A 41858-nucleotide genomic window follows, 5' to 3' on the forward strand; every position below is an offset into this window, starting at 1 on the left:
GCGAAGACGCGCGGGCGGCGGCCCCGCCCGCGCGTGAGGGGGATCAGGTCCCCGCGATGGCCATTTGCTCGATCAGGATCGAGCCGGTGGTCTTGGTGCCGCGCGAAATGGTGTCCGCGCCCACGGCGACGATCTGCTGGAACATGTCCGCCAGATTGCCGGCGATGGTGATTTCCTGGACGGCATGCTGGATCTTGCCGTTTTCCACCCAGTAGCCGAACGCGCCGCGCGAGTAGTCGCCCGTGACGTAGTTGACGCCCTGGCCGATCAGTTCGGTGACGAGAAAGCCCGTGCCCAGCTTCTTCAGCATGGCTTCGAAGTTGTCGCCGCGCTTGGTCAGCGTGGAGCTGAACACCAGATTGTGCGAGCCGCCGGCGTTGCCGGTGGTGGCCATGCCCAGCTTGCGGGCGGTGTAGGACGACAGGAAATAGCCTTCCAGCACGCCGGCCGACACCACGTCGCGGCGACGCGTGCGCACGCCCTCGTCGTCAAACGGCGAGCTGCCCATGCCGCCGCGGATGTGGGGATCTTCGGTCAGATTGATGTGCTTGGGGAAGATCGGCTTGCCCAGCGAGTCCACCAGGAAGCTGGCCTTGCGGTAGAGCGCCCCGCCGTTGACGGCCTGGGTCAGCGCGCCGACCAGTCCCAGCGCCAGCGGCGCCTCGAACAGGACGGGGAATTTGCCGGTGCGGATGCGGCGGGCCGACAGGCGGCTCAGCGTGCGCTCGGCGGCGTAGCGGCCGATGGCCTCGGGCGAAGCCAGCTTGGCCGGATCGCGCTCCGACGTGTACCAGTAGTCACGCTGCATGCCGTTGCCGCGACCCGCGATGGGCGCCACGGACAGGCTGTGGCGCGAATACGGGTAGCCGCCCAGGAAGCCCCGGGTGTTGCCCATCACGAACTGGCCTTCGTAGGTGCCCACGGTGGCGCCGTCGGTGTTGGTGATGCGGGCGTCGACGTCGCGCGCGGCGCGTTCGGCGCGCAGCGCGAGTTCGGCGGCTTCTTCAGTGGACACGCTCCAGGCGCGGTGCAGGTCCAGGTCGGGGAATTCGGTGGCCAGCTGGTCGGCGTCGGGCAGGCCGGCGGCCGGATCGGCGGCGGTATGGCGGGCAATGTGCCAGGCGGCTTCGACCGTCTGGCGCAAGGCCGCTTCGGAAAAGTCGGAGGTCGAGGCGGACCCGCGGCTCTGGCCGGCGTAGACCGTCAGGTCCAGCGAGCGGTCGCGCGTCTGCTCAACGGTTTCGATGTCGTTCTTTCGGACCGAGACCGACAGGCCCAGGCTTTCCGAGACTTCCGCCGCGGCGTCCGAGGCGCCGATCTGGCGCGCATAGGCGAGGGTTTGTTCGACGAGTTCGGAAAAACGCGCGTGATTCGCCGCCAGCGGCAAGGATGAGGAGGATTTAACCATTGCTGTCCAATTTGCAGAGACGGTTATCATAGCCAAGTCTGTCATTGCGCAGTTTTCCATGAATTCCCATACTGAAGAAGAATCCGTCGACGACGGTTACGATGAAAACGGCTACGACCGTCCCAGCAAGTCCCAGGTCAAGCGCGAAATGCACGCCTTGCTGGACCTGGGCAAACAGCTGATCGAACTGTCCCCCGAACGCCTCAAGCAACTGCCGCTGGCCGAACGCCTCTATGAGGCGATCCGCATGGCGCAGCGCACGACCGGCCGCGAAGGCCGCCGCCGTCAGGTCCACTTCGTGGGCAAGCTGATGCGCGACGCCCCCGCCGACGAGATCCGCGCCCAGCTCGACGTCTGGGAAAACGGCTCGCGCGAAGAAACCGCCGCCATGCACCGGCTGGAAACGCTGCGCGACCGCCTGCTGGACGACGACGACCTGCTGACCAAGCTGCTGGCGAACAATCCGCAAGCCGATGCGCAACAACTGCGCACGCTGATCCGCGCCGCCCGCAAGGAAAAGCTGGGCAATGCCTCGCTGCTGCAAGGCCAGGAACCGCAGAAGAAGCACTACCGTGCGCTGTTCCAGGCCTTGAAGACCCTGACGCTCTGATTCCCCTTCCCTGATTTTCCCGCCGGCCGTCCATGAACGCTTCCACCGACCTGCTCGATTGCATCGAGATCGAAACCGCCTCCAACCCCACGCATGCCGTGATCTGGCTGCACGGCCTGGGCGCCGACGGCAATGACTTCGCGCCCATCGTGCCGGAGCTGGACCTGCCCGCGGGCCTGGGCGTGCGCTTCGTGTTCCCGAACGCGCCGGTGCAGCGCGTGACGATCAACAACGGCATGGCGATGCGCTCCTGGTACGACATCCTGGTGATGGACCTGGTGCGCGTGGAAGACGCCAAGGGCATCCGGGCCTCCGAAGCGGCCATCCACAAGCTGATCGCGCGCGAAAATGCCCGCGGCATCCCCACGTCCAACATCGTGCTGGCCGGGTTTTCGCAAGGCAGCGCCATGACGCTGCACACGGGCCTGCGCCTGCCGGAGAAACTGGCGGGCATGATGGCGCTGTCGGGCTACCTGCCGTTGGTGGACACCGCCGAAGCCGAACGCCACAGCGCCAACAACGCCACGCCGATCTTCATGGCCCACGGCCAGTACGACCCGGTCGTGTCGCTGGCGCGCGCCGAAGCGTCGCTGGCTGAACTGAAGCGCTTGGGCTACGACGTGCGCTGGCACACGTATCCCATGCCGCATTCGGTGTGCGCCGAAGAGGTAGCGGACATTTCCCGCTTCCTGAACGACGTCCTGGCCTGAAGGGGCCCCGGGCGGCGCGCCCTGCCCGCCCGATAAAAACCAATCCTGTATACCAAGTGGTATTCAAGCCCTGAATTTTCCGGGCTTGGCCGGCGCTCGTCCATAGAGAAAAACGCCAATCGCAAAATACTTGTCGCCCATTTGTATTGAATATAGTATTCGATCCATGCCTTACGGCCCGGGCAGCGATCGTTCGGGCTTCCCTGTTGTTGTTGTCGATTCCATCCCATTGGCCGTGTTGCGCCGGGTTTCGGCGTGCCATACAAGACGCAGGAGAAAGTCCCGTGAAATCCTTGCCATTGCCCCGCCTGGCGGGCGCGGCGCTGCTCGCGCTGTTCATTCCGCTGGCCGCCCACGCCGAAGCCCTGAATCCCCCCGTGAAGGTCCGCTACGAAGAGGTGGTGCGTTCCATCCTCTACGTGCCCAAGTACGTGGCCCTGTCGCAGGGGTATTTCAAGGACGCCGGGCTGGACGTGTCCATGAAGACCTCCCAGGGCACCGACAAGGGCATGACGGCCCTGCTGTCGGGCAGCGCCGACATCGTGCTGATCGGGCCCGAAGCCTCCATCTATGTGCAGAACAGCGAGTCGCCGGTCAAGCCGAAGATATTCGCCGGCCTGACGGCCACCGACGGGTTCTTCCTCTTGGCGCGCAAGCCCATCGACAAGTTCGACTGGTCTATGCTCAAGGGCAAGGACGTCATCGGCTTTCGGCCCGGGTCCAACCCCATCGTGTTCCTGGAAACCGCGTTGCGCAAGCACGGGCTTGACCCGCAGAAGGACGTGAAACTGCTGAACAACATCGGCATTCCGGCACGCGCTGGCGCGTGGATGGCGGGGCAAGGCGAATACGGCATCTTCCTGGAACCCGAGGCCGGCGAACTGGTACGCAATGGCAAGGGTTATATCGTGGCTTCCGTCGGCCATGAAGTGGGCCAGGTGGACTACACCGTCTTCACCGCCACGGACAAATACATCCGCGACAACCCCAAGGTCATCCAGGCCTGGACCGATGTGGTCGCGCGCGCCGAAAAGTACGTGAAGGACACCCCCGCCGCCACGCTGACCCCGCAGATCATGACGTTCTTCCCCGGCATGGACCAGGGCGCCGTGACCGAAGCGATCGAACGCTACAAGCAGTACCAGATCTGGAAGACATCGCCGCTGGTAACGGCCGAGGCCATGGCGAAGCTGCAAGACATGCTGGTCGCCAGCGCCGTCATGAAGGAAACCGCCCGCGTGAAGTATGAAGACGTGGTGGTGGCCGACTTCGCCAAGAAGGTGCCGTGATGGGAGCCGCCGTCCATAACCTGAAGCCGGCCGTCGCCACGGCGAAGATCGAGCTGCGCGAGGTCTGCCTGTCGTACTTCACGACCGAAGGCGAAACCGAGGCGCTGTCGAACGTGTCGTTCACGCTGGCGCCGGGGGAATTCGTCAGCCTGATCGGGCAAAGCGGCTGCGGCAAGAGCACCTTGCTGTCGCTGATCGCCGGGCTGATCCCGCCGACTTCGGGCGCCGTGCTGATCGACGGCCAGGGCGTGACCAAGCCCAACCCGCGCATCGGCTACATGCTGCAGCAGGACTACCTGTTTGAATGGCGCACCATCCTGGACAACGTGATGCTGGGCGCCGAGATCCAGGGCCGGCGCGACGCGCGCAGCGAGGCGCGCGCCGTGCATCTGCTGGAGAAATGCGGGCTGGGCGCGTTCCTGTCGCACACGCCGCGCCAGTTGTCGGGCGGCATGCGGCAGCGCGCGGCGCTGGCGCGCACACTCGTGACCGAACCCGACGTGATCCTGCTGGACGAGCCCTTTTCGGCGCTCGATTCGCAGACGCGCCTGGCGATCTCGGATGAAGTGGTGGACATCCTGCGCCGCGAAGGCAAGACCGTGGTGCTGGTCACCCACGACATCGGCGAGGCCATCGCCATGACGGACCGCGTCATCGTGCTGTCGCGCCGGCCCGGCAGGCTGAAGAGCCAATACCGCATCCACTACGGCGACGGCCCCCGGCCCACGCCCTTCCAGGCGCGTTCGCGGCCGGAATTCAACACCTATTTCAAACAACTCTGGGACGAGCTGGACGTCCACGTGGAGGGTTGACCCATGAATGCGCCCCTTGCCAATACCGTCCCCCTGCGCGCCGTTCCCGGGCCCAGCGAAAAGTACCTGGATTATCTGCGCCGTGACCGCGCCCGCAAACGCAACATCCGGCTGTCGCAGGCGCTGCTGCTGGTGGTCTTTCTATGCGCCTGGGAAATCCTGCCACGCATGCACGTCCTGAACCCGCTGCTGACGAGCTACCCCAGCGCGCTGTGGCCCACCTTCATCGAACTGTGGAACAACGGCCATCTGGGCAAGCACATCATGACCACGCTGTCGGCCACGCTGGTCGGCTTCACGCTGAGCATGGCGATCGGCATCGTGGTGGCCGCGGCATTGTGGTGGTCGGACTTCCTGTACAAGGTGCTGGACCCCTTCCTGGTGGTGGCCAACGCCATGCCCAAGATCGCCTTCGTGCCGATCTTCTACCTGTGGCTGGGGTCGGACTACGCCGTGTACGGCATGGCGGTCGCCATCGCGGTGTTCGTCACCATCATGGTGGTGTATGCCGGCTTCCGGGGCATCGACCTGAACAAGGTCAAGCTGGCCCACACGTTCGGCGCCAGCCGCTGGCAGGTGCTGACCAAGGTGGTGCTGCCCGGCAGCGTGCCTACCCTGATCGCCGCCGTGAAGATGAACATCGGCCTGGCGCTGGTGGGCGTCATCGTGGGCGAATTCCAGTCGGCGGATTCCGGCCTGGGCTTCCTCATCATGAACGGCAGCCAGGTGTTCAAGCTGAACATCGTCATGACCGCCATCGCCATGCTGGCGCTGATCTCCAGCGTCATGTATCTCATCATCTACCGCGTCGAAGCCGCCGTGGCGCGGCGCTACGGATAAGGAACCGCCATGGAATTCCCGCAATGGGTACAGGATCGCGTCGTGGCCCGCCAGGGCTGCCTGCATCCGTATGACGAGCTGCCCGCCGCCCGCACGGCGGTGGTCGTGGTGGACATGCAGCAGTATTTCACGCTGCCCGGCTACCAGGGCGAATGCGCGCCGGCGCGCGAGATCATCGCGCCGGTGAACCGCCTTTGCGACGCCGTGCGCGCGGCCGGCGGCGTGGTCGTCTGGATACAGACCGCGTCCGACAACGCGGACGCCTTCTGGTCGCACCATCATGGCGTGATGCTGACGCCCGAACGCAGCGCCCGCCGGCTTGAAACACTGCGCCGCGATTCTCCAGGCTTCCAGCTGCACCCGGACCTGCATGCGCACGACAAGGACCTGCGCGTGGTCAAGCGCTTTTACAGTGCGATGGCGCCCGGCTCGTCCGAGCTGGAACCCCTGCTGCGCGGGCTGGGCGTGGACACGCTGCTGATCGCGGGCACCGTCACCAACGTATGCTGCGAATCCACGGCGCGCGACGCCATGATGCGGGACTTCCGAACCATCATGGTCGACGACGCGCTGGCCGCCGTGACGCCGGCCGAGCACGAGCATTCGCTCTACGGCTGGATGCTGTTCTTTGGCGACGTGCTGTCGGTGGATGAAGTGGCGGCACGGCTGACGCCCCGCCAGGCGGCCAGGAAGACCGCCTGAGGGCGGCCTCCAATCCCGTCCCGCACGGGATCAGACCACCTTCAGGACACTGAGTCAGGATAAACCCAGCCAGACCCGGCGCATCGTCGGGTCTTCGGGATCCGCGTCGTTGGTGAAGCCCAGACTCGTCATCAGCGCCAGCATGGGACGGTTCGTCGACAGCACCAGGCCGTCGATGTACTCCAGCCCCTGCTCGCGCGCCGCGTCGATCAGCGCCGTCATCAGCTGACGGCCCAGGCCGCGCCGCTGCCAGTCGTCGCCGATCACCAGCGCGTACTCCGCCCCGCGTCCGTCGGGGTTGCGCAGGTAGTGCGCGAAACCCACGATGACTTCGCGCGGATGGCCGCGGTTGGCCGGGTTCGGCACTTGCGTGGCCGCCACCAGCGCCAACTCGCGGTGGTAATCCACCTGCGTGTAGCGCGACACCATGCGCGGGGTCAGCTCGCGCATCATCGACACGAAGCGCATGTAGCGCGAACGTTCCGACAGGCCGCGGATGAATTCCTGCAAGGCGTCGCCGTCTTCCGGGCGGATCGGGCGCAGCACCCACGGGATGCCGTCGGCGAAGCGGCGCACCTGCACCAGGCGCGCCGGGTACGGGTGGATCGCCATGTGCGGATAGCCTGAAGTCTGCGGCGTTTCGCACCCCGGGGTTTCGGTCAGCATCAGGCGCAGGCCGCCGGCGCGCAGATGCGTTTCGCCAGCGTAGAGGGGATCGATGTCCAGCGTTTCGATGTCGGGCAATTCCGACACCATTTCAGACACCAGCACCACTGCCTGCTGCAGGGACTCGGCCGCGATATGGCCGACGCGGGGCGCCAGCACGCGGCGCCACAGCCGGCTGCGTTCGATCAGTTGCCGGGCCAGGAAGCCGTTGAGCGGCGGCAGGTCCATGCCGCGGTCGGATCCTGACAGCATCGCGTCCGGGCCGCCTGCGCCAAAACGGATGACCGGACCGAACTGCGGATCGCGCCGCACCCGGATCGCCATCGGACGGGATTCGGGTTCGACCGCGGCGACGTCCACCGGCATGTCGCGCAACGGCACGTAGAACAGGCCCAGCAGGGTGCGGATCTCAGAGGTGTTCAGTTCGCGCCGGCAGTCGGCACGCACGCGTGCAATGACGTCGCGCGCCGCGGCCAGGTCAGGCACGTGGCTGGGGGGCTCCTGCGGCTGCGTCTGCAGCAGCAACTGCTGGTTGTAATGGTGGGACGCCAGAACGCCGAACGCGTCGGCGGCGGATTCCGGCGTCCGGAAGGCGGAGGTGCCCGCGTCGTCCAGCATGCGCCGCAAGGGCCGCATGCCGGCGTCGCCCATGAAGCAGCTGACGACGGGCTTTTTCGCCTTGGGCGCGATCAGCGCCAGTTCGCGGGCGACCGCCGGCATGTCGGCCAGCGCGTCGGGCGCCAACAGCACCAGCACGCCATCGACGCCCGTATCGTCCAGCACCGTCTCCAGGATGGCGCGGATGCGCTCCGGGGTCAGCGGCGTGTAGGTGATGACCGGATTGGCGCTGGCGGCGTCCGGCTCCAGCATGGCCTCCAGCGCGCGCCGCGTGGCGGGCGCCAGTTCGGCGCGCAGCACGGCGGCGTCGGGGCCGATCAGGTCCATTGCCAACTGCGGGGGGCCGTTGCCGTTGGAGATCAGCGCCACGCGCCGGCCCTTGGGGCGCCGCGTGTAGCCCAGCACCTTCACCGCCGAGAACAGCTGCACGAAGTAGCGCACCCGCACGGCGCCGGCGCGGCGCAGGGCGGCGTCGAAAATGGCGTCGGCGCTGTCGGCGTCGGACCGCCCGGCTTTCAGCACGATGACCGGCTTGACGCTGGCGGCGGCGCGCAGCGTGCTCATGAATTCACGGGCAGGGCCCACGTCTTCCAGATACAGCACGATGCTGTCGGTGCGCGGGTCGCTGGCCAGGTAGTCCAGCACCTTCGACAGCCCCACCACCGCCTCATCGCCCAGCGACACCGCAGTGGAGAAGCCGATATGCACGTCTTCGGCCCAGTCCATGACCGCCGCCATGATCGAGCGCGACTGCGCCAGCAGCGCCACGCGCCCGGCGCGCGCCAGCACCGGGTGCTGGCTGAAGTTCAGGCCCGCATGGGGACGCTGGGCGCCGAACGAGCGCGGCCCCAGCAATTCGCAGCGGTTTTCTTCGGCCCAGGCCCGGCACAGGGCCAGCGTGCCGCGCGGATACGGGTCGGGCAGTTCGTGGGGCAGCAGGATCACCGAGCGCGGCGCCATCGGCGACAGGCGCCGCAGCGTTTCCGGCAGCACGGCCGGCGACACGCAAACCAGGGCCAGATCAGGCCGTTCGCCCGGCGCCAGCCCTTGCAGGGTGGCGGGCAGTTCGGGCGCGGCCCCCCTTTCGCAGGCCACCACGGTGGTTTTCGCCTTGAGCGCGGGCGACAGGGAGGCCGTCGCCGGCAGGGGCCTGTCGGCAACGATCACCAGCGAGCCGGGTTCGAACATCGGGGCAAGAGCGTGTCGCAGCATAGGAGGCAGGCGCTTATCGGGCCCTAATCTAAAATACCGTTCATCGTAACAAGACAATCCCGTCGTCCGCTTGATGTGGACCCTGCCTGACGCCGCTTTGTGGCGCCGCAGCCGCTATCATTGCCACCTATGACCTCCAACGCCTCCTCCCCCATTCGTACCCGTTTCGCGCCTTCGCCCACGGGCTTTTTGCACCTGGGCGGCGCGCGCACCGCGCTGTTCTCCTGGGCCTTCGCGCGCCACCACCAAGGCACCTTCGTGCTGCGCATCGAAGACACGGACGTCGAACGCTCCACGCCGGAAGCGGTGCAAGCCATCCTGGACAGCATGGAATGGCTGGGCATGCAGCCCGATGAAGGCCCCTTCTACCAGATGCAGCGCATGGACCGCTACCGCGAAGTGGTCGCGCAGATGCTGGCCGCCGGCACCGCCTACCACTGCTACAGCTCGCCCGAAGAAGTGGAAGCCATGCGTGAAGCCGCCCGCGCCCGCGGCGACAAGCCGCGTTACGACGGCACCTGGCGCCCGGAACCGGGCAAGACCCTGCCCGCCATCCCCGACGGCCGCAAGCCCGTCGTGCGCTTCAAGAACCCCCAGGAAGGCGCCACCTCCTGGAACGACATGGTCAAGGGCACGATCAGCTTCGACAACACCGAACTGGACGACCTGATCATCGCGCGCCCGGACGGCACGCCGACCTACAACTTCTGCGTGGTGGTGGACGATTGGGACATGGGCATCACGCACGTCCTGCGCGGCGATGACCACGTCAACAACACGCCGCGCCAGATCAACATCCTGCGCGCGCTGGGCGCGACGCTGCCCGAATACGGCCACGTGCCGATGATCCTGGGCCCGGACGGCGAAAAGCTGTCCAAGCGCCACGGCGCGGTCAACGTCATGGAGTACGACAACGACGGCTACCTGCCCGAGGCCATGATCAACTACCTGGCCCGCCTGGGCTGGAGCCATGGCGACGACGAGCTCTTCTCGCGCGAGCAGCTGGTGTCGTGGTTCGACACCAAGCACCTGTCGAAGTCGGCCTCGCAATGGGATCCGAAGAAGCTGAACTGGGTCAACGCCCACTACATCAAGCAGATGGACAACGCGGAACTGGCCGAACGCGTGGCCCCGCGCGTGGCGAACCGTGGCGGCCATCCGGAAAAAATCGACCTGCCGGGCGTCATGGGCCTCTTGAAGGACCGCGCGGAAACGCTGGAGCAGCTGGCCGACGGCGCCATGCTGTTCTGCGCCGAATTCAAGCCGGCCGCGGCCGAGCTCGTCGAACAGCACCTGACCGCCGCGGCACGCGAAGCGCTGGCCGATTTTGCCCAGCGCGCCGAAGGCACCGACTGGACCCGTGAAGCCATCTCGGCGCTGATCAAGGCCGTGCTGGCCGACCGCGGCCTGAAGATGCCGCAACTGGCGATCCCGCTGCGCGTGGCCGTCACCGGCCAGACGCAGACGCCCGCCGTGGACGCCGTGCTGGCCCTGCTGGGCAAGCAGACCGTGCTGGCCCGCCTGGCCGCGATCTAAACCCGCCACCCACCGGCCACGGGCCTTGCGCATCCCAGGATGCGCAAGGCCCGCGTTGTTTCAAGCCTGTTGAATCGCCGCGCGCGCCTTCAGCGCCCGCGCGAAGAACGCGCCCAGCAGCGGCAGCAGCACGGCAGACCCGCCAAACAGCGCGGCGGCACCGATCTCGTCGACCACCGCGCCCGCCAGGGCCACGCCAGCCGCCTGCCCCATGAACAGGCAGGACGCGAACCAGGCCACGGCGGTGCCGCGCGCCGACGGCACCATCTGCGTCGCGTTGGTCTGCAGCGTGGCATGCAGCAGGTAGTAGCCGAAGCCGGCCAATACGCTGGCAAGCAGGCTCCACATCCAGACCGGCCCCAGCAGGTAGGACAGGAACGCCACGCTCAGCACCAGGCCGCCCGCGATCGCCAGGCCGCGTTCGCCCAGGCGCTTCAGGATGCGACCGGCCACCACCGTGTAGATCAGGCCGCCAACCGCGTACACCGCCACCAGCGCGCCGGCCGCGGTCAGCGAAATATCGAAGCGTTCATGCAGATACGACGGCGCGAACGCCAGGGCGCCGAACACCAGCAGGCCTTCCGCGAAGACGGTCGCCAGCACGATGCGTGCCCAAGGCGTGCCCAGCACCAGCCGCGCCTGCGCCACGAACCCTTGGGTGCCCGCGCCCGCTTCCACCCGGCCAAATCCCGACACCTGCTGGCGCCGCACTTCCAGGTGCAACAGCACGCCCACGGCCAGATACCCCACGACAAGCGCTGCAAAGGCCCAGCGCCAGCCGATGGTGTCGGCGAACAGGCCACCGGCCAATTGCCCGGCCGACATGCCCAGGATGGTGCCGGTGAGGAAACGCGCCAGCGTCGCCTGCCGGCGTTCGTACGGCACGTTGTCGCCGATCCAGGCCATCGACAGCGGCACGATGCCTGCCCCCGCCGCGCCCGACAGCGCGCGGCAGAAGACCAGCACATCCAGGGAATCGGCCATGACGGCGCCCGCGCTGCCCAGCGCGCAGGCCACGGTCGCCACACTGACGACGCGGTACTTGCCGTAGCGGTCGCCGACGGGCCCGAAGAACATCTGCAACACGCCGTAGGCGACGGCGAACGCCGTCACCGCGCGGGCGGCCTGCCCGGTGGTGGTGCCGAATTCCGCCGCCAGTTGCGGCAGCATGGGATCACAGATGCGAAAAGCGCTGGCGCTGACGAAAGCGGCCAGGGCAAGCAGCGCGATGGCGCGTGCTTCGGAGGACATGGCGGGCATGGAGGTCCGGCGGCGAGGCGAAAGTCGAAGCCCGCACCTTACCGCAGCCCGGCCGTCTTGGCGAAGCCGCCGGGCGGAGTGTCCGCCCGGCGCAACGCCTAGTAAGGCAGGCGGTAGCCCGGGGGCATGCGGCGCGCGGTCACGACTTGGCCGCCGGTCTTCAGTTCGCGCAGCGTCAGCTTGGTCTTCTCGACCTTTTCGACGCGGTAGCGGTTCAGGTAGATCGGATCGTTCGCGTCCACCAGTTCGCCGGCGGATTTGGTGGTCCGCATCGTGTAGATGCCGTCCGCCACCGTCCAGCAACCGGTCTCGCGCAGGGCGGGACGCGCCTTGCGGCCGATCTTCAACAGGGTTTCATAGGCCATCGTGCCATCGGCGGACAACACGATCAGCGATTGCAGGTCGCCGCTGACGTCGCGCGGCTTGCTGTTCGACAACCACGTGCCGATCATCGGATCGCCGCTTTGGGCGGGTACGCAAGCCACCGGCTTGGGCGGTTCCGCGGGCTGGGCCTCGGTGATGACGGCGGGCTTCCTGGCGACGCAACCGGCCAGGACCAGAACGGCGCAGGCGATGCCGGCCGAACGCAAATACACACTGCTCATGTCTTCCTCAACACGTCTGTCGACGCGCCGCGCCGATCACACCGGCACGTCCCTCGCGCAGCAAACATGACGCACTCTAAAGAGCCGCCTGGGAAGAATCAACGACGATACGCGCGGAGTGCAATTGCGCAACAGTCGGGCGTTCAAAGCCCCGGGTTTAGCCCTGGAAAACGCACGAATGCGTTGGTTTCAAGCGACACTGCTGCCGCCCCGCACCGCCTTGGCGCGCAGCATGTCTTCCATGCGCGCCGCCGCCGGCGACAGGCTGCGTCCCGCCAGCCGGGTGATGCCCAATTCGCGTTCGATGCGCGGCCGCGACAGCGGCACGAACGCCAGCCCCGGCGAGTCCGGCGGCACGCCCAGCCGCGCCAGCACCGTCACGCCCACGCCGCGTTCCAACATGGCCAGCAGCGACATCATGTTCGACACGAACACCTGCCGGTCCAGCATGAAGGCGGCTTGCGGATAGCCGGCAAGCTGCCGGTGCGCCACGGTGCCCACCAGCGGCAAGCCGGCGATCTCGCGCCACGTCACCGACTTGCGTGCGGCCAGCGGATGGCCGCGATGGCAGACGAGGCCGAAGGCGTCGCGCAGCAGCGGCTCGAACGACAGGCGGCGGTCCTGCAACACCGGGCTGCACACGCCCAGCTCGACTTCGCCCGCCAGCACCATGCGCTCGACGCCTTCGGAGTTGTCGTCGAACAGGCGCAGCGCCACCGCCGGGTAGCGTTCACGGTAGGTGGCCACAAGTTCGGGCAGCCAGTGCGTGGCCACGGTGGCCACAGAGGCCATCGTCAGTGTGCCGGCGCCGTTGTTGGCCAGCCCGGACAGCGCGCCCGCCACGCGGTCGTGATGCTCGACCAGTTCGCGCGCCAGCGGCAGGCAATCCTGCCCGAAGCGCGTGAGCGTGTTGCGGTTGCCGCGTTCGAATAGCGGCTGGCCCAGGCGCTGCTCCATTTCACGGATGGACAAGGACAACGCCGGCTGCGAACGGAAGGCCCGGACAGCCGCCGCGCGAAAACTGCGCAGTTCTGCCACCAGCAGGAAATGCCGGTAGTGCGTGATGGAGAGGTCGGGCAGGGATCGCATCGGGCAACTCGATTTGGAAAACTTATCCAATCATAGGAAAAATAAAGTTTTCTGATCATAGGGGCGCACTTAAGATGGCCGCAAGATGAACGCTGCTGCCCCCACTTCCGCCCCCCTCGCCACGGACCCGCTGGATTTCAGCCTGGCCGACCGCCTGCCCGCCCGCGCTGCGGGACAAGGCCGCCTGATTGTCGGCGCGCTGCCGCAAGACGGCCGGCCCGGCCTGCTCTTCGTGCCGGGCGCCTATCACGGCGCCTGGTGCTTCGCGCACTATCTGGACTACTTCGCCGCCGCCGGCCTGGCCTGCGCGGCGCTGGACCTGCGCGGCCATGGCGCGCTGCCCCAAGACGCGGCGTTTGCGTCCACCACCATCGCAGACCTTGGCCACGACGTGGCATGCGCGCTGGATGCACTGGAAGGCCCCACGATCGTGGTGGGCCACAGCATGGGCGCGTTGCCCGCCCTGCTGGCCGCGCGCCAGCGGCCCGTCGCGGGCGTGGTGCTGATGGCCCCGTCTCCGCCCGGCGACCTGCCCGGCGCGCTGGCCTTGCCCCCGGTGCCTGGCGCCACGCCGCGCGCCGCGCCCGCCCCCGCCGAAATCCGCGCGCGCTTTCTGGCGACCTCGCCCGACCGCGATGTCCGCGCCGTCACAGAACGCCTGTGCGCCGAAAGCCCGCAAGTCCTCAACGACCGCTACCTGTTGCGCGTGGCGCTCGGCGACGCCTCGTTCAACGCGCCCGGCCTGTGCCTGGCGGCCGGGCTGGACACCCATGACCGCCATCCGCCCGGGCAGGACCAGGCGATCGCGCAACGCTATGGCTTTTCCCACGCCGTGCTGGCCGACCAGCCGCACTGCATGATGTACGCGGACCAATGGCAAGTCAGCGCCGCCGCCATCCTGGCGTGGCACCGCGAACAGTTCGGCTGAATCTTCTTTCCCTCGCAGCAACGGCAAAACAACGACACATGACCGCGCAAGCACGCGGCAAGCGCAATCAGGAGACAAGCATGTCCATACCCCGTTTTCTTCGCCCTACGCTCATCGGCGCCGGCCTGATGCTGGCCGCCGCGGCGCACGCCGCGGGCTGGCCCGAAAAGCCCGTGACGATCATCGTGCCGTCCGCACCGGGCGGCGCGGCCGACCTGACCGCGCGGACCTTCGCCCAATACCTGGGCGAACAGACCGGGCAGACCGTGATCGTCGAGGACCGGCCCGGCGCCGGCGGCATCGTCGGCACCAATGCGTCCAAGAACGCGGCGGCCGATGGCTACACCTTCCTCTTGTCCACGAACTCCACGCACGCCGCCAACCAGTTCCTGTACAAGAGCCTGCCCTACGACGCGCAAAAGGACTTCCAGCAAGTCGGCCTGCTGGGCACGTTCGGCACCGTCGGCGTCGTCGCGCCCGGCAGCCCCTACCGTACCGTGCCCGAGCTGGTGGACTATGCCAAGAAGCATCCCGGCGAGGTTTTCTTCGGCTACTACAGCTCGTCCTCGCAAGTGCCGTCGGAACTGTTCAAGCAGCGCGCGGACATCAACATCACCGGCGCGGCCTACAAGAACATCACACAGATCATCACCGACCTGCGCGGCAAACAAATCAGCTTCGCCTTCGTGGACTACCTGACCGCCATGGGCCAGATCGACGGCAAGGGGCTGATCCCCATCGCCGTCACCGGTGCGCAGCCGCATGCCGCCTGGCCCAGCGTGCCGACCATGGCGACCTATTACCCCGATTTCGTCGTTGCCGGCTGGCTGGGCCTGTCGGCCCCCGCGCGCACGCCGCCAGACATCGTCGCGAAGATGAACGCCTACATGCAGGCGGCGGTCAAGGATGAGGCGACCGCGAAGAAGCTGCGCGCGTTGGGTCTGACCCCGGAATCGATGGATGTCGCGCGCTTTGACAACTTCGTGAAGGAAGACACGGCGCGCTGGAAGGAATGGATCCGCATTTCCGGCATCCAGCCCCAATAAACGGCTGCGACGCCGGATTTCCCGCTACAAACATTGCGCCCTCTATATATAGAGGGCGCAATGCGCATCACAGCGGCAGGCGCTGTTCGTGCTTGATCTCGCGCAACGCCACGATGGTGCGCGTCTGGCGGATGCCCGGCATGTTGAAGAGGAACCGGTGCAGGAACCGGTCGTAGGCCTCGGGGCTTTCCACCAGGATCTTCAACAGAAAGTCCGAATCCCCCGTGACCGCATAGCACTCCAGGATTTCGGGCGCATCGCGCACCGAACGCTCGAAGTTCTCCACCGTGCTGGAGGCATGCCGCTCCAGGCTGATCTGCGCGAACATGCATCCCAGCCCCACCTTGCTGCGGTCCACCTGCGCGCTATAGCCCTGGATGACCCCGCTGGCCTCCATCGCCTTCACCCGCCGCCATACCGGTGCGGCCGACAGGCCCACCTTCTCCGACAACTGCTGCGCCGAAGCCCGGCCGTCCTCTTGCAAGGCCTTGAGGATGCCGATATCGGTCTTGTCCATCGCTTTGTCTCCTGGTTTTTGTCGAACACGAAATGTTCATTGCGTATTATAGGGATAGCACGATCCGAAAACGCAATAAATCGAATGCTCCGCGAACCTATCATGGTGCGAAATACCAGGAGCATTCACTATGGACGGCACGCCCGCCCCCGAACCCCAGCTGGACCTTGAGTACCAGCTTGCCGACAACCTCACGCGGGAGTCCGGCCGCATCTTCCTGACGGGCACGCAGGCGCTCGTGCGCATCATGCTCACGCAGGCCCGGGTTGACCGCGAGCGCGGCCTGAACACGGCCGGTTTCGTATCGGGCTACCGCGGGTCGCCGCTAGGCGGCGTCGACATGGCGATGTGGAAATCGAAGAAGGCGCTGGACGCCAGCAAGATCTCCTTCCTGCCCGGCATCAACGAAGACATGGCGGCCACCGCCGTCATGGGGACGCAGCAGGCCGGCGTGCGCGCCGACCGCAACGTCGACGGCGTCTTCGCCATGTGGTACGGCAAGGGCCCGGGCGTGGACCGCGCGGGCGACGCCCTGCATCACGGCAACGCCGCGGGCGCCTCGCGCCACGGCGGCGTCCTGGTGGTGGTGGGCGACGACCACACCGCCGTCTCGTCATCGATTCCGCACGCCAGCGAAGCGTCGCTGATCGGCTGGCAGATGCCCATCGTGCATCCCACGTCCATCGACGAATACGAGACCTTCGCGCTGTGGGGCTGGGCGCTGTCGCGCTATGCCGGCACCTGGGTCGCGTTCAAGGCCGTGTCCGAAACCATCGAAAGCGGCCACTCGTTCACGCCTGCCGCCGTGCAGGCCTACGACATGCCCGCCGATCCGGACATGCCGCCCGAATCGCTGGAGTATTCGGCGCGCGACTTCCTGTCGCTGGCCGTCGAGACGCGCATGAACCTGCGCATGAAGGCCGTGGCCGCGTTCGCGCGCCGCCACAGCATCGACCGCCTCACCTGTCCCGCGCCCCGCGCCACGGTGGGGATCGTGACGGTCGGCAAGGCGCATCTGGACACGATGGAGGCGCTGTCGCGCCTGGGCGTGGACACCGTCACCGCCAATGCGCCCGTGCGCATCTACAAACCCGGCCTGACGTGGCCGCTCGATGGCGAACGGCTGCTGGACTTTGCGCGCGGCCTCTCGCACATCCTCGTGATCGAAGAAAAAGGCGCGGTCGTCGAAAGCCAGATCAAGGATCTGCTGTTCAACCGGCCCGACCGCCCGTCCGTCATTGGCAAGAAGGGCTTCGACGGCGAAACGATGGTGCCGTCGGCCGGCCAGTTGCGCCCGTCGCTGCTGGCGCAGCCGCTGGCCGGCTGGCTCACCCGCACGGCCGGCCTGCCGCTGGCCGCGGACCTGGCGGCGTTCGAGTGCCAGGCCGCGCTGTCCAACGACGCCGACGGCATGCGCCGCCGCCCCTATTTCTGTTCGGGCTGTCCGCACAGCACGTCCACCAAGGTGCCCGAAGGCAGCCAGGCGCTGTCCGGCGTGGGCTGCCATTACATGGCCGCCTGGATGGACCGCGACACCGGCGGCCTGACGCAGATGGGCGGCGAAGGCGTGGACTGGATCGGCTTGTCCCGCTACACCAAGATGCCGCACATCTTCCAGAACATGGGAGAAGGCACCTACTACCACTCGGGCTATCTGGCGATCCGCCAGGCCGTGGCCGCCGGCGCCAACATCACCTACAAGATCCTCTTCAACGACGCCGTCGCGATGACCGGCGGGCAACCGGTGGACGGGCCGATCTCGGTGCCGCAGATCTGCCAGCAGCTGCGCGGCGAAAACGTGGCGCGCATCGTCGTCACCAGCGACGAGCCCGAGAAATACCAGGGCGTGGACCTGGGGCCGGATATCCGGGTGCACCACCGCCGCGAACTGGACGCGCTGCAGCGCGAACTGCGCGAGATCCCGGGTGTGACCGTGCTGATCCACGACCAGACCTGCGCGGCCGAGAAGCGCCGCCGCCGCAAGAAGAACCAGTTCCCGGACCCGGCGCGCCGCATGCTGATCAACAGCGCGGTGTGCGAAGGCTGCGGCGACTGCGGCGTGCAATCGAACTGCCTGTCGGTCGTGCCGCTGGAGACGCCGTATGGCCGCAAGCGCGCCATCGACCAGTCCAGCTGCAACAAGGACTACTCGTGCGCGGAGGGCTTCTGCCCCAGCTTCGTGTCGGTCATGGGCGGCAAGCCCAGGAAGAGCGCGGCGCCCAAGACCGACCAGGAACGCCTGCAACGCCTGATCGAACAATTGCCGCTGCCGGCCACGCCCGCGCTTGACCGCCCCTACCGCCTGCTCGTGGCGGGCATGGGCGGCACGGGCGTCATCACCATCGGCGCCATCGTGTCGATGGCCGCGCACCTGGAAGGCCTGTCGGCCGCGGTGCTCGACCTGACCGGCCTGGCGCAAAAGGGCGGCACGGTCGTCAGCCACATCCGCCTGGCGCCCGCCGGCGCCTCCGCCGGCCCCGTGCGCCTGGACTGGCAACAGGCCGACGCCGCCATCCTGTGCGACCCGGTGGCCTCGGTGGCGCCGGATTCGCTGGGCGCGCTGCGCCGCGGGCACACCCAGGTCACGGTCAACACGTACGTGGCTCCCGTCTCCGACTTCACGCGCAACCCCGATGCCGCCATGCGCCCCGAAGCGCTGCTGGCCAAGATCCGCCACGCGGCGGGCGAGGCCAACACGGCCGCCATCGACGCGCACGAGGCCGCGCTGGCCCTGTTCGGCGACAGCATCCTGTCGAACATGTTCATGCTGGGCTATGCGTGGCAGCGCGGCGGCGTGCCGCTGTCGCAAGCCGCCATCAACCGCGCCATCGAACTGAACGGCGTGGCCGTCGCGGCCAATCGCGCCGCATTCGACAGCGGCCGCCTGGCGGCGCATCAACCCGACGCGCTGGACAGCGCGCTGCGCCCGCGCGCCCAGGTCGTGCAGCTGCACGTGCCCGAGACCTTCGAGCGCGCCGTCGCGCGCCGCATCGCGGACCTGACTGCCTACCAGGACGCGGCCTACGCCCGCGAATACCAGGACGTGGTCGAAGCCATCGCGGCTCGCGAACGCGAACTGGCTCCCGAGGCCAAGACCCCGCGCCTGGCGATGGCGGTGGCCCGCGGCCTGTTCAAGCTGATGGCCTACAAGGACGAATACGAAGTGGCGCGCCTGTACACGGGCGAAGCATTCCAGGCGCAATTGAAGGGCCAGTTCGAAGGCGACTACAGCCTGCGCTTTCACATGGCGCCCCCCATCTTCGCGCGCAAGGACCCGCGCACCGGCGTGCCGCGCAAGGTGACGCTCGGCCCGCGCACCATGACCGCGCTGAAGCTGCTGACCCGCCTGAAGGGCCTGCGCGGCACCTGGTTCGATCCGTTCGGCCGCACCGCCGAGCGCAAGATGGAGCGCGCCCTGATCGGCGAATACCGCCAGACCATAGACCAGCTGCTTGTAGGGTTGACCCGGGACAAGCTCGCGCAAGCAGCTACAATCGCCGGCCTTGCAGAAACCATCCGCGGCTACGGCCACGTGAAGGCTTCGAACGTCGAGAAGTATCGGACGGAATTGGGTCGATTGATGCAGAGCTATACGGCACCGGCCCCGCGCGACATGCCCCTGCGGAAAACCGCATAAACATTCGCTCTGAGCGGTCCTGTCCTGGGCGCGCCTTACTGGGCGCGCCCAGTGCATTTAGTAACAATCTTTTGTGAGCTTCGTCATATCTTCTTCTTGTCCCTGTAGTTCTCGATCACTAGAATTAGTGTCCAACGAGGGGTGCTACACTATATGTTGTGGTCGCCTAAGCGCTGATTCTCGTCGGCCACGCCTTTTGGACTAGCCCGTCCAAGCGTTCCGACCCCCTCAAAAGATCCACATTCGTACCGGACATGACCGTCGTCATGTCGCTATCTACGCGTTTTCGCACAGGAGCTTCCATGCAGACTACGATCGCCTCTGTGACCCGGCCTTCGGCCGTGCCGCCCTCGCAAACCGATTCCCCTGCCGACGCCAATGGCGGGCAATGGGCCAGCTACAACATCATTCGCCGCAATGGCTCGGTGGTCGGGTTCGAACCCAGCAAGATCGCCATCGCCATGACCAAGGCTTTCCTGGCCGTCAACGGCGGCCAGGGCGCAGCGTCCGCGCGGGTGCGCGAGCTGGTCGAGAACCTGACGGGACAAGCCGTCAACGCGCTGGTGCGCAACCGCCCCAACGGCGGCACGTTCCATATTGAAGACATCCAGGACCAGGTCGAACTGGCCCTGATGCGCTCGGGCGAGCATGACGTCGCCCGCGCCTACGTGCTGTACCGCGAGAAGCGCACGCAAGAGCGCGCCGCCGCCGCTGCCGCCGAAGGCCAGGACAAGGCCGCTGCCGCCCCGCAGGAACACGTGCTGAACGTGACCGACGCCGGCGTGCGCCGTCCGCTGGACCTGGCTGAACTGCGCGCGACCATCGTCGCCGCCGGCGAAGGCCTGGCCGAATTCATCGACAGCGAAACGATCCTGAAGGAAACGGTCAAGAACCTGTACGACGGCATCCCCGTCGACGAAGTGTTCAAGTCCGCCATCCTGTCCGCGCGCGCACTGGTTGAAAAAGACCCGGCCTACAGCCAGGTCACCGCCCGTCTGCTGCTGCACACGATCCGCAAGGAAGTGCTGGGCGAAGAAGTGTCGCAAGACGGCATGGGCGCGCGTTACGCCGAATACTTCCCCACGTTCATCGCACGCGGCATCGAAGGCGGCCTGCTGTCGCCCGAGCTGGCCAGCTATGACCTGACCAAGCTGGGTAAGGCCCTGAACGCCAAGCGCGACCTGCAATTCGGCTACCTCGGCCTGCAGACCCTGTACGACCGCTACTTCCTGCACATCCGCGGCACCCGCATCGAACTGCCGCAGGTCTTCTTCATGCGCGTGGCCATGGGCCTGGCGCTGCGCGAAGCCGACCGCGAAACGCGCGCCATCGAGTTCTACGAGATCCTGTCCTCGTTCGACTTCATGAGCTCGACGCCGACGCTGTTCAACTCGGGCACGCTGCACTCGCAGCTGTCGTCGTGCTACCTGACCACCGTCTCGGACGATCTGGAAGGCATCTACGACGCCATCAAGGAAAACGCGCTGCTGGCCAAGTACGCCGGCGGCCTGGGCAACGACTGGACCCCGGTGCGCGCGCTGCGCAGCCACATCAAGGGCACCAACGGCGAAAGCCAGGGCGTCGTCCCGTTCCTGAAGGTCGTCAACGACACCGCCGTGGCGGTGAACCAGGGCGGCAAGCGCAAGGGCGCGGTCTGCACGTACCTGGAATCGTGGCACCTGGACATCGAAGAATTCCTGGAACTGCGCAAGAACACCGGCGACGAACGCCGCCGCACGCACGACATGAACACGGCGAACTGGATTCCCGACCTGTTCATGAAGCGCGTCATGGAAGGTGGCGAATGGACGCTGTTCTCGCCGTCCGACTGCCCTGACCTGCACGACAAGGTCGGCCGCGCTTTCGAAGAAGCCTACGTCGGCTACGAAAACCGCGTGGCCAGCGGCGAGCTCAAGCTCTACAAGAAGATGCCGGCGCTGACGCTGTGGCGCAAGATGCTGTCGATGCTGTTCGAAACCGGCCACCCGTGGATCACGTTCAAGGATCCGTGCAACATCCGTTCGCCGCAGCAGCACGTGGGCGTCGTCCACAGCTCGAACCTGTGCACCGAGATCACGCTGAACACGAACGAATCCGAAATCGCGGTGTGCAACCTGGGTTCCGTGAACCTGGTCGCGCACATGAAGCCGGCTGCCGGCGGCGGTTTCGAACTGGACCACGACAAGATCAAGCGCACCGTCAGCATCGCGATGCGCATGCTCGACAACGTCATCGACATCAACTACTACGCCGTCGAGAAGGCCCGCAATTCCAACGCGCGCCATCGTCCGGTGGGCATGGGCATCATGGGCTTCCAGGATTGCCTGCAGATGATGCGCGTGCCGTACGCGTCGCAAGCCGCCGTTGAATTCGCGGACCGTTCGATGGAAGCGGTGTGCTATCACGCCTACTTCGCATCGAGCCTGCTCGCAGAAGAACGCGGCCGCTATCAGTCGTACGAAGGTTCGTTGTGGTCGCGTGGCATCTTGCCGCAAGACACGTTGAAGATGCTGCGCGATGAGCGCGGTGGCCATGTTGAAGTCGATGAATCGAGCTCGCTCGATTGGGATACGTTGCGCGCGCGCATCAAACAGCACGGCATGCGCAACTCCAATTGCGTTGCAATTGCCCCAACCGCGACTATTTCCAATATCATTGGTGTATCTGCGTGCATCGAACCTACTTTCCAGAACTTGTACGTCAAATCGAATCTCTCCGGCGAGTTCACGGTCGTTAACGATTACCTCGTGCGTGACCTGAAGAAACTCGGTCTCTGGGACGAAGTCATGGTCGCCGACCTCAAGTACTTCGACGGCAGCCTGTCCCGCATCGATCGCGTACCTTCCGAACTCCGCGAACTCTACGCCACCGCGTTCGAAGTCGAACCGAGCTGGCTGGTGGAATGCGCGTCGCGCCGTCAGAAGTGGATCGATCAGGCTCAATCGCTGAACATCTACATGTCGGGCGCATCGGGCAAGAAGCTGGATGACACCTACAAGCTGGCATGGCTGCGTGGTCTGAAGACGACGTACTACCTGCGTACCCTGGGCGCCACCAGCGCCGAAAAATCCACGGGCCGCGGCGGCGAACTGAACGCCGTCACCGCCGGTGGCCAATCCACGGCTGCGGCTGTGGGCGCCGCACCTGTTTTGCCGGAACCCGAAGTTCTCGGGGCGGTTTGCACCATGCGGCCGGGCGACCCCGGCTTCGAAGAGTGCGAAGCCTGCCAATAACCGCTCCGGAGAATTGAATCATGATTAATTGGGAAGACGACACCCTCGCCACGCAACCTGCCAAAGCCCCCGCCCCCGCGGGCGGCGGCCAGGCTGCGCCCGACGTCCGGGCGGCGACCGGTGTATTCGGCGACACCGCCATGCCGACGCCCGCCGCGCCTGAACACGCGGCAGGCCTCGCCACCAGCGGCGCCGCCACCTCGCAACGTGTGAAGGTTGCTGACAAGCGCATCATCAACGGCGAAACCGACGTCAATCAGCTTGTGCCGTTCAAGTACAAGTGGGCGTGGGAAAAGTATTTGGCCACGTGCGCCAACCACTGGATGCCGCAAGAGATCAACATGTCGCGCGACATCGCCCTCTGGAAGAACCCGAACGGGCTCACCGAGGACGAGCGCCGCATCGTCAAGCGCAACCTGGGTTTCTTCGTCACGGCCGACTCGCTGGCCGCGAACAACATCGTGCTGGGCACCTACCGCCACATCACGGCGCCCGAATGCCGCCAGTTCCTGCTGCGCCAGGCATTTGAAGAAGCGATCCACACGCACGCCTATCAATACATCGTCGAAAGCCTGGACCTGGACGAAGCCGAGATCTTCAACGCTTACAACGAAGTTCCGTCCATCCGCGCCAAAGACGAGTTCCTGATCCCGTTCATCGACGCGATCGCGGACCCCCACTTCAAGACGGGCACGCCCGAAGCCGACCAGACGCTGCTGAAGTCGCTGATCGTCTTCGCGTGCTTGATGGAAGGCCTGTTCTTCTACGTGGGCTTCACGCAGATCCTGGCGCTTGGCCGCCAGAACAAGATGACCGGCGCCGCCGAACAGTACATGTACATCCTTCGCGATGAATCCATGCACTGCAACTTCGGCATCGACCTGATCAACACCGTCAAACTGGAAAATCCGCATCTGTGGACGCCGGAATTCCGCGAAGAAATTCGAGAACTCTTCCGCAAAGCGGTCGAACTCGAATACGCTTACGCCGAAGACACGATGCCGCGCGGCGTGTTGGGCTTGAACGCACCTATGTTCAAATCCTACCTGCGCTTCATCGCCAACCGTCGTTGCCAGCAAATCGGTATCGAACCGCTGTACCCGCAGGAAGAAAATCCCTTCCCGTGGATGGCGGAAATGATCGATCTTAAAAAGGAACGCAACTTTTTTGAAACTCGCGTGATCGAATACCAAACCGGTGGCACGCTGAGCTGGGAGTAAAAGCAGTTCGTCATCAAGCCCGACGCGGGCACGCTCCAGATTTACGGAGCGTCGCGTTCGCGACAGGCTTGATGGCACGCTCCTCGGTCAGGGTGTTTCGTCGCCGGGCTGCCTCAAGGCAAAGCCGCCCCCGCGGGGGCAGCGAGCCGAAGGCGCGGCTTGGGGACATTTCGAACACGTAGAACAAGCGGTCGGCAAGCCTGTGATCAGGCAGCCGATCGGCGCCATTTGAAATGGCTCGCGCCAAAGGAGCGGGGGCCATATCAAATGGCTGTGCCGAATTCATTAGCGCAAACCGTAGTAGCTGTTGCTCGCACAGAACAGCGGCATGCGCCGATGAATAGCCCGGGCACGGTTCGCCTTGTTGGCGAGTCGGGGCACGGGTTTAAGTTCTGGGACCCCTGAACCTAAGGAGCATGACCATGGCAACAGCCAAGAAAGCCGTAAAGAAAGCAGCGGTGAAGAAGCCCGCCGCCGCCAAGAAGGCAGTCGCGAAGAAGGCCGCACCGGCCAAGAAAGCCGCTGTCAAGAAGGTAGCTGTCAAGAAAGTCGCCGCCGCCAAGAAGCCGGCAGTGAAGAAGGTTGCCGCCAAGAAGCCGGCAGCCAAGAAGGTCGTCGCCAAGAAAGCGGTAGCCAAGAAGGCCGTCGCCAAGAAAGCGGTAGCCAAGAAGGTCGTCGCCAAGAAGGCGGTTGCCAAGAAGGCCGTCGCCAAGAAAGCGGTAGCCAAGAAGGTTGTCGCCAAGAAGGCGGTTGCCAAGAAGGCCGTCGCCAAGAAGGCCGTCGCCAAGAAAGCGGTAGCCAAGAAGGCCGTCGCCAAGAAGGCTGTTGCCAAGAAAGCGGTCGCCAAGAAGGCCCCCGCCAAAAAGGCCGCTGCCAAGAAGGCGCCTGCTGCCAAAAAGGCTCCTGCTGCCAAGAAGGCCGTAGCCAAGAAGGCCCCCGCTGCCAAGAAGGCTCCTGCTGCGAAGAAGGCTCCCGCTGCCGCCAAGCCGGCTGCTGCTGCCAAGCCCGCCGCTGCCAAGAAGCCTGCTGCCAAGAAAGCCGCTCCGAAGAAGCCCGCAACGCCTCCGTCGTCGACGGCTGCTGCCCCGGGCGCGAAGACCGCGCTGAATCCCGCCGCGTCGTGGCCGTTCCCGACGGGTGGCCGTCCGTAATCAGGACGGTTGAAGCCCTGGCTTCACCAGAGCCGCCCGGCATGCCGGGCGGCTTTTTCATGCCCTTCGACTCGCACGTGGCGGTGCCTTTTGCCGCCGAGGCGCCTGCACGGCAACGCGTCGCCCCCAAGAGGCCGCAATCGTGCACAGGGCGTACAGCGTACGGGCAACTCCCATGCGACAATTGACTCCTTCTTTTTTCGGTGAACGCGTCCATGCTCGGTGATATCTTCCGCTTTCTCCTCGAAATCGTGTTCACGCTGTTTGGCGCGGCGTTGATTGCCCGCGCCTGGATGCACGCGATCCGCCTTCACCCGTTCAACCCGCTTTCGCGCGCCATCTACCAAGCCACGAACTGGCTGGTGATGCCGCTGCGCAAGATCATTCCTGCCGGCAACAAGATCGATTGGACGAGCCTGGTCGCGACCTGGCTGGCCGCGCTGGCCTACATCGTGCTGATCTGGCTGGTGTCCATCGGGGCGCTGATTCCCGCCGCGCTGCTGCCTGCGGCCATGGGCTCGGCCCTGCTGATGGCCGTCAAGTGGGCGCTGAACCTGGTGGTGTGGCTGACGCTGATCCAGGCCGTGCTGTCGTGGGTCAACCCGATGGCGCCCATGATGCCGCTGCTGCAATCGCTGACGGCGCCCATGCTGGACCCCATCCGCCGCCTGCTGCCGCGCACGGCCATCGACTTTTCGCCTCTGGTGCTGCTGATCGTGGCGCAGGTGCTGCTGATGGTGCTGAACAACCTCAGCCAACGCATGATGGGGCTGTAGGACAGCGGGGCCTCGCGCCCCGCTCCTGATCGCTACGCCGGGATGCCGGCGTAGATCTCGACCAGCTTCTTGCGGTCGATCTTGTGGTTGTTCGACATCGGCAACGCCGGGCAGGCCACCAGTTCAGACGGCACCATATAGGGCGGCAACCGCTGGGCCAGCCGCGCTTTCCAGCCGGCCAAAGCGTCCGGCGCCAAAAGACGGGCCTCCGCCGCCTCAGCCGCCCCCGCCACGAAACCAATCAAACGCACCGCCGTGCCGTCCGGCCGGCGCAGGACCGCGCACGCGCCGCCTTCCACGCCGGGCAGGCCGTGCAGGGCCTCGTCGATCTCCGCCAGTTCGATGCGATAGCCGTTCAGCTTGATCTGGTCGTCCATGCGGCCGCGGCAGAACAGCAGGCCGCCCTCTTCCATCTGCCCCAGGTCGCCCGTGCGGAATGCGCGGCGGCCGTCGGCGTAGGTGTAGAGCTTGGCCTCGTTCAGGTCGGGACGGTTCAGGTAGCCGCGCATGACGTGGTCGCCCACGATGCAGATCTCGCCTTCGTCCACGATCAGCACGCTGTCGGGCTTGGCATGCCCCACGGGCAGCGGGTCGTGCGCGGCCAGGACGGCGTCGGTGACCTCGATCCAGGTGGTGGCGACCGTGGCTTCGGTGGGGCCGTAGGTATTCAGGATGACGGCGCCGGGGAAGCGCTGGCGCAGCTTCTTGGCCAGCGCCGAAGGCAGCGGCTCGCCGCAGAACAGGAAGGTGCGCAACAGCGGCAAGGTGGCCGGCGAGAAATCGCGGTTGGCCAGTTGCTGGTGCGCGAACGACGGGGTCGACACCCACACCGTCACGCCGTGCTCGGCCAGGCGGGGCATCCAGGTGCCCGCCGACGCGATCTGTTCCCGGGCGTTCAGCACGCAAGCGCCGCCCGAGGCCAGCGTGGCGAAAACCTCGTACATGGACAAGTCGAAGCTGAACGGCGCCTGGTTCATGAACACGGGCGCATCGCCCAAGCCGAAGCTGCCCAGCATCCAGTCGCCCAGCAGGCCGACGCTTTCGCGGCCGATCTGCACGCCCTTCGGGTCGCCCGTGCTGCCGGACGTGAACATGACATAGGCCAGCCCGCGCTCGGCCAATTCGGCGCCCTCGCCCGGCGTGAACGTGCCGGAGGCGGCGTCGTAGACCGCTGCGGCGCGGACGATCTCGACGATGCGGCGCAGACGCTCGGCCGGGTAGATGGTATCCACCGGCACGAACGGCGCGCCGATCAGCAAGGCGCCGACCATTGCGACGAAGAACGAGGCTTCCTTGTGCCCGTAGATGGCCACGGGCACATCCGGGGCCGCGCCGTTCTTGCGGGCCGCATCGGCCCAGGCGGCCGCCTCGGCGCGCAATTGCGCCCAGGTAAGGCTGCGGTCGGCGGCGGCGACGGCCAGCGCGTCGGGCGCCACGTCCGTGTCGACGAATTGGAAGGACTTCAGATCGAAACGCATGCCGAAACTCCCGGCGTCAGATGGGGCTGCGGCCGCTGAACACGTACAGCGCCAGCGCGGCCAGGATCAAGGTAAGCACGCGGCCCAGGAAGCGCATGACGGGCTGCGCCAAGGCGGCCTGCAACGCGGGACGGGTGCGCGAGGCGTTGATCAGCAGGTTGTGGCCCACCGAATACGCGCCGAACATCAGGCCGCTGACGATGTAGTGCAGCGACAGGCCGTTCCACACGCCCATGGCCAGCAACGTCGCGAAGATGCCGATGTTCTGTGCCGCCATGCGATGGCGGCCGAAGAACTTGGTCTTGCTCAGCGCCTTGTAGATCGGCATGAACACCACGTCGCGCAGCCACTCCGACAGGCTGATGTGCCAGCGGCGCCAGAAGTCCTGCGGATTGAGCGTCGCCAGCGGATTGCGGAAGTTGATCGGCAGCGTGAAGCCGAACAGCATGCCGATACCGATCGCCATCGTCGAATAGCCGGCGAAGTCGAAGAACAGGTAGGCGCTGTAGAGCGACGCGTTCAACGCGACGCCGGTGAACGAGTAGTCGTGCGCGTCCAGCGTGGACAGGCCGTAGCGCCAGATCAGTTCGGCCAGGCCGAACTTCTGGATCACGCCCAGCATGATCAGCTCCAGGCCCGTGAGCCAGGTGTTCAGGTTCACGCCTTCGTAGCCGCGCTTCAGGTCCGCCTGGAAATTGCGCCAGCGGTACATCGGGCCGGCCAGCAGCGTCAGCGGGAAGAAGAGATAGATGAAGTAGTCCAGCGGCGACACGCGTTCGTTGCGCTGCGCGAAGAGCAGCACGTCGATGGCGCGGAAGGTGGCGAACGACAATCCCAGCATCGCGCCCAGGTGCGACACGCCGGTCTTGACCAGCAGCAGCGGCGTCATCGTGATGATGACCGCCAGCCACGTGGGGATGTAGTTGCGGCGCACGGCCCACAGCGCGCTGCCCGAAATGGCCAGCAGCGCGATGGGCTGATAGGGGCGCGCCCAGAACACCGCCATCCACACGCCCAGGCAGATCACGCCGATGATGTGGCGGTAGCCGATACGCAACGGCATGCCGAACGAGCGGTACGCCAACAGGCCAAGGCCCCCGAACAGGGCCCCGCCGAAAAAGCTCAAGCTTGCGAACAATTCCATGGCGCGGTCAGAACTGTTGGTATTGGAATTCGACCTTGATCGGTCCGCCGCTGCCCGTGGTGGGCTGCGCCTGCAGCACGAACACCAGGATCACCCCGATGTACAGGCAAAGATGCCAAAAGAAGCGGCGCCCGGCGCCCTCTTTGCGAAAGAATTTCATCGGGAAAAGTACTCCGCAATGCCTTGGTCCGCCATCGCCCAGCCGAGTTCGGCCAGATGCATGTCGTCGCGCACCATGCCGGGTTCGAACGGGATGCTGTAGAGATCCAGGCAACCCATCTGATACCGCTGGCACATGCCCGTAATGGCAGCCACCACCGGATCGAATCGCTCGACGTCCAGGATGAGCTTGGGATTGAACGGCTGAATGACGAAATACGCCTTCACCTTGCGCTTTTGCAGCAAGGCCATGACGCGCGACAGGTCACCCAGCTCGGTGCGGGTGATCGGGTCCACGTCGGCGAACTCGTTGCGCGCCGGCGAATACAGCGACGCCAGGTACTGCTTGTAGTAGTCGTCGCGGACATCGTAGGGATTGTTGCTGCCCAGCCCGCGTTCGACTTCACGCGCCTCGTGCGTCAGCCGGCCCCACTGCCCTTCGTTCAGGCGGGCGGACGACGGCCAGGACACGAACCGGTGCGCCGGCACGGACAGCTTGCTGCGCGGACGGTCAGGCGCCGGCTCTTTGCGGGCGTGCCACCACAGCGACACCTTGTCCTTGAGCTCGGCCACCTGGCCATTGGCGATCAGCCACAGCAATCCCCAGTTGGCGTTGTCGCTGATCCAGTTCTGCATCTGTTCGCGCGTGTTCGGCTGGTCCCACAGGCGGTCCCAGACCGGGCCCGTCACGTGTTCGGCGAACGCGCTGCGCGGCAACTGGCCGCCCGAGGCGAACCAGGCGGGCGACACCATGATCACCAGCCGCGTGTTCGGCGTCAGCGAATCCGCGACGGATTCCAGCACGCTGACGATGCCGTAGGACTGGAACATGGCGTGGCCGTAGGCCAGCGTCGGCACCTTCAGTTCTTCGGGGAAGAAGCGGTAAGGCACGAAGCGCAGGTCATGGCTGGACAGCTCGGACGACCCCAGCACGACCAGCGTGCCATCGCTCAGGGCGTTGCCCAGGCGATTCAGGTTGACGTGCTGCGTGCCCCAGTCCGGTCCCAGATTGGGCAGGTAGTTGCTCTTGTCGGCAGCGGCCGCAGCCGGAGACGACACCGGCGTCACGATGCGGCTGAGCAAGTCATCCGCGCCGCAGTACGCCCCGAACGCCAGTGCCACGGCGGTCGCGGCGGCCGCGACATGGGACCACAACTGCGAATTACGAAGTATGGGCAGCGACATAGCCGGCAAGCGTACGGACCGACTGGAGGTGCTCGGCGATCTCGGGAGCCGGGATGCTGCAACCGTACTCGGACTCGACGGCCAGCGTGATGTCCACCGCAGCCAGGGAATCAACCAGGCCAGTGGCAATCAACTGCGTATCGGGGGTGACTTTCTTCATGACGATCGACTCGACGATCTCGCCGATCTTGGTGTGGAGTTCTTGCTCGGTATGCATAGATAGTGCAGGTTGCCTCGTCGGCAAAACATCCCCATCCCCTGGGATTCAGGTAGACGAGAATACAGAAAAATGCTGAAGCTCAACTGACGGTTCCAGCGATCCAGACCGGCATCAGGATGCACTTGGTTACATCAAAATCGAATCGCGATGCCGATCGCAGGCGCAATCATTGCACTTTGGCCGTTGAATCGCCATGAAACTTTTGGGGTAAATCGCGAGAAAAGGCTGGCAAACGTAACGCCTGCGGGTAAATACCGGGTGCTGCGTTGCGGCAGAACGACAGATTCTGCCGGTATCCCGGCTTCTGTTCGCCTCGGCCCCAATTTCCGTGGGCGGATTTTCGGGCAGAAAACCTGCGGCCGGAAACGGGCCCCCGCCCCGCTGGATACATGCGAAAAAAAAGCCCGCTTGCGCGGGCTTTTCTACGGCCTTGCCGACGATCACATCGGCGTGACGCGAGTCGGGCCCGAACCGCTGATCACCTGGACGCGTTGGCCCACGCTGACCGGCACGTCGGCTTCCTGGGCGACCACACGGGTTTCGCCGTTATCCAGGCGTACGGTGATTTCATAGCCGGAATTCTTGCCGACCTGGTTCTCCACGGCGTTGCCCGCCAGTGCGCCCAGGATGGCGCCGCCGACGGTGGCGATGGTGCGGCCCGTGCCGCCCCCGATCGCGTTACCCGCCACGCCGCCCAGTGCGCCGCCGGCCAACATGCCGACACCGCTGGATTTGTCGTTCTGGATCACGATCGGGCGAACGCCCGTGACCGTGCCGGTACGGACGATCTGCTCACGCTGGGCTTGGTCATAGCTATAGACGCCGCTGGACGCGCTGCGATTGGCGCAGCCACCCAGGACAGCCATCGACGTCACGACGGCTGCGATGGCCAACCACCGGCCAGTACGCGGCGTCACCAGGGAAAGAGATTTGCTTTGGTTCATTTGGACTCCTCGATCGGGCACTGCCGACGATGCTTGATCATACTCCGCCGGGAAGAAGCGGCACTCGCGGCTGCAACACACTGAAACTCACAGCCAAAAGCGGAAAACAGCATCTGAATGCGGCAGCCGCCAGGCCGCCGACCTTCAAAAACGCGATGAGTTCGACCGCATTCCCGCCTTGCGGTTCCCGGCGAGCGCAGGGATTCAAGCCGGCAGATGGATGCCGTAGGTCGCGTGCAGCACGGCGTCGATGTCCGCGCGCGACGGCGCGTGGTTTTGCGGGCCGCGCGATGCGATCTTGATGGCGCCCATGACGTTGCCCAGGCGGCAGCTGTCTTCCCAGCTCCAGCCGCTGGTCAGGCCATAGAGCAGGCCGCCGCGCTGGGCGTCGCCGCAACCCGTCGGGTCCACGACCTGCGAGGCGCGCACCGGTCCGATCTGGATGGTCTTGCCATCGGTGTACAACGTCGCGCCTTCGGCGCCGCGCGTCACCACCACGGCTTGAAGCGTGGAGGCGATGTCGGCCACGCTGCGGCCGGTGCGCTGTTCGACGATGCCCGCTTCGTAATCGTTGACGGTCAACGCCTGCGCCAGCTTGAGCATGCGCTCCAGGTCGGCGCCGTCGAACAAGGGCATGGCCTGGCCCAGATCGAAGATGAACGGAATGCCGCGGCGGTGCAGGCGTTCGGCATGCGCGAACATGCCTTCCTTGGCATCCGGCGCCACGATGGCCCAGGCCGCGTCGGCGTCGCTCAAATCGTTGTCCGCGGCGAACGACATGGCGCCCGGGTGGAAGGCGGTGATCTGGTTGTCGTCCAGGTCGGTCGTGATGAAGCACTGCGCCGTGAAGGTATCGGGGATGACCTTGACGCGGCGGGTGTCGATGCCCAGGCCCGCCAGGCGTTCCATGTATTCACCGGCGTCTTCGCCCACCGTCGCCACCGGCACGGGATTGCCGCCCAGCAGGTTCATGTTGTAGGCGATGTTGCCGGAGCAGCCGCCGTATTCCTTGCGCATGCTGGGCACCAGGAAGGACACGCTGAGCGATTGGATGCGATCAGCAAGAATGTGCTCTTTGAAACGGCCTTCAAACACGGCAATCGTGTCGAACGCCATCGAGCCGCAAACCAGTACGGGGGTTGCCATGATGGTCATCCTTTAAGGAAAGAATTTATCGAGTTGGTAGCCATTGACCTGGACACCGGTCACTTCAATGGGCACGGAAATCTTGAGCTCGCCAGCCGGGCCGAACGGACCGCTCAACTGTTCAGGCGTCAGGTAGTTTTCGGGCATCAGCACTTTGCGCACCACCACCGTGTCCGACAGGTCGGTCAGGTCCAGCACCAAGGCGGGCCAATGTTGCGGCTTGTCGTAGCGGTTGCGCAGCACCAGGTTCAGTACCAGGCGGCTGCGGCCATCGTCGATCGCCGCGGCGCCGGGCGGTGGCTGCAGCGACGACGAGGAAATCGCGATGCGCTCAAGGCGCCGGGCGTAACCGACCGTGCAGCCCAGCGGCTTGCAGGCGACCTCGAGCACCGGCCGCAGGACCGGCACGGAATTGGCGATGTCGGTGCGGTAGGCATACACCAGTTGCAGGCCCAGCGCGATCAAGCCCAGCAGGCAGGCGTAGCCCCACACTTTGCGCATGAGGCCGCGACGTTCCTGGCGGTCCTGGTCCAGGAACTCGGGCGGCGCGCGGCCCACATCGGTGGCGCTTGAGTAGCGGGTGCGGGTTTCGCCCAGGACCGGCTCGCGTGCGTCGTCGTCTTCGGACTCGTCGTCGTCATCGCCATCGTCGCGGATGCGGTGATGGCGTGGAGGGGCGCCGCCGTGTTCGTCGCGATGGTCGCCCCAGCGGTCGTCGGAGAGGTCGTCAGGGCGATCGTCTTCAAGGTCGTGATCGTCTTCGTCGTCGCGGGCGGCGAAGGTCGGTTCGGCTGGCGCGGCGCCGCGTCGGCGGGCGTCCCAATCGATGACCGGCTCCGTGGCGCGCGACGCGATGATGGGTTCGCTGCGCAAGGGCGGCTCTCCGCGCGGCGCGGGCTCGCGCAGCGGCGGGCGGGCGAAGGCGGCGTGGCGGGCACTGTCACGCAGATCGCTGTCGTCCCCGCCTTCGTCGTCGGCATCCTCCTCGGGTAGATCCGCTTCGGGCTCGACGCGTTGACGGATGGCTTCGCGTCCGCGCAACACGGCCGGCGGCACGGCGGGTGCGGCAGGCGTAGCGGGCGCGACGGCCGGCGGGGAAGCAGGAATCGGCGCAGGCCCGAACGGTGGACGAGGCGCCGGCGGAGCCGCAATGGGCTCGTCTTCCCACGGGGCGATCTGGCGAGGCGGCTCCGCGGACGGGCGCGACAGCGGCGGTGGCGGCTCCACAGGCGGCGGTGACGCCGGAACAGGGCGCGGCGGCGCCGGGGCGACGACGGGCTCAGTGGGCGCGACGGGCGGCGTCGCCAGCACCGGCGCGGCCGCCGCCGCAGCGGGAGGCACCACCGGGGGCATGGTCGGAACGGCCGGCGGCGTCGCCGGCGCGCCGGTCTCCGGCAGCAGGCAGGCCCGGCCATCGAAGACCGTCGAGCATGCGCCGCAGCGCACCAGGCCATTGCGGACCCGGAGCTGGTCAGGCACCACCTTGAACGAGGTGCCGCACTGGGGGCAGCGGGTGGTCAGAGCCATGTGTCGCGATCCTGCCGAACGGCGCTCAGGCCTTCTGGCCGTGCAGGCACACCCAGCCGTCGCGCGCGCGCCAGACCGACATGGCGATCCAGGGCGCATAGGCGGCGGCCACTTCTTCGGCCTGACGTTCCAGCACGCCAGACAGCACCAGATGGCCGCCCGCGGCAACGCGGCCGGCCAGCATCGGTGCCAGCACCTTCAGCGGATTGGACAAGATGTTGGCGACGACGACCTGGAAGGTGCCGTCGGCCAGCGCGTCCGGCAACATCGCCTGCAGTTCGACGCCGTTGACCTCGGCGTTGTAGGCGGTGCTTTGCACGGCCTGCGCATCGATGTCCACCGCCAGCGTCGGGCCCGCGCCCAGTTTGCGCGCGGCAATCGCCAGAATGCCCGAGCCGCAACCGTAATCCAGCAAGGTGGCGCCGGCCGGCAGCTCGGCTTCCAGCCATGCCAGGCACAGGTGCGTCGTGGGGTGGCTGCCCGTGCCGAAGGCCAGGCCGGGATCCAGTTCGATATGGATCGCGCCGTCGCCCGTGGCGGCCGGATCGAAGCCGGGCACCTCAGGGCTGTCGCGGTGCCAGCTCGGCACGATCCAGAGGCGTTCGGCGATGTGGATGGGGCCGAATTGCGATTGCGTCAGGCGCACCCAGTCGGCATCGGGAACGTCGCGCAGGCTCCAGCCGGCGAACAGCGCCGGATCCAGTTCGCCCGCCGCGGCGGCCTCTTCCATGATCTGCGCGGGATCGGCTCCGTCGGGCAGCAAGGCGACGACGCGGTTGCGGTCCCAGGCCTGCACGTCGGGCTCGGTGCCGGGCTCGCCGAACAGGGGACGTTCGTCGTCCGTGCCGAAGTCGGCGTCTTCCACGGAGACGGACAGCACGCCCGCTTCCAGCAGCGCATCCGACAAGGCTTCGGCCTGCGCCTCTAGGCAATGGAGCACGAGTTCACGCATGATTATTCTTCCATCTGGTCATCGGGCCGCGGCTGATGCCGCGGCCCGATGACCGTAAACAATTAAAAAAGCCCCTGCTGGGGTTGCCTGGGGTAGGCCCAAAGGCAAAAAGGGGCCGTGAGGCCCCTAGTGGTCGGTCAGGGACGCTGAGCCAACTTGTTTTCCAGATAGTGGATGCTGGTGCCGCCTTCGATGAAGCGGGCGTCCTGCAGCAGTTCGCGATGCAGCGGGATGTTGGTCGAAATGCCTTCCACCACCATTTCCGACAGCGCGATGCGCATACGGGCCAGCGCCTGGTCCCGCGTGTCGCCGTACGTGATGACCTTGGCGATCATCGAATCGTAGTTCGGCGGCACGAAGTAGCCGTTGTAGGCATGCGAATCGATACGCACGCCCGGACCGCCCGGCGTGTGCCAGTTCGTGATGCGGCCGGGGCTGGGCACGAAGCGGAAAGGATCTTCCGCGTTGATGCGGCATTCGATCGCGTGGCCCTTGAACTGCACGTCGCGCTGGCGCAGCGTGAACTTCTCGCCTGCGGCGACCAGGATCTGCTGCTGCACGAGGTCGATGCCGGTGATCAGTTCGGTGACCGGGTGTTCGACCTGGATGCGGGTGTTCATTTCAATGAAATAGAACTCGCCGTTCTCGAACAGGAATTCGAACGTGCCGGCGCCGCGATAGCCCATCTTGCGGCAAGCGTCGGCGCAACGGTCGCCAATACGCTCGATCGCGCGGCGCGGGATGCCCGGGGCCGGCGCTTCTTCGATGACTTTCTGGTGGCGGCGCTGCATGGAGCAGTCGCGCTCGCCCAGCCAGACGGCGTTGCGCCCGCCATCGGCCAGCACCTGGATTTCCACATGGCGAGGGTTCTCGAGGAACTTCTCCATATAGACTTCCGGGTTGTTGAACGCGGCGCCCGCTTCCGAACGCGTCATGGTGACGGCGTTCAACAGCGCGGCCTCGGTGTACACCACGCGCATGCCGCGGCCACCGCCGCCGCCTGCTGCCTTGATGATGACCGGATAACCGACTTCGCGCGCAATGCGGATGATTTCCTGCGGATCTTCGGGCAACGCGCCCTCGGAACCCGGCACCACCGGCACGCCCGCTTCGATCATGGCGCGCTTGGCGCTGACCTTGTCGCCCATCAGGCGAATGGTGTCGGGACGCGGACCGATGAAGACGAAGCCACTCTTTTCGACGCGATCGGCGAAGTCGGCATTTTCGGACAAGAACCCGTAACCCGGGTGGATTGCCTCGGAATCCGTAACTTCGGCCGCCGAAATGATGGCCGGCATGTTCAGGTAGCTGTCACGCGACGGCGCGGGCCCGATGCACACGGATTCATCGGCCAGGCGCACGTACTTGGCTTCGCGGTCAGCCTCGGAGTGCACGACCACGGTTTTGATGCCCAGCTCACGGCAAGCGCGCTGAATGCGCAGGGCGATTTCGCCCCGATTGGCGATCAGGATTTTTTCGAACATTTTCAGCTATCAGCCAATGACGAACAGGGGTTGACCGTACTCGACGGGCTCACCGTTTTCGACCAGGATTTCTTTGATGACGCCGGACTTGTCGGCTTCGATTTCATTGAGCAGCTTCATGGCTTCAATGATGCACAGCGGATCGCCTTCCTTGACGGTGGCGCCCACGTCGATGAACGGGGCGGCGCCCGGGTTCGGCGAACGGTAGAACGTGCCGACCATCGGCGCCTTCACGACATGGCCCTGGATGACCGGGGCGGCTTCGGCGGCCGGGGCGGCAGGTGCCGCGGCCGGAGCCACCGGTGCGGCGTGCGCGCCGGCTTCGGGCTGGTGGTAAGCCACCGGCTGCAAGGTCTGCGAGAACTTGACGATGCGTACCTTGCCTTCGCCTTCGGTGATTTCCAGCTCGGCGATACCCGATTCAGCCACCAGGTCGATCAGGGTTTTGAGTTTTCGAAGGTCCATAGAAGCTGCTTCCCGAGATAGTGTCGACGACGTCCCAGCGTGGGGTCCGCGCCGTATAAGATGTAAAAGCTGTGAGTTGGTGCGAGATCAGTGCCGCACTGCGTAACGCAGAGCCGCCTCGTAGCCGTCCGCGCCGAGGCCGCTGATAAGGCCTATCGCCAAATCGGACAGATAAGAGTGATGCCTGAAGGGCTCTCGCTTATACAGATTGGACAAATGTACTTCAATAAATGGGATCGCGACCCCAGCCAGCGCATCGCGAATTGCGACGCTGGTGTGCGTATATGCCGCCGCGTTGATGATGATGAAGTCCGTGCCGTCTTGCCGGGCCGCCTGAATGCGGTCAACCAGCGCACCTTCGTGATTGCCTTGCCAAGCAGTCAGCTTGGCGCCCAATTCGCCTGCAAGCAGTTCCAGGCGCTCATTGATCTGGGGCAGGGTCAGACTGCCGTAGATATGAGGTTCCCGGGTGCCAAGCAGGTTCAGGTTCGGGCCATGCAATACCAGTATGTTTTGCGCCATGCGCTTGCCAATGAGTGGATTGCCAATTGTTGGCAAAACAGCCGATAAACCAGCTTTTTACGCCAATTCCTACTATTTGTCCAACAGACTTACGCCTTCAAACCAGAAAGGGTTTGGCTAAGGTCATCCGGCTGAATTTCACCCAATATCTTCCGGTTAATTCCGCCATCGGCGTTGAACACGATGGTAAAAGGCAGCCCGCCACTGGGGTTTCCGAGCTTGCGCAGGGTATCGATCGCCCCGGCGCCGATCACCCACAGCGGGTAGGAAACTTGCACTTTCTCGACAAATTTTTGCATATTCGCCGCCGAATCGACACCGATGCCGACAAAACGGACGTGCGGGTATTTTTTCTGCAAGGCGTCGAGTTCCGGCATTTCCCTGACGCAAGGCGCGCACCAGGTTGCCCAGAAGTTGACCACGATCGGCTGCCCCTTCCAGCCGGCCAGCGACTGCGTCGCGCCGTTCAGGTCAGGCATCTGCAATTGCATCAGTCCGGCCACGGGATCGCCCGCCTCGGCCGGCGCTGCGGGGTTCTGGGACTTGCGGCCCAGCAAGGTCAAGCCGCCCGCAACCGTGGCGGCAACCGCCACGCCGGCGGAAAGAAGTAGGCGTCGATTCATGGCGCGATCATAACCGCTGCCGCTGTTTTTTGTCGTCGGGCGGGCCAGAGACGAAAACCGCCGCTCTCGGGGCAAACCCACGCGCAGGGAACGCGGGTCCGCTATATATACAATGCAGGACAGGAGAGTTTTCAATGCACCTGCACATTCTTGGCATCTGCGGTACGTTCATGGGTGGCCTGGCGCTGATCGCGCGGGCCGCCGGACACAAGGTCACTGGTTGCGACGCGGGCGTGTACCCGCCCATGAGCACGCAGCTGTCCGAACAGGGGATCGAACTGATCGAAGGCTTCGGCGTCGAGCAGATGGCGCTCAAGCCAGACCTGTACGTGATCGGCAACGTGGTCAGCCGCGGCAACCCGCTGATGGAAGCCATCCTGGAGTCGGGCGCGCGTTACGTGTCCGGTCCGCAATGGCTGGGCGACAACGTCCTGCCCGGCCAGCACGTGCTGGCGGTGGCGGGCACCCATGGCAAGACCACCACCAGCTCGATGCTGGCGTGGATGCTGGAAGCCACCGGCCTGGCGCCCAACTTCCTGATCGGCGGCGTGGCGCAGGACCTGCACGTGTCGGCCCGCTACGACCCGGCGCGCCGCCCCTTCGTGATCGAGGCGGACGAATACGACACGGCGTTCTTCGACAAGCGCTCCAAGTTTGTCCATTACCGCCCGCGCACCGCCATCCTGAACAACCTGGAATACGACCACGCCGACATCTTCCCCGATCTGGCGGCGATCGAGACCCAATTCCACCACTTGGTGCGCACCATTCCCGGCTCCGGCCGCATCGTGCGTCCGGCCCATTCCGACGCGCTTGACCGCGTGATTGCCCGCGGATGCTGGTCGGAAACCGTCACGTTCGGCGCCGATGGCGCCTGGCAGGCCACCCCGCCCGATGCCGAGGGCGCGTTCGGCGTGCTGCGCAACGGCGTGGCGGCCGGCACCGTGCGCTGGAACCTGACGGGCGAGCACAACCGCATGAACGCGCTGGCGGCGCTGGCCGCGGCCGAGCATGTCGGCGTGCCCGCTGAACAGGGCATCGACGCCCTGACCCGCTTTGCCGGGGTCAAGCGGCGCATGGAGCTGCGCGGCACCGTCAATGGCGTGAAGGTCTACGACGATTTCGCCCACCACCCCACCGCCATCGCCACTACCCTGGAAGGGCTGCGCCGCCAGGTCGGATCGGCGCGCATCCTGGCGGTGCTTGAACCCCGATCCAACACCATGAAGCTGGGCACGATGGCCGCCCGCCTGCCCGAGGCGCTGGCCGACGCCGACCTGGTGTTCTGCTTCGGCGCGCACAGCGGCAAGCATGCGCTGGGCTGGAACCCGGCCGACGTCCTGGCGCCCCTGGGCGACCGGGCTTCCAGTTACGATGACATCGGCGCGCTCGTTGCGGCCGTGACCGCCGCCGCCCGCCCGGGCGACCAGGTGCTGGTCATGAGCAATGGCGGCTTTGGCGGCATCCACGGCAAGCTGCTGGACGCCTTGCAGGCACGCGGCTGAACGGCGGACCGCTACCGGACGAGCACGAAATGATTCTCTACCTGCACGGATTTCGCTCCTCGCCCACCTCGATGAAGGCCCGGATGATGGCCGACGCCATGGCCCAGCTTGGGCTGGCCGCCGATTGGGCCTGCCCGCAGTTGCCCGCCAGCCCCCGGGAAGCGATCGACCTGGCCATGGGCATCGCCCGGCGCCAGCTGGAAGGCGCCGACAGCCCCCGCGCCCTGACCGTGATCGGCTCTTCGCTGGGCGGGTTCTACGCCACGTGGCTGGCCGAGCAACTGGGCTGCAAGGCGGTCCTGCTGAACCCGGCCGTGGAGGCCGCGCGCGACCTGGCCACCCAGGTCGGCGAACACCACATGTATCATTCCGACGCGCCGTTCGTCTTCTTGCCCGAATATGTGGACGAACTGGCGGCCATCCATGCCCCTCGCATCACGCAGCCTGACCGGTACTTCCTGGTGGCGGCGACCGGCGACGAGGTGCTGGATTGGCATGAAATGCGCGATCGCTACGCGGGTTGCCGCCAGCGTATCGTGCAGGGTAGCGACCACGGTTTATCCGATTTCGCGCAATGGATGCCCGAGGTGCTTGAATTTGCCCTTGGCGCCAGACAGGTTCGCCCCCAATAATCAGTACCAGACCTCAACACTCTATATAGCTGCGCAAGGCGGCGCGTGCGCGCCGCCCAGGACGATCCCCACCATGTATGTGTTTTACGAAGACGACGGCAGCTTCAAGGCCGGCAATATCCTGTCCGAGACCGACGCCAGCCTGCAGGTGGAGTCGGAGTCGGGCAAGCGCAGCAAGATCAAGCGCGCCAACACCCTGTTCAATTTCGCGTCGCCCGAGCCGGCGGCGCTGATGAGCCAGGCGGCCGCGGCCGCCGAGGCCCTGGACCTGCAATTCCTGTGGGAATGCGCGCCTCAGGAAGAATTCGACACGCCCGCCCTGGCCGCCGACTACTTCGGCCACGCCCCCACGCCCGTGGAGCAAGCCGCTTTGCTGATGCGCCTGCATGGCGCGCCGGCGTACTTCCATCGCCGCGGCAAGGGCCGCTACCGCCCTGCCCCGCCCGATATCCTGGCCGCCGCCCTGGCCGCGCTGGACAAGAAGCAGCGCCAGGCCGAGCAGCAGCAGGAATGGGTGGACGAGATGGCCGCCGGGCGCCTGCCCGAACCCATCGCCCAGGCCGCCGAGTCCCTGCTGATCCGCCCGGACAAGAACACGCAGCAATGGAAGGCCCTGGACGCGGCCTGCGCGAAGCTGGGCAAGACGCCGGACCGCCTGCTGCTCGAGCTGGGCGCCTGGCCGCACGCGCTGGCCTTGCACAAGCGCCGCTTCCTGGCGGTGAACTTCCCGCGCGGGCTGGCTTTCCCCGACCTGGAACTGCCGCCCGTCGACCGCGAACTGCCGCTGTCGGACGCCGAGATCTATTCGGTGGACGATGTCACCACCACCGAAATCGATGACGCGCTGTCCGTCACGGAGCTGCCCGACGGGCGCCTGCGCGTGGGCGTGCACGTGGCCGCCCCCGGCCTGACCGTGACCCGCGACAGCGAGTTCGACAAGCTGGCCCGCGCCCGCCTGTCCACGGTCTACATGCCGGGCGACAAGATCCCGATGCAGCCGGACAACGTCATCAAGGCGTTCTCGCTGGATGCCGGCCGCGAAGTGCCGGTGCTGTCGCTGTATGTCGTGGCCGACCCGGAGACGGGCGAGATCTTCGAATCCGAAACGCGCCTTGAGCGCGTGGTGGTGCGCGAGAACCTGCGCCACAACATGCTGGATGCGCAGGTCACGGAGGCCAGCCTGGCCGATCCGACGGCGGACATGCCGTACGGCCACTGGCTGCGCCCCCTGTGGAAACTGGCCCAGGCGCTGTCCGCGCAACGCGAGAAGGTGCGCGGCAAGCCCGAGAACAATTCGCGGGTGGAATACAGCTTCTATCTGGACGGCAACCCGGACGACCCGGACACGCCCGTGCGCCTGGTGCCCCGCCAGCGCAACGCGCCGCTGGACCGGATGGTGGCCGAATACATGATCCTGGCCAACAACCAGTGGGGCGGCTTGCTGCACCAGCACGGCGTGCCGGGCATCTACCGTTCGCAACAGGCGGGCCGCGTGCGCATGAGCACGCAGGCGCTGCCGCACGAGGCTATCGGCGTGCCGCAATACGCCTGGAGCACGTCGCCGCTGCGCCGCTATGTCGACCTGGTCAACCAATGGCAACTGATCGCCGCCGTGGAGCACGGCGTGTCGGCCCGCCTGGTGGCCCCGTTCAAGCCGCGCGACGCGGACCTCTTCGCGATCATCGGCGCGTTCGACGCGCAGTACGCGGCGTGGGCGGAGTTCCAGAGCGCGATGGAGCGCTACTGGTGCCTGCGCTGGCTGAAGCAACACGGCGTGACCCGCACGGTGGCGCACGTGTTGCGCGACGACCTGGTGCGGTTCGCGAATGCGCCGCTGGTGACCCGGGTGGGCGGAATGCCCGAGTTGGAGCGCGGGACTGCCGTGGAAATCGATATCCTGGGGATGGACGAGTTGAGTCTGGAACTGGATTGCCGGTATCTGGGGGAAGTGAGTCCGGCTGCGGGATCTGAGGAGTAGCTTCGTCGGCGTGGTGACTGAGGTTGCCT

36 protein-coding genes are annotated in these 41858 nt (G+C 66.0%); 17 read left to right on the forward strand and 19 right to left on the reverse strand.

The features are described 5' to 3' along the window. Positions 1 to 43: 43 nt before the first annotated feature. On the reverse strand, positions 44 to 1408 hold the full coding sequence (pmbA, locus tag ACO6D5_RS12355) for a metalloprotease PmbA (protein ID WP_315527899.1): 1365 nt from the start codon (positions 1406 to 1408) through the stop codon (positions 44 to 46). Positions 1409 to 1466: 58 nt separating this feature from the next. Between pmbA and yjgA the strand changes: the two genes are divergently transcribed. The 6 genes from yjgA (at position 1467) to ACO6D5_RS12385 (ending at position 6371) form a co-directional block, all read left to right on the forward strand. After that, positions 1467 to 2018 carry a ribosome biogenesis factor YjgA gene (gene yjgA / locus ACO6D5_RS12360; RefSeq protein ID WP_006226684.1) on the forward strand — a complete coding sequence of 184 codons (552 nt, stop codon included), beginning with the start codon at positions 1467 to 1469 and terminating at the stop codon, positions 2016 to 2018. A 32-nt stretch (positions 2019 to 2050) separates the two neighbouring features. After that, complete coding sequence (locus ACO6D5_RS12365) at positions 2051 to 2728, forward strand: alpha/beta hydrolase (RefSeq protein WP_485825538.1); 678 nt, start codon at positions 2051 to 2053, stop codon at positions 2726 to 2728. A 284-nt stretch (positions 2729 to 3012) separates the two neighbouring features. Next, the gene (locus tag ACO6D5_RS12370; RefSeq protein ID WP_088590298.1) at positions 3013 to 4017 is read left to right on the forward strand and encodes an ABC transporter substrate-binding protein; all 1005 of its coding nucleotides are present in this window, start codon (positions 3013 to 3015) and stop codon (positions 4015 to 4017) included. Further along, positions 4017 to 4829, forward strand: a complete 813-nt coding sequence (locus ACO6D5_RS12375) for an ATP-binding cassette domain-containing protein (RefSeq protein ID WP_315527950.1) — start codon at positions 4017 to 4019, stop codon at positions 4827 to 4829. The genes ACO6D5_RS12370 and ACO6D5_RS12375 overlap by 1 nt, the downstream gene beginning before the upstream one ends. Before the next feature lie 3 nt (positions 4830 to 4832). Beyond that, positions 4833 to 5669, forward strand: a complete 837-nt coding sequence (locus tag ACO6D5_RS12380) for an ABC transporter permease (RefSeq protein ID WP_315527904.1) — start codon at positions 4833 to 4835, stop codon at positions 5667 to 5669. Between the two features lie 9 nt (positions 5670 to 5678). Further along, the gene (locus tag ACO6D5_RS12385) at positions 5679 to 6371 is read left to right on the forward strand and encodes an isochorismatase family protein (RefSeq protein ID WP_315527905.1); all 693 of its coding nucleotides are present in this window, start codon (positions 5679 to 5681) and stop codon (positions 6369 to 6371) included. Positions 6372 to 6425: 54 nt separating this feature from the next. On the opposite strand, the gene ACO6D5_RS12390 is transcribed toward ACO6D5_RS12385, so the two are convergent. After that, the gene (locus tag ACO6D5_RS12390) at positions 6426 to 8867 is read right to left on the reverse strand and encodes a bifunctional acetate--CoA ligase family protein/GNAT family N-acetyltransferase (protein ID WP_485825539.1); all 2442 of its coding nucleotides are present in this window, start codon (positions 8865 to 8867) and stop codon (positions 6426 to 6428) included. 129 nt (positions 8868 to 8996) lie between these two features. Between ACO6D5_RS12390 and gltX the strand changes: the two genes are divergently transcribed. Beyond that, positions 8997 to 10403 (forward strand): glutamate--tRNA ligase, encoded by a 1407-nt coding sequence (gltX, locus tag ACO6D5_RS12395; protein WP_315527909.1) that lies wholly within the window; start codon positions 8997 to 8999, stop codon positions 10401 to 10403. Between the two features lie 60 nt (positions 10404 to 10463). Here gltX and ACO6D5_RS12400 read toward each other — a convergent pair whose 3' ends face one another. From ACO6D5_RS12400 to ACO6D5_RS12410, 3 genes are all read right to left on the reverse strand, one after another. After that, entirely contained in the window at positions 10464 to 11663 is a 1200-nt protein-coding gene (locus tag ACO6D5_RS12400; protein ID WP_485825540.1) for an MFS transporter, read from the reverse strand. 98 nt (positions 11664 to 11761) lie between these two features. After that, positions 11762 to 12268: a hypothetical protein gene (locus ACO6D5_RS12405; RefSeq protein WP_006226675.1), complete on the reverse strand. Its 507-nt coding sequence runs from the start codon at positions 12266 to 12268 to the stop codon at positions 11762 to 11764. Between the two features lie 189 nt (positions 12269 to 12457). After that, positions 12458 to 13357 (reverse strand): LysR substrate-binding domain-containing protein, encoded by a 900-nt coding sequence (locus tag ACO6D5_RS12410; RefSeq protein WP_485825541.1) that lies wholly within the window; start codon positions 13355 to 13357, stop codon positions 12458 to 12460. 85 nt (positions 13358 to 13442) lie between these two features. On the opposite strand from ACO6D5_RS12410, the gene ACO6D5_RS12415 reads away from it, so the two are divergent. Further along, the gene (locus ACO6D5_RS12415) at positions 13443 to 14285 is read left to right on the forward strand and encodes an alpha/beta fold hydrolase (RefSeq protein ID WP_485825542.1); all 843 of its coding nucleotides are present in this window, start codon (positions 13443 to 13445) and stop codon (positions 14283 to 14285) included. Between the two features lie 80 nt (positions 14286 to 14365). Beyond that, positions 14366 to 15331, forward strand: a complete 966-nt coding sequence (locus tag ACO6D5_RS12420) for a Bug family tripartite tricarboxylate transporter substrate binding protein (protein ID WP_485825543.1) — start codon at positions 14366 to 14368, stop codon at positions 15329 to 15331. A 67-nt stretch (positions 15332 to 15398) separates the two neighbouring features. On the opposite strand, the gene ACO6D5_RS12425 is transcribed toward ACO6D5_RS12420, so the two are convergent. After that, on the reverse strand, positions 15399 to 15848 hold the full coding sequence (locus tag ACO6D5_RS12425) for an Lrp/AsnC family transcriptional regulator (RefSeq protein ID WP_169271862.1): 450 nt from the start codon (positions 15846 to 15848) through the stop codon (positions 15399 to 15401). A gap of 130 nt (positions 15849 to 15978) precedes the next feature. Here ACO6D5_RS12425 and ACO6D5_RS12430 point away from each other — a divergent pair, with 130 nt between their 5' ends. The 5 genes from ACO6D5_RS12430 to ACO6D5_RS12450 all read left to right on the forward strand — a co-directional run bounded on the left by ACO6D5_RS12430 (position 15979) and on the right by ACO6D5_RS12450 (position 25865). Beyond that, positions 15979 to 19485, forward strand: a complete 3507-nt coding sequence (locus tag ACO6D5_RS12430) for an indolepyruvate ferredoxin oxidoreductase family protein (protein ID WP_485825544.1) — start codon at positions 15979 to 15981, stop codon at positions 19483 to 19485. A 302-nt stretch (positions 19486 to 19787) separates the two neighbouring features. Beyond that, positions 19788 to 22718 carry a ribonucleoside-diphosphate reductase subunit alpha gene (locus ACO6D5_RS12435; protein WP_315527922.1) on the forward strand — a complete coding sequence of 977 codons (2931 nt, stop codon included), beginning with the start codon at positions 19788 to 19790 and terminating at the stop codon, positions 22716 to 22718. A gap of 20 nt (positions 22719 to 22738) precedes the next feature. Further along, positions 22739 to 23938: a ribonucleotide-diphosphate reductase subunit beta gene (locus tag ACO6D5_RS12440; RefSeq protein WP_315527923.1), complete on the forward strand. Its 1200-nt coding sequence runs from the start codon at positions 22739 to 22741 to the stop codon at positions 23936 to 23938. A gap of 422 nt (positions 23939 to 24360) precedes the next feature. Next, the gene (locus ACO6D5_RS12445) at positions 24361 to 25089 is read left to right on the forward strand and encodes a histone H1-like DNA-binding protein (protein WP_485825545.1); all 729 of its coding nucleotides are present in this window, start codon (positions 24361 to 24363) and stop codon (positions 25087 to 25089) included. Between the two features lie 215 nt (positions 25090 to 25304). After that, complete coding sequence (locus ACO6D5_RS12450) at positions 25305 to 25865, forward strand: YggT family protein (protein ID WP_315527926.1); 561 nt, start codon at positions 25305 to 25307, stop codon at positions 25863 to 25865. A gap of 32 nt (positions 25866 to 25897) precedes the next feature. Here ACO6D5_RS12450 and ACO6D5_RS12455 read toward each other — a convergent pair whose 3' ends face one another. The 13 genes from ACO6D5_RS12455 to ACO6D5_RS12515 form a co-directional block, all read right to left on the reverse strand. Continuing rightward, positions 25898 to 27343: a D-alanine--poly(phosphoribitol) ligase gene (locus ACO6D5_RS12455; RefSeq protein WP_485825546.1), complete on the reverse strand. Its 1446-nt coding sequence runs from the start codon at positions 27341 to 27343 to the stop codon at positions 25898 to 25900. Positions 27344 to 27359: 16 nt separating this feature from the next. Further along, the gene (locus ACO6D5_RS12460) at positions 27360 to 28487 is read right to left on the reverse strand and encodes an MBOAT family O-acyltransferase (RefSeq protein ID WP_315527930.1); all 1128 of its coding nucleotides are present in this window, start codon (positions 28485 to 28487) and stop codon (positions 27360 to 27362) included. Positions 28488 to 28494: 7 nt separating this feature from the next. Continuing rightward, positions 28495 to 28647, reverse strand: a complete 153-nt coding sequence (locus ACO6D5_RS12465) for a hypothetical protein (RefSeq protein WP_105559333.1) — start codon at positions 28645 to 28647, stop codon at positions 28495 to 28497. Continuing rightward, positions 28644 to 29831, reverse strand: coding sequence for a D-alanyl-lipoteichoic acid biosynthesis protein DltD (locus ACO6D5_RS12470; protein WP_485825547.1), 1188 nt, complete (start codon positions 29829 to 29831; stop codon positions 28644 to 28646). The genes ACO6D5_RS12465 and ACO6D5_RS12470 overlap by 4 nt, the downstream gene beginning before the upstream one ends. Next, complete coding sequence (locus ACO6D5_RS12475; protein WP_006226661.1) at positions 29809 to 30048, reverse strand: acyl carrier protein; 240 nt, start codon at positions 30046 to 30048, stop codon at positions 29809 to 29811. Before ACO6D5_RS12475 ends, ACO6D5_RS12470 begins: the two co-directional genes overlap by 23 nt. A gap of 443 nt (positions 30049 to 30491) precedes the next feature. Continuing rightward, on the reverse strand, positions 30492 to 30995 hold the full coding sequence (locus ACO6D5_RS12480; RefSeq protein ID WP_006226660.1) for an outer membrane lipoprotein: 504 nt from the start codon (positions 30993 to 30995) through the stop codon (positions 30492 to 30494). Between the two features lie 204 nt (positions 30996 to 31199). Beyond that, complete coding sequence (locus ACO6D5_RS12485) at positions 31200 to 32141, reverse strand: PfkB family carbohydrate kinase (RefSeq protein WP_315527933.1); 942 nt, start codon at positions 32139 to 32141, stop codon at positions 31200 to 31202. A gap of 12 nt (positions 32142 to 32153) precedes the next feature. Next, the gene (locus tag ACO6D5_RS12490; protein WP_485825548.1) at positions 32154 to 33668 is read right to left on the reverse strand and encodes a DUF3426 domain-containing protein; all 1515 of its coding nucleotides are present in this window, start codon (positions 33666 to 33668) and stop codon (positions 32154 to 32156) included. A gap of 25 nt (positions 33669 to 33693) precedes the next feature. Next, complete coding sequence (prmA, locus tag ACO6D5_RS12495; RefSeq protein ID WP_315527935.1) at positions 33694 to 34620, reverse strand: 50S ribosomal protein L11 methyltransferase; 927 nt, start codon at positions 34618 to 34620, stop codon at positions 33694 to 33696. 137 nt (positions 34621 to 34757) lie between these two features. Next, the gene (gene accC, locus ACO6D5_RS12500; protein ID WP_006226656.1) at positions 34758 to 36104 is read right to left on the reverse strand and encodes an acetyl-CoA carboxylase biotin carboxylase subunit; all 1347 of its coding nucleotides are present in this window, start codon (positions 36102 to 36104) and stop codon (positions 34758 to 34760) included. 9 nt (positions 36105 to 36113) lie between these two features. Beyond that, positions 36114 to 36569 (reverse strand): acetyl-CoA carboxylase biotin carboxyl carrier protein, encoded by a 456-nt coding sequence (accB, locus tag ACO6D5_RS12505; protein ID WP_006226655.1) that lies wholly within the window; start codon positions 36567 to 36569, stop codon positions 36114 to 36116. A gap of 87 nt (positions 36570 to 36656) precedes the next feature. Beyond that, complete coding sequence (gene aroQ / locus ACO6D5_RS12510) at positions 36657 to 37091, reverse strand: type II 3-dehydroquinate dehydratase (RefSeq protein WP_006226654.1); 435 nt, start codon at positions 37089 to 37091, stop codon at positions 36657 to 36659. 89 nt (positions 37092 to 37180) lie between these two features. After that, positions 37181 to 37714, reverse strand: coding sequence for a TlpA disulfide reductase family protein (locus ACO6D5_RS12515; RefSeq protein ID WP_315527937.1), 534 nt, complete (start codon positions 37712 to 37714; stop codon positions 37181 to 37183). Positions 37715 to 37848: 134 nt separating this feature from the next. On the opposite strand from ACO6D5_RS12515, the gene mpl reads away from it, so the two are divergent. The 3 genes from mpl (at position 37849) to ACO6D5_RS12530 (ending at position 41829) form a co-directional block, all read left to right on the forward strand. Further along, positions 37849 to 39219 carry a UDP-N-acetylmuramate:L-alanyl-gamma-D-glutamyl-meso-diaminopimelate ligase gene (gene mpl, locus ACO6D5_RS12520; RefSeq protein ID WP_485825549.1) on the forward strand — a complete coding sequence of 457 codons (1371 nt, stop codon included), beginning with the start codon at positions 37849 to 37851 and terminating at the stop codon, positions 39217 to 39219. 29 nt (positions 39220 to 39248) lie between these two features. Beyond that, a complete protein-coding gene (locus ACO6D5_RS12525) occupies positions 39249 to 39851 on the forward strand; it encodes a YqiA/YcfP family alpha/beta fold hydrolase (protein WP_315527941.1) in 603 nt (200 codons plus the stop codon). Positions 39852 to 39924: 73 nt separating this feature from the next. Next, on the forward strand, positions 39925 to 41829 hold the full coding sequence (locus ACO6D5_RS12530; protein ID WP_485825550.1) for a ribonuclease catalytic domain-containing protein: 1905 nt from the start codon (positions 39925 to 39927) through the stop codon (positions 41827 to 41829). Positions 41830 to 41858 lie beyond the last annotated feature (29 nt).

This window comes from Achromobacter sp. (genome assembly GCF_057314935.1).

Coding starts and splice junctions, on each gene's coding strand:
- pmbA (WP_315527899.1), bottom strand. CDS start 1,408: ATGGTTAAATCCTCCTCATCCTTGCCGCTGGCGGCGAATCACGCGCGT.
- yjgA (WP_006226684.1), top strand. CDS start 1,467: ATGAATTCCCATACTGAAGAAGAATCCGTCGACGACGGTTACGATGAA.
- ACO6D5_RS12365 (WP_485825538.1), top strand. CDS start 2,051: ATGAACGCTTCCACCGACCTGCTCGATTGCATCGAGATCGAAACCGCC.
- ACO6D5_RS12375 (WP_315527950.1), top strand. CDS start 4,017: ATGGGAGCCGCCGTCCATAACCTGAAGCCGGCCGTCGCCACGGCGAAG.
- ACO6D5_RS12380 (WP_315527904.1), top strand. CDS start 4,833: ATGAATGCGCCCCTTGCCAATACCGTCCCCCTGCGCGCCGTTCCCGGG.
- ACO6D5_RS12385 (WP_315527905.1), top strand. CDS start 5,679: ATGGAATTCCCGCAATGGGTACAGGATCGCGTCGTGGCCCGCCAGGGC.
- ACO6D5_RS12390 (WP_485825539.1), bottom strand. CDS start 8,867: ATGCTGCGACACGCTCTTGCCCCGATGTTCGAACCCGGCTCGCTGGTG.
- gltX (WP_315527909.1), top strand. CDS start 8,997: ATGACCTCCAACGCCTCCTCCCCCATTCGTACCCGTTTCGCGCCTTCG.
- ACO6D5_RS12400 (WP_485825540.1), bottom strand. CDS start 11,663: ATGCCCGCCATGTCCTCCGAAGCACGCGCCATCGCGCTGCTTGCCCTG.
- ACO6D5_RS12405 (WP_006226675.1), bottom strand. CDS start 12,268: ATGAGCAGTGTGTATTTGCGTTCGGCCGGCATCGCCTGCGCCGTTCTG.
- ACO6D5_RS12410 (WP_485825541.1), bottom strand. CDS start 13,357: ATGCGATCCCTGCCCGACCTCTCCATCACGCACTACCGGCATTTCCTG.
- ACO6D5_RS12415 (WP_485825542.1), top strand. CDS start 13,443: ATGAACGCTGCTGCCCCCACTTCCGCCCCCCTCGCCACGGACCCGCTG.
- ACO6D5_RS12420 (WP_485825543.1), top strand. CDS start 14,366: ATGTCCATACCCCGTTTTCTTCGCCCTACGCTCATCGGCGCCGGCCTG.
- ACO6D5_RS12425 (WP_169271862.1), bottom strand. CDS start 15,848: ATGGACAAGACCGATATCGGCATCCTCAAGGCCTTGCAAGAGGACGGC.
- ACO6D5_RS12430 (WP_485825544.1), top strand. CDS start 15,979: ATGGACGGCACGCCCGCCCCCGAACCCCAGCTGGACCTTGAGTACCAG.
- ACO6D5_RS12435 (WP_315527922.1), top strand. CDS start 19,788: ATGCAGACTACGATCGCCTCTGTGACCCGGCCTTCGGCCGTGCCGCCC.
- ACO6D5_RS12440 (WP_315527923.1), top strand. CDS start 22,739: ATGATTAATTGGGAAGACGACACCCTCGCCACGCAACCTGCCAAAGCC.
- ACO6D5_RS12445 (WP_485825545.1), top strand. CDS start 24,361: ATGGCAACAGCCAAGAAAGCCGTAAAGAAAGCAGCGGTGAAGAAGCCC.
- ACO6D5_RS12450 (WP_315527926.1), top strand. CDS start 25,305: ATGCTCGGTGATATCTTCCGCTTTCTCCTCGAAATCGTGTTCACGCTG.
- ACO6D5_RS12455 (WP_485825546.1), bottom strand. CDS start 27,343: ATGCGTTTCGATCTGAAGTCCTTCCAATTCGTCGACACGGACGTGGCG.
- ACO6D5_RS12460 (WP_315527930.1), bottom strand. CDS start 28,487: ATGGAATTGTTCGCAAGCTTGAGCTTTTTCGGCGGGGCCCTGTTCGGG.
- ACO6D5_RS12465 (WP_105559333.1), bottom strand. CDS start 28,647: ATGAAATTCTTTCGCAAAGAGGGCGCCGGGCGCCGCTTCTTTTGGCAT.
- ACO6D5_RS12470 (WP_485825547.1), bottom strand. CDS start 29,831: ATGTCGCTGCCCATACTTCGTAATTCGCAGTTGTGGTCCCATGTCGCG.
- ACO6D5_RS12475 (WP_006226661.1), bottom strand. CDS start 30,048: ATGCATACCGAGCAAGAACTCCACACCAAGATCGGCGAGATCGTCGAG.
- ACO6D5_RS12480 (WP_006226660.1), bottom strand. CDS start 30,995: ATGAACCAAAGCAAATCTCTTTCCCTGGTGACGCCGCGTACTGGCCGG.
- ACO6D5_RS12485 (WP_315527933.1), bottom strand. CDS start 32,141: ATGGCAACCCCCGTACTGGTTTGCGGCTCGATGGCGTTCGACACGATT.
- ACO6D5_RS12490 (WP_485825548.1), bottom strand. CDS start 33,668: ATGGCTCTGACCACCCGCTGCCCCCAGTGCGGCACCTCGTTCAAGGTG.
- prmA (WP_315527935.1), bottom strand. CDS start 34,620: ATGCGTGAACTCGTGCTCCATTGCCTAGAGGCGCAGGCCGAAGCCTTG.
- accC (WP_006226656.1), bottom strand. CDS start 36,104: ATGTTCGAAAAAATCCTGATCGCCAATCGGGGCGAAATCGCCCTGCGC.
- accB (WP_006226655.1), bottom strand. CDS start 36,569: ATGGACCTTCGAAAACTCAAAACCCTGATCGACCTGGTGGCTGAATCG.
- aroQ (WP_006226654.1), bottom strand. CDS start 37,091: ATGGCGCAAAACATACTGGTATTGCATGGCCCGAACCTGAACCTGCTT.
- ACO6D5_RS12515 (WP_315527937.1), bottom strand. CDS start 37,714: ATGAATCGACGCCTACTTCTTTCCGCCGGCGTGGCGGTTGCCGCCACG.
- mpl (WP_485825549.1), top strand. CDS start 37,849: ATGCACCTGCACATTCTTGGCATCTGCGGTACGTTCATGGGTGGCCTG.
- ACO6D5_RS12525 (WP_315527941.1), top strand. CDS start 39,249: ATGATTCTCTACCTGCACGGATTTCGCTCCTCGCCCACCTCGATGAAG.
- ACO6D5_RS12530 (WP_485825550.1), top strand. CDS start 39,925: ATGTATGTGTTTTACGAAGACGACGGCAGCTTCAAGGCCGGCAATATC.